This is a genomic window from Streptomyces sp. NPDC002701 (genome assembly GCF_042889045.1).
In the GTDB taxonomy this organism is placed as follows: Bacteria; Actinomycetota; Actinomycetes; order Streptomycetales; family Streptomycetaceae; genus Streptomyces.
The window spans coordinates 416,732-473,003 of record NZ_JBIAQL010000003.1; the positions used below are offsets into that span (position 1 = coordinate 416,732).

The 56,272-nt window shown below is 71.5% G+C and carries 51 protein-coding genes (2 of these 51 cut by a window edge); 25 read left to right on the forward strand and 26 right to left on the reverse strand.

Annotated features, from left to right (window positions below; translation table 11 throughout):
- The 6 genes from ACFYXC_RS10280 to ACFYXC_RS10305 all read left to right on the forward strand — a co-directional run.
- A protein-coding gene (locus tag ACFYXC_RS10280; RefSeq protein ID WP_388914730.1) for a pyridoxal phosphate-dependent aminotransferase crosses the window boundary here: on the forward strand, window positions 1-411 show its end. It extends 801 nt beyond the left edge of the window; 411 of the gene's 1,212 nt are visible here — the last part of the coding sequence; its start codon lies beyond the left edge, outside the window; it ends in the stop codon at window positions 409-411.
- Between the two features lie 99 nt (window positions 412-510).
- Window positions 511-942 carry a hypothetical protein gene (locus ACFYXC_RS10285; protein ID WP_389549165.1) on the forward strand — a complete coding sequence of 144 codons (432 nt, stop codon included), beginning with the start codon at window positions 511-513 and terminating at the stop codon, window positions 940-942.
- Between the two features lie 423 nt (window positions 943-1,365).
- Complete coding sequence (locus ACFYXC_RS10290; protein WP_389549168.1) at window positions 1,366-2,442, forward strand: hypothetical protein; 1,077 nt, start codon at window positions 1,366-1,368, stop codon at window positions 2,440-2,442.
- A gap of 12 nt (window positions 2,443-2,454) precedes the next feature.
- A complete protein-coding gene (locus ACFYXC_RS10295; RefSeq protein WP_389549170.1) occupies window positions 2,455-3,633 on the forward strand; it encodes a toxic anion resistance protein in 1,179 nt (392 codons plus the stop codon).
- A complete protein-coding gene (locus ACFYXC_RS10300; RefSeq protein ID WP_389549172.1) occupies window positions 3,630-5,177 on the forward strand; it encodes a substrate-binding domain-containing protein in 1,548 nt (515 codons plus the stop codon). The genes ACFYXC_RS10295 and ACFYXC_RS10300 overlap by 4 nt, the downstream gene beginning before the upstream one ends.
- Window positions 5,164-5,781: a hypothetical protein gene (locus ACFYXC_RS10305; protein ID WP_389549174.1), complete on the forward strand. Its 618-nt coding sequence runs from the start codon at window positions 5,164-5,166 to the stop codon at window positions 5,779-5,781. The genes ACFYXC_RS10300 and ACFYXC_RS10305 overlap by 14 nt, the downstream gene beginning before the upstream one ends.
- 158 nt (window positions 5,782-5,939) lie before the next feature.
- Here ACFYXC_RS10305 and ACFYXC_RS10310 read toward each other — a convergent pair whose 3' ends face one another.
- A complete protein-coding gene (locus tag ACFYXC_RS10310; protein ID WP_389549177.1) occupies window positions 5,940-7,778 on the reverse strand; it encodes a phosphoenolpyruvate carboxykinase (GTP) in 1,839 nt (612 codons plus the stop codon).
- A 360-nt stretch (window positions 7,779-8,138) separates the two neighbouring features.
- Here ACFYXC_RS10310 and ACFYXC_RS10315 point away from each other — a divergent pair, with 360 nt between their 5' ends.
- The 3 genes from ACFYXC_RS10315 to ACFYXC_RS10325 all read left to right on the forward strand — a co-directional run bounded on the left by ACFYXC_RS10315 (window position 8,139) and on the right by ACFYXC_RS10325 (window position 10,321).
- A complete protein-coding gene (locus ACFYXC_RS10315; protein WP_388914709.1) occupies window positions 8,139-8,852 on the forward strand; it encodes a hemolysin III family protein in 714 nt (237 codons plus the stop codon).
- A 61-nt stretch (window positions 8,853-8,913) separates the two neighbouring features.
- Entirely contained in the window at window positions 8,914-9,582 is a 669-nt protein-coding gene (locus ACFYXC_RS10320; RefSeq protein ID WP_389549180.1) for a TetR/AcrR family transcriptional regulator, read from the forward strand.
- Window positions 9,583-9,586: 4 nt separating this feature from the next.
- Window positions 9,587-10,321 (forward strand): Mut7-C RNAse domain-containing protein, encoded by a 735-nt coding sequence (locus tag ACFYXC_RS10325; protein ID WP_389549183.1) that lies wholly within the window; start codon window positions 9,587-9,589, stop codon window positions 10,319-10,321.
- Between the two features lie 181 nt (window positions 10,322-10,502).
- Here the strand turns inward: ACFYXC_RS10325 and ACFYXC_RS10330 are convergent, their stop codons facing one another.
- The gene (locus tag ACFYXC_RS10330; RefSeq protein ID WP_389549186.1) at window positions 10,503-12,533 is read right to left on the reverse strand and encodes a thioredoxin domain-containing protein; all 2,031 of its coding nucleotides are present in this window, start codon (window positions 12,531-12,533) and stop codon (window positions 10,503-10,505) included.
- A gap of 363 nt (window positions 12,534-12,896) precedes the next feature.
- On the opposite strand from ACFYXC_RS10330, the gene ACFYXC_RS10335 reads away from it, so the two are divergent.
- Entirely contained in the window at window positions 12,897-16,100 is a 3,204-nt protein-coding gene (locus tag ACFYXC_RS10335) for an AAA family ATPase (RefSeq protein ID WP_389549189.1), read from the forward strand.
- A 52-nt stretch (window positions 16,101-16,152) separates the two neighbouring features.
- On the opposite strand, the gene ACFYXC_RS10340 is transcribed toward ACFYXC_RS10335, so the two are convergent.
- Window positions 16,153-16,425 (reverse strand): hypothetical protein, encoded by a 273-nt coding sequence (locus ACFYXC_RS10340; protein WP_389549191.1) that lies wholly within the window; start codon window positions 16,423-16,425, stop codon window positions 16,153-16,155.
- A 1-nt stretch (window position 16,426) separates the two neighbouring features.
- Window positions 16,427-17,287: a mycothiol conjugate amidase Mca gene (gene mca, locus ACFYXC_RS10345; protein WP_388914915.1), complete on the reverse strand. Its 861-nt coding sequence runs from the start codon at window positions 17,285-17,287 to the stop codon at window positions 16,427-16,429.
- Between the two features lie 204 nt (window positions 17,288-17,491).
- On the opposite strand from mca, the gene ACFYXC_RS10350 reads away from it, so the two are divergent.
- Window positions 17,492-17,884: a DUF4307 domain-containing protein gene (locus ACFYXC_RS10350; protein WP_388914691.1), complete on the forward strand. Its 393-nt coding sequence runs from the start codon at window positions 17,492-17,494 to the stop codon at window positions 17,882-17,884.
- A 259-nt stretch (window positions 17,885-18,143) separates the two neighbouring features.
- Complete coding sequence (gene greA, locus ACFYXC_RS10355; RefSeq protein ID WP_388914688.1) at window positions 18,144-18,644, forward strand: transcription elongation factor GreA; 501 nt, start codon at window positions 18,144-18,146, stop codon at window positions 18,642-18,644.
- 66 nt (window positions 18,645-18,710) lie between these two features.
- On the opposite strand, the gene ACFYXC_RS10360 is transcribed toward greA, so the two are convergent.
- The 3 genes from ACFYXC_RS10360 to ilvA form a co-directional block, all read right to left on the reverse strand.
- Window positions 18,711-19,568 (reverse strand): ABC transporter permease, encoded by an 858-nt coding sequence (locus ACFYXC_RS10360; protein WP_388914685.1) that lies wholly within the window; start codon window positions 19,566-19,568, stop codon window positions 18,711-18,713.
- A complete protein-coding gene (locus ACFYXC_RS10365) occupies window positions 19,565-20,575 on the reverse strand; it encodes an ATP-binding cassette domain-containing protein (RefSeq protein ID WP_389549195.1) in 1,011 nt (336 codons plus the stop codon). The genes ACFYXC_RS10360 and ACFYXC_RS10365 overlap by 4 nt, the downstream gene beginning before the upstream one ends.
- A gap of 274 nt (window positions 20,576-20,849) precedes the next feature.
- Window positions 20,850-22,079 carry a threonine ammonia-lyase gene (gene ilvA, locus ACFYXC_RS10370; RefSeq protein WP_389549198.1) on the reverse strand — a complete coding sequence of 410 codons (1,230 nt, stop codon included), beginning with the start codon at window positions 22,077-22,079 and terminating at the stop codon, window positions 20,850-20,852.
- Between the two features lie 162 nt (window positions 22,080-22,241).
- Here ilvA and ACFYXC_RS10375 point away from each other — a divergent pair, with 162 nt between their 5' ends.
- From ACFYXC_RS10375 to ACFYXC_RS10385, 3 genes are all read left to right on the forward strand, one after another.
- A complete protein-coding gene (locus tag ACFYXC_RS10375; protein WP_388914912.1) occupies window positions 22,242-22,742 on the forward strand; it encodes a MarR family winged helix-turn-helix transcriptional regulator in 501 nt (166 codons plus the stop codon).
- Window positions 22,743-22,919: 177 nt separating this feature from the next.
- Complete coding sequence (locus ACFYXC_RS10380; protein ID WP_388914674.1) at window positions 22,920-23,429, forward strand: sigma factor-like helix-turn-helix DNA-binding protein; 510 nt, start codon at window positions 22,920-22,922, stop codon at window positions 23,427-23,429.
- Window positions 23,426-23,677, forward strand: coding sequence for a hypothetical protein (locus ACFYXC_RS10385; RefSeq protein ID WP_389549202.1), 252 nt, complete (start codon window positions 23,426-23,428; stop codon window positions 23,675-23,677). Before ACFYXC_RS10380 ends, ACFYXC_RS10385 begins: the two co-directional genes overlap by 4 nt.
- A 72-nt stretch (window positions 23,678-23,749) precedes the next feature.
- Here the strand turns inward: ACFYXC_RS10385 and ACFYXC_RS10390 are convergent, their stop codons facing one another.
- Window positions 23,750-24,904, reverse strand: a complete 1,155-nt coding sequence (locus tag ACFYXC_RS10390; RefSeq protein ID WP_389549205.1) for a cystathionine gamma-synthase — start codon at window positions 24,902-24,904, stop codon at window positions 23,750-23,752.
- Window positions 24,905-25,037: 133 nt separating this feature from the next.
- Between ACFYXC_RS10390 and ACFYXC_RS10395 the strand changes: the two genes are divergently transcribed.
- Window positions 25,038-26,156: a hypothetical protein gene (locus ACFYXC_RS10395; RefSeq protein ID WP_389549208.1), complete on the forward strand. Its 1,119-nt coding sequence runs from the start codon at window positions 25,038-25,040 to the stop codon at window positions 26,154-26,156.
- A gap of 49 nt (window positions 26,157-26,205) precedes the next feature.
- Here the strand turns inward: ACFYXC_RS10395 and msrA are convergent, their stop codons facing one another.
- The 3 genes from msrA to ACFYXC_RS10410 all read right to left on the reverse strand — a co-directional run bounded on the left by msrA (window position 26,206) and on the right by ACFYXC_RS10410 (window position 29,040).
- Complete coding sequence (gene msrA / locus ACFYXC_RS10400; protein ID WP_389549211.1) at window positions 26,206-26,718, reverse strand: peptide-methionine (S)-S-oxide reductase MsrA; 513 nt, start codon at window positions 26,716-26,718, stop codon at window positions 26,206-26,208.
- A 123-nt stretch (window positions 26,719-26,841) separates the two neighbouring features.
- Window positions 26,842-27,393: a DUF3455 domain-containing protein gene (locus ACFYXC_RS10405; RefSeq protein WP_388914656.1), complete on the reverse strand. Its 552-nt coding sequence runs from the start codon at window positions 27,391-27,393 to the stop codon at window positions 26,842-26,844.
- Window positions 27,394-27,999: 606 nt separating this feature from the next.
- Window positions 28,000-29,040 (reverse strand): NAD(P)-dependent alcohol dehydrogenase, encoded by a 1,041-nt coding sequence (locus ACFYXC_RS10410; RefSeq protein WP_388914649.1) that lies wholly within the window; start codon window positions 29,038-29,040, stop codon window positions 28,000-28,002.
- Window positions 29,041-29,213: 173 nt separating this feature from the next.
- Between ACFYXC_RS10410 and ACFYXC_RS10415 the strand changes: the two genes are divergently transcribed.
- Window positions 29,214-30,146, forward strand: a complete 933-nt coding sequence (locus tag ACFYXC_RS10415) for a helix-turn-helix domain-containing protein (RefSeq protein ID WP_388914646.1) — start codon at window positions 29,214-29,216, stop codon at window positions 30,144-30,146.
- Window positions 30,147-30,240: 94 nt separating this feature from the next.
- On the opposite strand, the gene ACFYXC_RS10420 is transcribed toward ACFYXC_RS10415, so the two are convergent.
- The 6 genes from ACFYXC_RS10420 to ACFYXC_RS10445 all read right to left on the reverse strand — a co-directional run bounded on the left by ACFYXC_RS10420 (window position 30,241) and on the right by ACFYXC_RS10445 (window position 38,815).
- A complete protein-coding gene (locus ACFYXC_RS10420; protein WP_388914642.1) occupies window positions 30,241-31,011 on the reverse strand; it encodes a group II truncated hemoglobin in 771 nt (256 codons plus the stop codon).
- 85 nt (window positions 31,012-31,096) lie between these two features.
- Complete coding sequence (locus tag ACFYXC_RS10425; RefSeq protein WP_389549217.1) at window positions 31,097-34,420, reverse strand: S8 family serine peptidase; 3,324 nt, start codon at window positions 34,418-34,420, stop codon at window positions 31,097-31,099.
- A 149-nt stretch (window positions 34,421-34,569) separates the two neighbouring features.
- The gene (locus ACFYXC_RS10430) at window positions 34,570-35,253 is read right to left on the reverse strand and encodes an ABC transporter ATP-binding protein (RefSeq protein ID WP_389549220.1); all 684 of its coding nucleotides are present in this window, start codon (window positions 35,251-35,253) and stop codon (window positions 34,570-34,572) included.
- Between the two features lie 109 nt (window positions 35,254-35,362).
- Entirely contained in the window at window positions 35,363-36,826 is a 1,464-nt protein-coding gene (locus tag ACFYXC_RS10435; protein ID WP_389549223.1) for an ABC transporter permease, read from the reverse strand.
- Window positions 36,827-36,991: 165 nt separating this feature from the next.
- Complete coding sequence (locus ACFYXC_RS10440; RefSeq protein ID WP_388914630.1) at window positions 36,992-38,263, reverse strand: Ig-like domain-containing protein; 1,272 nt, start codon at window positions 38,261-38,263, stop codon at window positions 36,992-36,994.
- A gap of 210 nt (window positions 38,264-38,473) precedes the next feature.
- Window positions 38,474-38,815, reverse strand: a complete 342-nt coding sequence (locus ACFYXC_RS10445) for a hypothetical protein (protein ID WP_388914627.1) — start codon at window positions 38,813-38,815, stop codon at window positions 38,474-38,476.
- 110 nt (window positions 38,816-38,925) lie between these two features.
- Here ACFYXC_RS10445 and ACFYXC_RS10450 point away from each other — a divergent pair, with 110 nt between their 5' ends.
- Window positions 38,926-39,297 (forward strand): cell wall protein, encoded by a 372-nt coding sequence (locus tag ACFYXC_RS10450; protein ID WP_389549227.1) that lies wholly within the window; start codon window positions 38,926-38,928, stop codon window positions 39,295-39,297.
- Window positions 39,298-39,412: 115 nt separating this feature from the next.
- On the opposite strand, the gene ACFYXC_RS10455 is transcribed toward ACFYXC_RS10450, so the two are convergent.
- The 4 genes from ACFYXC_RS10455 to ACFYXC_RS10470 all read right to left on the reverse strand — a co-directional run bounded on the left by ACFYXC_RS10455 (window position 39,413) and on the right by ACFYXC_RS10470 (window position 44,345).
- Window positions 39,413-41,065: a DEAD/DEAH box helicase gene (locus ACFYXC_RS10455; protein ID WP_388914621.1), complete on the reverse strand. Its 1,653-nt coding sequence runs from the start codon at window positions 41,063-41,065 to the stop codon at window positions 39,413-39,415.
- A gap of 145 nt (window positions 41,066-41,210) precedes the next feature.
- Entirely contained in the window at window positions 41,211-41,414 is a 204-nt protein-coding gene (locus ACFYXC_RS10460) for a cold-shock protein (protein WP_003969786.1), read from the reverse strand.
- Window positions 41,415-41,599: 185 nt separating this feature from the next.
- Entirely contained in the window at window positions 41,600-43,138 is a 1,539-nt protein-coding gene (gene hutH / locus ACFYXC_RS10465) for a histidine ammonia-lyase (RefSeq protein ID WP_389549996.1), read from the reverse strand.
- Window positions 43,139-43,202: 64 nt separating this feature from the next.
- Window positions 43,203-44,345 carry a diguanylate cyclase domain-containing protein gene (locus ACFYXC_RS10470; RefSeq protein ID WP_389549231.1) on the reverse strand — a complete coding sequence of 381 codons (1,143 nt, stop codon included), beginning with the start codon at window positions 44,343-44,345 and terminating at the stop codon, window positions 43,203-43,205.
- 141 nt (window positions 44,346-44,486) lie between these two features.
- On the opposite strand from ACFYXC_RS10470, the gene ACFYXC_RS10475 reads away from it, so the two are divergent.
- Window positions 44,487-45,332 carry an enoyl-CoA hydratase/isomerase family protein gene (locus ACFYXC_RS10475; protein WP_389549235.1) on the forward strand — a complete coding sequence of 282 codons (846 nt, stop codon included), beginning with the start codon at window positions 44,487-44,489 and terminating at the stop codon, window positions 45,330-45,332.
- 165 nt (window positions 45,333-45,497) lie between these two features.
- Here ACFYXC_RS10475 and ACFYXC_RS10480 read toward each other — a convergent pair whose 3' ends face one another.
- Together ACFYXC_RS10480 and ACFYXC_RS10485 are read right to left on the reverse strand one after the other, a co-directional pair.
- Window positions 45,498-46,604, reverse strand: coding sequence for an adenylate/guanylate cyclase domain-containing protein (locus ACFYXC_RS10480; RefSeq protein WP_388914906.1), 1,107 nt, complete (start codon window positions 46,602-46,604; stop codon window positions 45,498-45,500).
- 422 nt (window positions 46,605-47,026) lie between these two features.
- On the reverse strand, window positions 47,027-47,911 hold the full coding sequence (locus ACFYXC_RS10485) for a biotin--[acetyl-CoA-carboxylase] ligase (protein ID WP_389549238.1): 885 nt from the start codon (window positions 47,909-47,911) through the stop codon (window positions 47,027-47,029).
- Window positions 47,912-48,071: 160 nt separating this feature from the next.
- On the opposite strand from ACFYXC_RS10485, the gene ACFYXC_RS10490 reads away from it, so the two are divergent.
- Together ACFYXC_RS10490 and ACFYXC_RS10495 are read left to right on the forward strand one after the other, a co-directional pair.
- Window positions 48,072-49,670, forward strand: coding sequence for an acyl-CoA carboxylase subunit beta (locus ACFYXC_RS10490; RefSeq protein ID WP_389549241.1), 1,599 nt, complete (start codon window positions 48,072-48,074; stop codon window positions 49,668-49,670).
- Between the two features lie 26 nt (window positions 49,671-49,696).
- The gene (locus ACFYXC_RS10495; protein ID WP_389549244.1) at window positions 49,697-49,906 is read left to right on the forward strand and encodes an acyl-CoA carboxylase epsilon subunit; all 210 of its coding nucleotides are present in this window, start codon (window positions 49,697-49,699) and stop codon (window positions 49,904-49,906) included.
- A 71-nt stretch (window positions 49,907-49,977) separates the two neighbouring features.
- On the opposite strand, the gene ACFYXC_RS10500 is transcribed toward ACFYXC_RS10495, so the two are convergent.
- Window positions 49,978-51,105, reverse strand: coding sequence for a GDSL-type esterase/lipase family protein (locus tag ACFYXC_RS10500; protein ID WP_389549247.1), 1,128 nt, complete (start codon window positions 51,103-51,105; stop codon window positions 49,978-49,980).
- Between the two features lie 158 nt (window positions 51,106-51,263).
- Between ACFYXC_RS10500 and mmpB the strand changes: the two genes are divergently transcribed.
- Window positions 51,264-51,392, forward strand: coding sequence for a morphogenic membrane protein MmpB (gene mmpB, locus ACFYXC_RS10505; RefSeq protein ID WP_388914600.1), 129 nt, complete (start codon window positions 51,264-51,266; stop codon window positions 51,390-51,392).
- A gap of 31 nt (window positions 51,393-51,423) precedes the next feature.
- Window positions 51,424-52,044 (forward strand): Maf family protein, encoded by a 621-nt coding sequence (locus tag ACFYXC_RS10510; protein WP_389549251.1) that lies wholly within the window; start codon window positions 51,424-51,426, stop codon window positions 52,042-52,044.
- 13 nt (window positions 52,045-52,057) lie between these two features.
- Here ACFYXC_RS10510 and ACFYXC_RS10515 read toward each other — a convergent pair whose 3' ends face one another.
- Window positions 52,058-52,564 (reverse strand): hypothetical protein, encoded by a 507-nt coding sequence (locus tag ACFYXC_RS10515; RefSeq protein ID WP_389549254.1) that lies wholly within the window; start codon window positions 52,562-52,564, stop codon window positions 52,058-52,060.
- Window positions 52,565-52,935: 371 nt separating this feature from the next.
- On the opposite strand from ACFYXC_RS10515, the gene ACFYXC_RS10520 reads away from it, so the two are divergent.
- Window positions 52,936-54,708 carry an acetyl/propionyl/methylcrotonyl-CoA carboxylase subunit alpha gene (locus tag ACFYXC_RS10520; RefSeq protein ID WP_389549257.1) on the forward strand — a complete coding sequence of 591 codons (1,773 nt, stop codon included), beginning with the start codon at window positions 52,936-52,938 and terminating at the stop codon, window positions 54,706-54,708.
- 116 nt (window positions 54,709-54,824) lie between these two features.
- Entirely contained in the window at window positions 54,825-55,391 is a 567-nt protein-coding gene (locus tag ACFYXC_RS10525; RefSeq protein ID WP_389549260.1) for a TetR/AcrR family transcriptional regulator, read from the forward strand.
- Window positions 55,392-55,504: 113 nt separating this feature from the next.
- On the opposite strand, the gene ACFYXC_RS10530 is transcribed toward ACFYXC_RS10525, so the two are convergent.
- On the reverse strand, window positions 55,505-56,272 hold the 3' portion of the coding sequence (locus ACFYXC_RS10530) for a DeoR/GlpR family DNA-binding transcription regulator (RefSeq protein ID WP_389549262.1). The gene runs 195 nt beyond the window's last position; only the last 768 of its 963 coding nucleotides appear in the window; its start codon lies off the right edge, out of view; it ends in the stop codon at window positions 55,505-55,507.

The following is a 56,272-nucleotide window of genomic DNA, read 5'->3' on the forward strand; positions in this document are numbered from 1 at the left end:
ATCCTCGCCAACATGCGGCTGTGCGCCAACATGCCCGGCCAGCACGGTGTGGTCGCCGCGCTCAGCGGCCGGCAGACCGTCAACGACCTCGTCCTGCCCGGCGGGCGGCTGCGTGAGCAGCGGGACGTGGCCCACTCGCTGCTCACGCAGATCCCGGGCGTGACCTGCGTGAAGCCGAAGGGGGCGCTCTATCTCTTCCCGCGCCTCGATCCGAAGGTCTTCAAGATCAAGGACGACCGGCGGATGGTACTGGACCTGCTGCGGACCGAGAAGATCATGGTGGTGCAGGGGACGGGCTTCAACTGGCCGGAACCCGATCACTTCCGGGTCGTCACCCTGCCCACCGCCCGAGACCTGACGGACGCGGTGACGCGGATCGGGAACTTCCTGGACGGTTACGGGCAGCGGTGACGGTGCGTGGCCGACCGGATCCGTTTCCTGAGTCTGCTCAACTTTAGACGAAATCCAAGCTAGGATGGCTTCCTGTCAGGACACAGGAGGCCGTCTCCCATGTACGAACCGATCCGCACCAAGTCGGTCCACACGATGGCCGGCACCGCCGACTTCCCCCACCGGTCGCGCGAGGAGGAGCTGGACATCCAGCTCGCCGGTCATCTGACGGCACTGCTCGCCGTCACGGACGAGCTCCGTGGGCTCGAACCGTCCGCCATGCTCGATGCCGCCGCCGAGCGGCTGGCCGAGCAGGTGACCCGGCTGCGCGCCGGTCGTCCGCCGGTCCGGGTGGCGGTCGCCGCCACCGCTGCCGCCTCCACCGGGCTCGATCCCCGTTCCGCCGGGCTGCACCGGCGGGCGCACGCCCTTGCGGGGCGTGCGCTCGTCGTCGCCGCGTCGCGGGCGGACACGGCGGCGGCGATCCTGGCCGCCGAGTGCATGGACGCGCATGCGGCGGCCGTCGGGGCGGCGGCTCTCGCCGCCCACTGAACCGCCCACCGAGCGGGAGCCGCTCCGGGTGTCTCCGGCCCTTGGCCGCGGGGGCGCCCCCGCGGCTTCGGCTCCGAAGCCTTCGGGCTTCCCCGAACGGCCCCGGTCCGCGCGCACCCGCAGCGACGTGCGGGCCGGGTGCCCCCGCTTGACGGAAGGGCCGCGCCTTGTTCAGGTGCGGCCCTTTTGGCGTGCGTCCGTTGTGTGCACCGTGCGGGCCGGTGGGGGCTGGTCGCGCAGTTCCCCGCGCCCCTAAAAAACACTCCGTGCCGGCCGGTGAGGGTGGGCCGCGCGGTTCCTCGCGCCCCTGTCGGGGCGCTCTGAGCGGTGGCTGCGGGTCCGGTTGCGTACTGGGATGGGGTGGACACCCTCTGTTCATCCGACGCGGCGAGGAACGTCGGATTCCGGGAGCAGGCTCCGCATGTGAGACGAATCATCGCCATCGTCCTGGCGGTATTCCTGATCGGCGGAGTGGCAGCAGCCGTCGTAGCAGGCCGCGAAGAGCAGGACACGAGCACGGCAACGAAGACCGTGCTGGGAGTGATCGGGTCGGAGAAGGCGGAGTTCTTCGCCGACCCGGACGTGGTGAAAGCCCTTGCTGCCAAGGGCTACACCGTGGAGACCGAGACCTCCGGCTCCTGGGCCATGGAGGGGCTCGACCTCAAGGGGTACGACTTCGCCTTCCCCTCCAGCCAGGCCCCCGCCGGGGAACTCGCCGCGAAGTACGGCGTACGGCAGCCGCTGCCGCGCCCCTTCTACTCGCCGCTGGTGGTCGTCGCGCACCGCAGCGCCGCCGAGGTGCTGGCGCGCAACGGCCTCGCGACCCTGGGCAAGCAGGGCAACGGCACCCTCGACATGACGGCGTACCTCAAGGCCGCCGGGGACGACAGGACCTGGCAGCAGCTCAAGGGGGCGGACGGGCACGGTGAGCTGAGCGGCACGCTGTTCATCTCCAGCACCGACCCGACCAGTTCGAACTCGGGCGCGCTGTACCTCGCCGCCGCCTCCTACGTGGCCGACGGCGGCCGGGTCGCCGACGGTGCCGGGGCCGTCGCCCGCACGGCACCCCTGATGCGCAAGCTGATCAGCGTGCAGGGTTCGCAGCAGACCAGCACGGACGCGGCGTTCAGGGACTTCGTGAGCGGGGTCGGAAATCCGCTGGTCCTCGTCTACGAGTCCCAGGTCGCCTCGCTCCTCGCCCAGGGCCAGGGCGTCGACGACCTGACCGTCCTGTACCCGGACACCACGGCGAACAGCGACCACACCGTCGTCCCCCTCACCGACGAGGGACGCGCGCTCGGTGAACTCCTGGGCAGCGACAAGGCGTTGCGGAAGCTCGCGGTGAAGCACGGGTTCAGGCCGCAGGGCGCGGCCGTCGAGTTCACAGCGGCCACCGACGCGCACAGCACGTATCTCAACCAGAAGCTGACCGGCGTCCGGCAGGCGCCCGTGCCCGCCTCCGAGGTGCTGCACGACATGGCCCGCCGGGCCCGAAAGTAGGGGGAACAGCACGTGAGCAACCTCGAAGACACCTTCACCCTCACCCCTCCCGAGACGGTCGCGGCCGTGCCGAAGGAGAAGGCCGGCGGACTGGTGCCGGTCGACGAGTCGGTCCGCACCGACATGGCACGCAAGGCCGCCGAGTACGTCGACGGGCTCGCCGTGCTCGACGCCCGCTCCCCCGAGTTCGCCGGGAGGATCGGCGAGATCGTCGCGCTCGGGTCCGGTGAGATGCGCGGCGCCGCCGCCCAGTCGAACCGGATGCTGGAGCGCACGATCCGCGCGCTGCCCGCCAACGGCGAGGACGCCCAGTCCCGCGTCTCCTCCTCGCTCGTCGAGCTGCGGCGCACCGTCGAGGACCTCGACCCGCGCGATCTGCCCGGCGGCAGGGCACGCAAGCTGCTGTCCCGGCTGCCGGGCGGCAACAAGCTCCGCGACCACGTGGCCAGGTACGCCTCCGCGCAGGGCACCCTGAACAGGATCGTGGGCTCGCTGCGCGGTGGCCAGGACGAACTGCGGCGCGACAACGCGGCGTTGCAGACCGAGCGCGTCCGCCTGTGGGACTCGATGGGCAAGCTGCAGGAGTACGTCGTCCTGACCGAGGCCCTGGACACGGCGGTCGAGAGCCACATCGCCGGCGTCGAGGCACAGGACCCCGCCCAGGCCGACACCCTGCGCGCGGACGTCCTGTTCCCCGTACGGCAGAAGCACCAGGACCTGCTCACCCAGCTCGCGGTGTGCGCGCAGGGCTATCTCGCGATGGACGTGGTCCGCCGCAACAACGAGGAACTGATCAAGGGCGTCGACCGCGCGGCCACCACCACGGTCTCCGCGCTGCGGATCTCCGTGATGCTCGCCTCCGCCCTCGACAACCAGCGCAAGGTCGTCGAGCAGGTCAACGCGCTGCGCGGCACCACGGAGGACCTCATCCGCGGCAACGCGGAGATGCTCGCCACGCAGAGCGGCGAGATCCAGCACATCGCCGCCGACCCCGCCGTGGGGGCGGAGACGCTGCGCTCGGCCTTCCAGCAGATCTACCAGACCCTGGACGCCATCGACACGTACAAGGTCCAGGCCACGGAGACCATGGCGGCGACGGTCGACTCCCTGACCTCCGAACTCCAGCACGCCACGGCGTATCTGGAGCGCAGCCGCTCGCAGGGCGCCCTGGAAGGCGGTGGCCTCGCATGAGACACCTCCGTCTGGCCGTGGCCGCCGTCGCGGTGACCGTGGTGGCGGCCGGATGTACGTCCGCCACGGAGGAACCGGGCCCGTCCGGCGGCGAACCGGTCCCCGGCACCCTCCGCGTGCTGGCCTCCAGCGAGCTCGCCGACATGAAGGGCGTGCTGGAGCAGGTCAGGAAGGACACCGGCATCACGGTCCGGCCCACCTACCTGGGCACCCTCGACGCCGTCGACCTCCTCGCGAAGGGCAGGGCGAAGGGCGCGTACGACGCGGTCTGGCTCTCCTCCAACGACTACCTGCGCCTGGAACCCGCCGCCGCGGAGCAGGTCGTGTCCGAGACCCCGGTCATGTCCAGCCCGCTGGCCATCGGGGTGAAGGACGCCACCGTACGGAAGCTGGGCTGGAAGCCGGCGGACGTCACCTGGGCCGCCGTCGGGGAAGCGGTGCGCGACGGCAGGCTGACGTACGGCATGACCGATCCGTCCCGTTCGAACTCGGGTTTCTCCACGCTCGTCTCGGTGGCCTCGGCGCTCTCCGGAGCCCAGTCGGCGCTCACGGACGCGGACGTGCGGCGGGCCACGCCCGAGCTGACGGAGTTCTTCAAGGGCCAGAAGCTCACGTCGGGGTCCTCGGGCTGGCTCGCGGCGGCGTACGACCGGCGCGGTGACGTGGACGCCCTCCTCAACTACGAGTCGGTGCTGAAGTCGAGGAAGGACCTCACGGTGATCCGGCCGCGCGACGGAGTGGTCACCGCCGACTATCCGCTCTCCTCGCTCACGTCCACGAGCCGGGAGGTCCGCGACGACGTCCGCCGCCTCACCGAGGCCCTGCGCACCCCGGCGGTCCAGCGGCTGATCACCGCCCGCACGCTGCGCCGTCCCGTCGTCCCCTCCGTGCCGCCCGCGGCCGGACTGGACACCACCCGGCGCCGCGAACTCCCCTTCCCCGGCAGCCGTTCCGTCGCCGACGGGCTCCTCGACTCCTACGAGAACAAGCTGCGCAGGCCCTCCCGGACCGTGTACGTGCTCGACACCTCGGGCTCGATGCGCGAGGACGGGCGGCTCGGGCGGCTGAAGAAGGCACTCACCGACCTCACGGGTGACTTCCGTGAACGGGAGGAGGTGACGCTGATGCCGTTCGGCTCGGCGGTCAAGAGTGTCGCCACGCACGTGGTACGGCCCGAGAACCCGCGCTCGGGGCTCGACGCGATCCGCCGCGACACCGAGGCGCTCACCGCCGAGGGCGACACGGCGATCTACACCTCGCTGCAGAAGGCGTACGGGCATCTGGGGGCCGACGACGACACGTTCACGTCGATCGTGCTGATGACGGACGGCGACAACACGAAGGGCGCGAGCCCGGCGGAGTTCGACGGCTTCTACGGCCGGCTGTCCGAGGACGAGCGGCGGATCCCCGTCTTCCCGATCCTCTTCGGCGACTCCGACCGCGGCGAGCTGGAACACATCGCCGACCTGACCGGCGGCCGTCTCTTCGACGCCCGGAAGGGCTCGCTCGACGGCGCCTTCGAGGAGATCCGTGGCTACCAGTAGGACTGACAGGCCCAGCCGGTTCCTCGGCTACCTGGAGTCGCGCAAGAACCTCACCGGGAGCGCCTGCGGGATCGCGGGGCTGGCGCTGACGTTCGCGGGGGTCGCGGGGGCGTACTGGCCGGTCGTCGTCGCCGGCCTGTACGGCGCCGGGGCGCTGGTCGCACCGCCGGAGCGGCCGCCCGTGCCGGACTTCCCGGACGCCTCCGCCCAGCTCGGCGAGATCCGCGCGGACTTCGGCACGCTGCGGACCTACCTCGCGGACGTCGAACTGCCGCCCGCCGCGGCCGGCCGGCTCACCGAGCTGACGGAGCTGCTCACCGCGCTGCTCGATCCCGGATGGGTCGCGCAGGTGCTCGCGCGGGACGCGGAGGGGGTGCATGTGCTGTCGCGGGCGGTACGTCTGGACCTTCCGGAGGCGGTCGACGCGTATGTGCGGGCGCGGTGGTGGGTGCGGCTGGCTCCGGGCTCCGAGTCGCCCGAGCGGCATCTCGAACGGCAGCTCGGGCTGCTGGACGACGAGTTGACGTCGCTGGCGGCGGCCCTCCGCGAGACGGAGGCCCGCCGCCAGGAGTCCCACACCCGCTACCTGGAGGACCGGGCCTGACCCTTGCCCTCCCGACCTCGGGGGCTCCGCCCCCGAACCCCCGTTGCGCAGTTCCCCGCGCCCCTAGATATCTAGGGGCGCGGGGAACTGCGCAGGAGCGCGCAGCGCGACAGGGGGGTCTGGGGCGCAGCCCCCAGAAGAGACGGGAAGGGTCGGGGTCAGCCCAGGCGTTCGACCAGCGCCCGGTACTCGGCCCAGAGTTCCGCCGGCGTGTGGTCGCCGAACGTGTTCAGGTGGTCCGGGACCAGCGCGGCCTCCTCCCGCCACACCTCCCTGTCGACGGTGAGGAGGAAGTCGAGCTCGGCCTCGGAGAGGTCGAGCCCCTCCGTGTCGAGGGCGCCCTTGGCGGGGAGGACGCCGATGGGGGTCTCGACGCCCTCGGCGCGCCCGTCCAGCCGGTCCACGATCCACTTCAGGACCCGGCTGTTCTCACCGAAGCCGGGCCAGACGAACTTGCCCTCGTCGTTCTTGCGGAACCAGTTGACGTAGTAGATCTTCGGGAGTTTGGACTGGTCCTTGTCCTTGGCGACGTCGACCCAGTGGCCCATGTAGTCGCCCATGTTGTAACCGCAGAAGGGGAGCATGGCGAACGGGTCGCGGCGCAGTTCGCCGACCTTGCCCTCGGCGGCGGCGGTCTTCTCGGAGGCGACGTTCGCACCGAGGAAGACGCCGTGGTTCCAGTCGAAGGACTCCGTCACCAGCGGCACGGCCGTGGCACGGCGCCCGCCGAAGAGGATCGCGGAGATCGGCACGCCGCGGGGGTCCTCCCACTCGGGCGCGATGATCGGGCACTGCGCGGCGGGGACGGTGAAGCGGGCGTTGGGGTGCGCGGCGGGGACGCCGGACTCGGGGGTCCAGTCGTTGCCCTTCCAGTCCGTGAGGTGGGCCGGGGTCTCCTCCGTCATGCCCTCCCACCAGACGTCGTTGTCGTCGGTCAGGGCGACGTTGGTGAAGACGGAGTTGCCCCACAGCGTCTTCATCGCGTTGGCGTTGGTGTGCTCACCGGTGCCGGGCGCGACGCCGAAGAAGCCGGCCTCGGGGTTGATGGCGTACAGGCGGCCGTCCTCGCCGAAGCGCATCCAGGCGATGTCGTCGCCGATGGTCTCGACGGTCCAGCCGCGCACCGTCGGCTCCAGCATGGCGAGGTTCGTCTTGCCGCAGGCGCTCGGGAAGGCGGCGGCCACGTACTTCGACTCTCCCTGCGGCGGCGTGAGCTTCAGGATGAGCATGTGCTCGGCCAGCCAGCCCTCGTCCCGGGCCATGACGGAGGCGATGCGCAGGGCGTAGCACTTCTTGCCGAGCAGCGCGTTGCCGCCGTAGCCGGAGCCGTACGACCAGATCTCGCGGGTCTCGGGGAAGTGGGAGATGTACTTCGTGGAGTTGCAGGGCCACGGCACGTCGGCCTCGCCCTCGGCCAGCGGCGCCCCGAGCGTGTGCACGGCACGCACGAAGAAGCCGTCGGAGCCGAGTTCGTCGAGGACGGGCTGCCCCATCCGGGTCATGGTGCGCATGGAGACGGCCACGTACGCCGAGTCGGTGATCTCGACGCCGATCGCGGAGAGGTCGGAGCCGAGCGGGCCCATGCAGAACGGGACGACGTACATCGTCCGGCCGCGCATCGAGCCGCGGAAGATCCCCCCGTCGCCCTCCTTGCCCTGGAAGACCTCCCGCATCTCGGCGGGGTCCTTCCAGTGGTTGGTCGGGCCCGCGTCCTCCTCCTTCTCGGAGCAGATGAACGTACGGTCCTCGACCCGGGCGACATCGGTCGGGTCGGAGGCCGCGTAGTACGAGTTGGGGCGCTTGATCGGGTCGAGCTTCCTGAAGGTGCCCTTGCGGACGAGCTCCTCGCTCAGTCGCTCGTGTTCGGCCTCCGAGCCGTCACACCAGACCACACTGTCCGGCTGCGTCAGTTCGGCGATCTCGTTGACCCATGAGACCAGTTCCTTGTGGGTGGTGGGGACGGTGGTCGAAGGGGGAGCCGCGATGTCGCGCGCCACGATCGCTCCTAGATGAGGGGTTTTTGGTTTTTGTGCCCCGTGGGGGCCGCGACCCGGATGCTTCACGGGACCGACCCGCACCGGTCTTTCCGGTGCATATCGATCTTCCTGGCGCTCATCCGGTGCCGACCGCACTCATTTGATCATCCGACGGCTCCGCCCATATGTCCAGAGGGCCTCACACCTGAGCGGCGTGAGCATCACCACTTGGCGTCGGATGTGTACAAGGTCCCATTCCGGCCCATCTGGCACGACGGCCCGACACGCGGCCCGGCACACCCGTGAGACACCTGCCACTCGGTGCGCTCCGGACGGGGGGACTGATATGTAACCTACGGTTCCGTAGGTACGATGGCTGCCATGACTGCGCCCCGCTCCGACGCCTCCGCGGACACGCCTGTCGTCGACCGTGTCGCCGAAGCGCTCTCACTGCCGCATCCCGTGAAACCGCACCTGCGCGGCTGGCTGCACGCCGGGATGTTCCCCGCCGTGCTCGTGTCCGGCCTGGCGCTGACCGCCCTCGCCGGCTCGACCCGCGCCCGCGCGGCCTGCGCGGTCTTCGTCCTCACCGCCTGCCTGCTGTTCGGCGTCAGCGCGATCTACCACCGCGGGACCTGGAGCCCGCGCATGGACGGTGTGCTGCGCAGACTCGACCACGCGAACATCTTCCTCATCATCGCGGGCTCGTACACGCCCCTGACGATGCTGCTGCTCCCGGAGAGCAAGGGCCGCTGGCTCCTGTGGGGCATCTGGGGCGCGGCCGTCGCGGGCATCGCCTTCCGGGTCTTCTGGATCGGCGCCCCGCGCTGGCTCTACACCCCCTGCTACATCGCGATGGGCTGGGCCGCCGTCTTCTTCCTCCCCGACTTCATGCGGGCCGGCGGCGTCACCGTCCTGGTCCTCGTGATCGTCGGCGGACTCCTCTACAGCGCCGGCGGAATCATCTACGCGCTCAAACGCCCCAACCCGTCACCGCGCTGGTTCGGCTTCCACGAGGTCTTCCACCTGCTGACCCTCGCGGCGTTCATCGCGCACTACATCGGCATCTCGATCGTGGCCTACCGGTACGGATAGCCCACCCGTACCGCGCCGCCCCGGTCGGGCCCCGCCGACAACCGATCGCCGATGGCCGAGAATGGACGCCATGACGGCCGCACCCACCCCGCCCTCCACCGACCTCCCCCGGCCGGGACTGCGTGAGCGGAAGAAGGCCAGGACGCGGACGGCGATCCGGCACGCGACGTACCGGCTGATCCAGGAGCACGGGTACGACGCGACGACGGTCGAGCGGATCGCCGAGCTGGCCGAGGTGTCGCCGTCCACGGTCCTGCGCTACTTCCCGGCCAAGGAGGACATCGTCCTCACGGACGAGTACGGCCCGCTGCTGGTGGCGGAGGTGCGCGCCCGCCCGGCGGACGAACCGTGGTTCGCCTCCCTGCGGTACGCACTGAAGAAGCTGGCGGGCCCCGGGACCTCGGAGGAGCCCGAGGTGATCCGGCTGCGCACCCGCCTGATGGCCGAGGTGCCCGCCGTGCGGTCGCGGGCCGCGGAGCGCATGACCGTCACCGGCGGGCTGCTCTGCCAGGTCATCGGCGAGCGCACCGGCCGGGACCCCGGGAGCTTCGAGGTACGCGTCTTCGCGACCTCCCTCGTCGGCGGGCTGACGGAGGCGTCCCTGTACTGGGCGGAACACCACCACGAGGACGACCTCGGCACCCTCGTCGACCGGGCCCTGGACGTCCTGGACCACGGGCTCACCCGGGAAAACCACGAGGCCGCCGGCCCGGCCCGCATGCCATCCTGACCCGGTGAACGGACCGCAGATCCACGTCGTATTCGCGCCCGGGCTACGGGTGTTCGTCCCGCACGGACGCCGGTCGGGGGCCACGCCGGTCGCCACCGACGGCTCCTCCACGCTGGGCCATGTCGTCGAGTCGCTCGGCGTCCCGCTGACCGAGGTCGGGGAGCTCGTGGTGAACGGCCGCGCGGTGGCGGTGTCGCGGCTGCCCGCGGCGGACGACACCGTCGAGGTACGTGCCGTCGCGCGGCCCCAGCCGGTGCCGGGCGCTCCGCTGCGGTTCCTGCTCGACGTCCATCTGGGCACGCTGGCCCGTCGGCTGCGGCTGCTCGGTGTCGACGCCGCGTACGAGTCGCTGGACATCGGCGACCCCGCGCTCGCCGCGAGGTCCGCCGCCGAGCGGCGCGTGATGCTCAGCCGGGACCGGGGGCTGCTGCGGCGGCGGGAGCTGTGGGCAGGGGCGTTCGTGTACAGCACGAAGCCGACTGAACAGCTGCGCGACGTGCTGGGGCGGTTCGCCCCGCGGCTGCGGCCGTGGAGCCGGTGCACCGCGTGCAACGGAGTGCTGGCGCCGGCCTCGAAGGACGAGGTCGTCGGACAGCTGGAGGGCGGGACCCGGCGCTCGTACGACGTGTTCGCGCGGTGCGGGGAGTGCGGGCGGGCGTACTGGCGGGGCGCCCACCACGCGCAACTGGAGGAGATCGTCGACGGCGCCGTGGCCGAGTTCGGCCAGCCCTCGAACTGATCCCTTCGGGGCGCGCGTCGTCGGGTGCGGCCGAGTGGGGGTTGCTCGCGCAGTTCCCCGCGCCCCCAGGTACCTGGGGGCGCGGGGAACTGCGCGGTCTTTCAGGGGCGCGGGGAACTGCGCGACCAGCCACGACGCACCCGCACCCGACGAAGCACCCCCCGCCCCAGAAAAGACTCGCTCAGTTTTCCAGGGCCGCCCGCAGACGGTCGACCTCGGTCGTCGGGGCATCGCAGGTGAAGTTGCGGCAGACATAAGCCGTGGGTGCGCCACCCACCAGCACCCGGTCCGCGAGCAGCGGCAGCTCGCCGCTGTCCGGGGCCCCCACGGCGACCACCGCACCGGGCGCGGTGGCTAGCAGGGCCACCCGGTGGAGCTCCCCGGTGGCCGGGTCGTCCGCCGGTCCGACGACCGCCACCTCACGCGGCCCGTCGAGCTGGGCCTCGGCCGTGGCCAGGCCCCAGCCGATGAAGCGCGGGGCGCGCGGGCCGAGCGCCTTCACCACGCCCAGCGCCCGTTCCGCGGTACGGCGGTGGGTCTCCGAGCCGGTCTGGGCCGCATAGCTCAGCAGCGCTCCGGCGGCCGCGCTCCAGCCGGAGGGCGTGGCGTTGTCGGTCGGGTCCTGCGGGCGCCGGATGAGCTTCTCCGCGTCGGCCGCCGTGTCGTACAGCGCTCCTGACTCCTCGTCGGTGAACTGCACGAGGACGTGGTCGAGCAGGAAGCCGGCGAAGTCCAGCCAGACCCCCTCGCCCGTCACCGAGGCCAGCGCGAGGAACCCCTCCGCGACGTCCGCGTAGTCCTCCAGCACACCGGCGTGCGCGCCGGCCCTGCCGTCCTTGCTCGTACGGGCGAGACGCGCGTGCTCGTCCAGATGGAGCCGCACGAGAAGGTCGGCCGCCCCGAGCGCCGCGTCGACCAGGTCGGGCCGGTCGAAGTACGCGCCGGTCTCGGCCAGCGCGGCGATCGCCAGGCCGTTCCAGGCGGCCACGATCTTGTCGTCGCGGCCGGGGGCGGGACGGCCGTCGCGCGCCTCCTTCAGCCGGGCCCTGACGGACTCGATCCGGTCGGCGTCGAACACGCCTTCGCTCTGCGGCAGCTGGAGGACGGAGGCGCCCTCCTCGAAGGTGCCCTCCTCGGTCACGCCGAAGTAGTCGGCGGCGAGCCGGGCGTCCTGCTCGCCGAGCACCTCGCGCAGCTCCTGCGGCGTCCACACGTAGTACGCGCCTTCGACGTGCCGGCCCGTGCCGTCGTCGCTGTCCGCGTCGAGCGCGGAGGCGAACCCGCCCTCGGCCGTGCGCAGTTCCCGGACCATGAAGTCGGCGGTCTCCAGGGCGACCCGGCGGGCCAGGTCGGAGCCGGTCGTCCGCCACAGGTGCGCGTACACCCGGCACAGCAGCGCGTTGTCGTAGAGCATCTTCTCGAAGTGGGGCACGACCCACTCACGGTCGACGGAGTACCGGGCGAAGCCGCCGCCGAGCTGGTCGTAGATGCCCCCGCGGGCCATCCGCTCGCAGGTGTCGGCGGCCATCTGCAGCGCGCCCTCGGCCCCGGTGCGCGCGTGGTGCCGCAGCAGGAACTCGACGGCCATCGACGGCGGGAACTTGGGCGCCCCGCCGAAGCCGCCGTGTGCGGCGTCGTAGTCGCGGGTGAGCCCGAGCAGCGCCTGCGCGAGTTCTTCCTCCCCCGGCACCTGCGCGTCGCCGAAGCCGATCTCGCGTCCGGCGAGGTCGCGCACGATCTTCCCGGCGACCTCGGCGACCTCGTCCCGCCGGTCGGTCCACGCACTGCGTACGCCTTCGAGGACCTGCCGGAACGACGGGCTCCCGTGCCGCGGCTCGGGCGGGAAGTAGGTGCCGAAGTAGAACGGCTCGGCGTCGGCCGTGAGGAAGACGGTCATGGGCCAGCCGCCCTGCCCGGTGGCCGCCTGCACGGCCTCCATGTAGACCGCGTCGACGTCGGGCCGCTCCTCCCGGTCGACCTTGACACCGACGAAGTGCGCGTTGAGGTAGTCGGCGGTCTCCTGGTCCTCGAACGACTCGTGCGCCATGACGTGGCACCAGTGGCAGCTGCTGTAACCGACGCTCAGCAGGACGGGTTTCCCGGTCCTGCGCGCCTCCTCGAACGCCTCCTCCGACCAGGGCCACCAGTCGACGGGGTTGTCGGCGTGCTGCAGGAGATAGGGGGACGTCTCGTTGGCCAGTCGATTCGGCATGGAATCCATCCTGCCGCAGTACCCCCCACACCCCGCACATCACACAGCCCCGCAAAGGGCGCGGGGAACTGCGCACCCAGCCCCCACCGACCCGCACCCGAACACCCCCCCGTTCCGCCCCTCCCCACCCCCGGTGGGCACCGGTGCGAGCCCCGTCAGGGGGCACCGAACCAAGAACCGGCGCCCGCGACGGATCACCCGCTCCCCAAACGGGTAGGTCCTGGTTCCGGCCTGCCCGGACGGGCAACGCACACACCACAGGCACCGCCGAAGGCCACAGGCACCGCCGAAGGCTCTCGCCTTCCCCGCTCGTCCGCAGGAGACTCGACCAGAAGAGCCGTTGTCGGCAAAGGGGGACGCGAAATGCGGGACAGCCACCGGGCGGAGGCCGAACGGCTGTTGGTCCGGGCCGTGGAGGAGGAGGTCCGGCGTTCGGGCGGCCGCGTCGACGGGAGCGTACTGCTGTCGCGGGCGCGGGCCGCGCTGGACACCATGGCGCAGACGGCCGCCGAGGAGTACGAGGCGTACACGAAGGCGGTGGACGAGGCCGAGGCGGGTCGGCTGACCTTCGGGCAGCGCTACGCGCGCGAGGGCGCCGGAACCCCCCTGCTCGTCGCGGCCGTCGCCGCGCTCACGGCCGTGGTGGCCGACCTGGCGCTCGGCACCGGAGCGGGCGCGGCGGTGGGCGCCGGCGCGGTCGTCGGCGTCGTCGGCGCCGCCACGACGGTCGCGAAGGTGACGGCCTCCCATCTGCCGGCCGCGAGCCGCCACGCGGGCGCCCTCGGCCAGCCCGGCGGCCCGGAGCAGCTGCGACTGGCCTGGCTGACCGCCCTGGAGGTCCGCGGGATCCGGCCGTTCTTCGACCAGCAGCGCGTGTTCAACGCCGCCACCGGGGCGAAGAAGGGCGCGCCCCAGCTGCGCCGTACCGACAAGAGCGCGGCGGCCCGCCGGCGGAACGTCCTGGAGCAGTCCTTCGGTCAGCTTCCCGAACCGGTCGGCCCGTTCGCCGGCCGCCGGCCGGAACTGCAGCGGATCGCGCAGTGGGTGCACGCGGCCCGCGCGAGCACGGAGACCCGGCCGACGGTGGTCGTCCTGCACGGCGCGCCGGGCTCCGGCCGCAGCACGCTCGCCGTCCGCGCCGCGCACGACCTGAAGGACCAGTTCCGCGGCGCCTGCGTGGTGGACCTGCGCGGCGACAGCGCGGAGGAGCCGCCGCTGACCACCCGCGACGCGCTCCTGCATCTGCTGAACCGGCTGGGCGCGCCCCGTGAGCAGCTCCTGTTCCGCGAGCGCTCCTCGCAGGACCAGCAGGTGCGGCGGCTCGCCGAGCTCTACCACCAGCATCTGACCGGCCTGCCCGTGACGATCGTGCTGGACGACGCCGCCGACGTGGAGCAGGTCCGCACGCTGGTGCCGGAGCGCTCCGACAGCCTCGTCGTCGTCACCGCCCGCAAACCCCTGGACCTCCCCGCCGACCTGCCCGCCTGGGTGCACCAGCTCGCGGTGGAACCCCTGTCCGCGCCGGGTGCCGAGGAACTCCTCAGGGCTTCGGCGCAGGACGACTCCGCCCCGTACGACGCCGAAGCCTCGGACGAGATCCGGGAGCTGTGCGGCGGGCTCCCGCTGGCGCTGCGGATCGCGGGTTCGTCCCTCGGGTCGCGCACGTCCCGCCGGCTCGCCACCGATCTGGCGGCGTACGGCCCGGTCGAAGCGGTCGAACGGGTCCTGTGGCTGCGCTACACGGACCAGTCGGACGCGGAGCGGCGCCTGCTCCGCCGCCTCGCCCTCGCGGGTCGCGCCTCGCTGGGCGCCGCGGCGGCGGCCGCCCTGCTCGCGACGGACGAGCCGGAGGCGACCCGCCGGCTGGAGGCCCTTTCCCGCGCGGGCCTGATCGACCACGTCCGCGGCAGCCGCTACCGCCTGCACGATCTCGTCCGCGCCTTCGCGCAGGCCCGGCTGCTCGACGAGGAGGAACCCGCCGAGCGCACGGCCGCACAGGAGCGGCTCATCGTCAACTACGGGGAGCTCGCCGACTCGGTGATCCGCCTGGTCGACGGCAAGACCTCCACGCGCGCGGACCAGTTCGGCCCGCACGGGTTCACCTCGCTGGAGGCGGCCCTGCGCTGGCTGGACGACGAGTCGAGCTTCATCACGGCCACCCTGCGGCACGCGGAGGGCGTGAACCAGGCGGCGGTGCTCAACCTCCTGGGCGCCCTGTGCGACTACTGCCTGCTGCGCGGCGATCTCTACCGCCTGGGCGAGATCAGCGAGCTGACGCAGGCCGTCGACCAGGGGCTCCTCGTGCGCTCGGTCCAGTGGCGCACGGGCATCGCGGCCCGTCAGCTCGGCGAACTCGACAAGGCGCGGACGACGCTCACCTCGGTGGTCGACCTCTACTTCGAGGCCCATCACGACGCGGGCGCGGCCCGGGCCCTGTGCTCGCTCGGGATCACCCTGCACCACCAGGGCAATCTGACCGAGGCGGCGGTGAAGCTCCAGGAGGCCCTGGACCTCCAGGCGTCCCCCGACCTCGCCGCGGACCGCGCCTGGACGATGCACGCGCTGGCCGCCGTCGAGCGGGACCGGGCGAGACTGCGCGAGGCCACGGACCTCCTCGCCCAGGCCCTCGTCCTGCACCGCGAGGGCGAGTCCGTGCACGGCGAGGCGTGGGCCCACTTCCAGCTCGGCCAGCTGGGGCTGCGCATGGGGGACGTGCCGCGCGCCGAGTCCGAGCTGCGCGCGGCCCTCGACCTGTACGGGCGCACCCGCGACGCACGCGGCGAGGCATGGGCGCTGACCCAGCTGGCCCGGGCCCGGATGGTCGACGGCGACCCGTCCGCCGCCGTGGACGGCCTGCGCCAGGCGGCCTCCCGCCACCGCGAGAACGAGGACGCGCGGGGTGAGGCGTGGACGGTGTACTACCTGGGCCAGGCGCTGGAGGAGACGGGCGACCTCGACCAGGCCGTCCGGGAGCTGGAGCGGTCCCGGACGATGCTCTCGCGGATCCGCGACGTCTACGGTCTGGCGTGCGCCCGCCACCACTCGGCGCGGGTGACCCGTGACCAGCGGGCCGCGCAGACCGGCTCGCTGCGCAACTCCGGCTTCGCCCGGCAGCTCCTGGTGGACGCGCGGGCCGACTTCCAGCGGATCGGCGTCGCCCACGGGGAAGCCTGGACCTGCCTGGAGCTGGCGGTGGTGGACGCCGGAAACGCCCGTACGCAGCCGGCCCTGACCCTGTGCGACGAGGCGACCTCGCTCTTCGCCTCCTACGGCGATCGCCGCGGTGAGGACTGGGCCCGCTTCCTGCGCTGCACGCTCCTGCCGTACGCCTCCCCCGGCGGCGTCGAGATCGGCACGGCCGTCGCCCAGGAGGAGCTGTCACAGCTGTCCCGCAGCGGCCACCCGGCCCGTGACGGGAAACTGGACGACTACATCGAGGCGTACCAGCTCCTCCTGGAACGGGGCGCGGACCTGGAGTCCGGCTGGCAGGCATGGCGCCTGGGAATGGTCCCGAACCGCCACGCGCGAGAGGTCATGGGGGTACCGGTGCCGGCGCGGCGGACGTGAGCGGGCCGGCCCGGGTCTCTGCGGGACCCGGGCCGGCGGCTCGTGCGGGGTCTCAGCCCTTCGCGGGCGAGGTCTTCCCACCGGGGCCGGAACCGGCCGACCCGGCAGGCCCGGCCGTCGCCCGGTCGGAGGCGGCGGCCTTCGGGTCGGCGTTCTCCGCGAAGTCGACCTTGCCCATGTGCCGGTTCATGCTCTTCATCAGCCCCCATACCGCCAGGGCCATCACCGCGAAGACGATGAAGCCGAGGACACCGGGGGTGACCTTGTTCTCGTCGACCTCCTTGGCGAGAGGGACGAGGTGCGTCAGTGCCAGGCTTGCGCTCATGTCAGGCATTGTCGCGGATGCCCGCGAAGAGGTCGTCCTCGGGGAGGGACGTATCGACGAGGGACTTCGCCAGTTCGTACTCCTCGGTGGGCCAGACCTCCCGCTGGAGCTCCAGCGGGACGCGGAACCAGCCGCCGTCGGGGTCGATCTGCGTGGCGTGCGCGATGAGGGCCTTGTCGCGGATCTCGTAGAAGTCCGCGCACGGGACGTGCGTCGTCAGCGTGCGCTCGGTGCGCTCGAACTCGTCCCACCGCTTGAGCCAGTCCCCGTACGGCGACTCCAGTCCCCGGTCCAGCAGGGCCTGGTGCAGCGCCTCGGTGCGGGGGCGGTTGAAGCCCTGGTTGTAGTAGAGCTTCTGCGGCGTGAAGGCCGGGCCGAACTCCGGCTCCGGGTACTTCTCGGTGTCGGCCGCGCCCTCGAAGGCCACCATGGAGATCTTGTGGGTCATGATGTGGTCGGGGTGCGGATAGCCGCCGTTCTCGTCGTAGGTGGTGATCACCTGCGGCCGGAAGGAACGGATCCTGCGGACCAGCTCGCCGGCGGCCTTGTCGACGTCCTCCAGGGCGAAACAGCCCTCGGGCAGCGGCGGCAGCGGGTCGCCCTCGGGCAGGCCCGAGTCCACGAAACCGAGCCACTCCTGCTTGACGCCGAGGATCTCGCGGGCCTCGTCCATCTCCTTCTTGCGTACCTCGTGGATGTGCTCCTCGACGTACTTGTCACCCTGCAGTTTCGGGTTGAGGATGGAGCCGCGCTCTCCGCCGGTGCAGGTCACTACCAGCACCTCCACCCCCTCGGACACGTACTTCGCCATGGTGGCCGCGCCCTTCGACGACTCGTCGTCGGGGTGGGCGTGCACGGCCATCAGTCGTAGCTGGTCAGTCAAGACTCAATCCTCAGTAAGTCGGCGCCCCGGTGTGAAACGGCGCAATCCATAGGGGTCGTCCCGCAGGGACGTCGGTGAGGGGCGGCGGTCGGGTGACGGGTGGGAGCTTCTATAGTGACCGAACAGGCGGGTCAAAAATTCCGCGGCCCCGGCCCCGTGATCCCGCCCCCGGAGAGGACGATCATGAGTGCGGTGCAGCTGCCCGAGGGCCGGTACGGCCGCTCCGCGGACGAGCGCGCCGACCGCAGGCTCAAAATCATCGGTTCCGTGCTCGGGGTGGCCCTGCTCGCTCTCGTCGGCTTCTTCGCCCTCCACTACGTGGGCGGCAACAAGATCAGCGCCGAGGTCATCAGTTTCGACGCCTCGGACTCCGCCGTGAAGGTGCACCTGGAGGTCCGCAAGGACTCGGGGGTCACGGGCTACTGCACGATCCGCTCCCAGGCCGAGGACGGCGCCGAGGTGGGCCGCGCGGACTTCCGCCTCGACCAGGACGCGAACCGCGTCGACAAGGTCTTCACGCTCCGCACGACGGCCCCCGGCACGACCGCCGAGCTGCTCGGCTGTCACGCGGACTGACCGCGGGGCGGACCCGCGCCGCGCCCTGTCCGACGCTGTCCCGGGCGTCCACGGCGGACCACGCCCGACATTGACGGACGCCGTTGACGGCTGCCACCCCCGGCACCTGGCCGCTGACCTGCGTCTGTGTAAGTCTGATGGCTTATGTCCTCCCCCTTCGGCCCGTGAATTGTTAGGCTCGTGGTTTCGCCCACCGGAGAAGGAACATTCTTCTGAGTAGGGCGATGCTTTGTATTCCCAGTACCTACGAGGAGCACCTGTGACCCAGACCAGCGAGAACGTCACCTGGCTGACCCAGGAGGCGTACAACCAGCTCAAGGCCGAGCTGGAGCACCTGTCTGGTCCTGCGCGCACGGAGATCGCCGCCAAGATCGCGGCCGCGCGCGAGGAGGGCGACCTGCGCGAGAACGGCGGGTACCACGCGGCCAAGGAGGAGCAGGGCAAGCAGGAGCTCCGGGTGCGCCAGCTGACCCAGCTCCTGGAGAACGCCAAGGTGGGCGAGGCTCCGGCCGCCGACGGCGCGGTGGCGCCCGGCATGGTGGTGACCATCGCCTTCGACGGGGACGAGGACGACACGCTCACGTTCCTCCTCGCCTCGCGCGAATACGCGAGCTCCGACATCGAGACGTACTCGCCGCAGTCCCCGCTCGGCTCCGGAGTGAACGGCAAAAAAATCGGCGACGACGCCCAGTACGAGCTGCCGAACGGCAAGCTCGCCACGGTGAAGGTGCTCGAAGCCAAGCCGTACGCCGCCGCGTAACCCCTCCGCCGCGTCGCCCCGACGAGCCCCCGGTGCCTGCGGCTCCGGGGGCTTCGCCGTGCCCGGTCAGCCGTCCGCCTGGCGGTACTTGCGCACGGCCAGCGTCCGGAAGAGGACGATGATCAGCACGGACCAGATCACCGACGCCCAGACGGGGTGCTGCATGGGCCAGGCGTCGGACTGCACGACGCCCGGGTTCCCGAACAGCTCGCGGCACGCCTGCACCGTGGCGCTGAAGGGGTTCCACTCGGCGATGTGCCGCAGCCAGGGCGTCATCTGGCTGGAGTCCACGAAGGCGTTCGAGACGAACGTCACCGGGAACAGCCAGATGATCCCGCCCGAGGTCGCGGCCTCGGGGGTGCGCACGGACAGGCCGATGAGTGCCCCGATCCAGGTGAACGCGTACCCCAGGAGGAGCAGCAGGCCGAAGCCGGCCAGGATCTCCCCCGCGTTGGCCGGTTCCGCGGAGCCGGTGCGCCAGCCCACGAGCACCGCGACGACCGCGAGGACGAACAGCGTTATCGCCGTCTGTACGAGGTCGGCGACGGTGCGGCCGGTCAGCACCGCGCCGCGGGCCATCGGCAGGGAGCGGAAGCGGTCGACGAGTCCCTTCTGCATGTCGTCCGCGATGCCGGCGGCGGATCCCGCCGTGGCGAACGTGACGGTCTGCGCGAAGATGCCGGCCATCAGGAAGTCCTTGTAGACATCCGGATCGGTGCTGTTCCCGATCTGCATCGAGCCGCCGAAGACGTACGTGAACAGCACCACGAACATCACCGGCTGGATGATCCCGAACAGGATCATCTCGGGGATCCGGGTCATGCGGATCAGGTTCCGCTTGGCGACGACCAGGGAGTCCCGGACGGACTGGCCGAGTGAACCTCCCGGGACGACGGTCCGCGCGGCGTCGTTGACGGTGCTCACTTGCCGGCCTCCTTCTTGCGCTTGCGGCCCGGGGCGTCGGCGGCTGCGCCGTTGCCCTCGTCCTTCTGCTCGGCGAGGTGGCCCGTCAGGGACAGGAAGACGTCGTCGAGGGTGGGGCGGCGCAGGCCGATGTCGTCGATCTCGATGCCGCGGGCGTCCAGCTCGCGGATGACCTCCGCGAGGAGCTTCGCACCGCCGGTGACGGGCACGGTGAGCCTGCGCGTGTGGTCCTCGACGGTGGTCTCGCCCTTGCCGAAGCCGCGCAGGACCTCGGCGGCGGTCGTGATGTGCTCGCGGTCGTGGACCACGACCTCCACGCGCTCGCCGCCGGTCTGGGCCTTGAGCTGGTCGGAGGTGCCGCGCGCGATGACCTTGCCGTGGTCGACGACGCAGATGTCGTGCGCGAGGTGGTCGGCCTCTTCGAGGTACTGGGTGGTGAGCAGCAGCGTCGTACCGCCGGAGACCAGCTGTTTGATGACCTCCCACAGCTGCTGGCGGTTGCGCGGGTCGAGGCCGGTGGTCGGCTCGTCCATGAACATGACCGGCGGCGAGACGACGAGCGCGGCCGCGAGGTCGAGGCGGCGGCGCATGCCTCCGGAGTACGTCTTGGTCGTCCGGTCGGCGGCCTCGGTGAGGTTGAACTGCTCCAGCAGCTCGACCGCGCGGGCCTTGGCCTGCTTCGCCCGCATCTGGTAGAGCTGGCCGACCATGTGGAGGTTCTCGCGGCCGGTCAGATACTCGTCGACGGCGGCGAACTGACCTGACAGGCCGATCGAGCGCCGTACCTCGTTCGGGTGCTTCAGTACGTCGATGCCCGCGACGACCGCCTTGCCGCTGTCGGGGCGGAGCAGCGTGGTGAGGCAGCGGACCGCGGTGGTCTTGCCCGCGCCGTTCGGTCCGAGGAGGCCGAGGACCGTGCCCTCGGGGACATCCAGATCGACGCCGTCCAGAGCCCTTACGTCGCCGAAGGTCTTGACCAGACCTTCGGCGTAGATGGCGCCTGGCATGTGAGTCTCCCAAGTGGTTGGGGATCCGGTGGAAAGTCCGGTGAAAAGTTCGGTGGCAGTGATGGATGGACGAGGATGGGTGGGGCGCTGATTTTCACCTGTTGCCGCACCTGCCTGCGAGCGAATAAACGAGGCACTCGTCCGCTCAGCCTGTGAGCCAGGACACACCATAACGCGATGTATCGCGTTTCCTCAAGCGGTTTCGCACCCCTGCTTCTCCGCCCGGATCCGGCCGGTTCCGGCGGCCCCACGAGACCGCCCGTACGGCGCGACCTCAGTCGATGACCGTGTAGCCCGCCTGCCGCAGCGCCGAGTTCACGTCGGCGCAGTGCTCGGGACCCTTCGTCTCCAGGTGCAGCTCGACCTCCACCTCCGTGAGCCCGAGCCGTGGATCGGTCCGTACGTGACTCACATCGAGGACGTTAGCGTCCACCACTGACAACACCCCGAGAAGTGTGGCCAGAGCGCCGGGCCGGTCCGTCAGCCGCAGGGTGACCGCGAGGTAGCGGCCGTTCGCGGCCATGCCGTGCCGCAGGATGCGCTGCATCAGCAGCGGGTCCACGTTCCCGCCGGACAGCAGGGCGACGACCGGGCCCTCGAAGGCGCCGGGCTCACTCATGATCGCGGCGACCGGGCTCGCGCCGGCCGGCTCGACGACCAGTTTGGCCCGCTCCAGGCAGAGCAGCAGCGCGCTGGACAGCGCGTCCTCGGAGACCGTCCGGACCTCGTCCACCAGGTCGCCGATGATCCGGAACGGCACGTCCCCGGGCCGTCCCACCTTGATCCCGTCGGCCATCGTCGCCGGCTTGTCGACCGACACCGGACGCCCGGCCGCCAGCGAGGGCGGGTACGCGGCCGCGCCCGCCGCCTGCACCCCCACGATCCGCACGTCCGGCCGCAGCGCCTTCACCGCGACCGCGACGCCCGCGGCGAGACCGCCGCCGCCGATCCCCACGACGATCGTGCGCACCTCGGGGCACTGCTCCAGGATCTCCAGGCCGACCGTGCCCTGCCCGGCGATGATGTCCGGGTGGTCGAAGGGGTGGATGAAGACGGCACCCGTCTCGGCCGCGTACTCCTGCGCGGCGGCCAGCGTCTCGTCCACCACCGTGCCGTGCGAGCGCACCTCGGCCCCGTAGTGCCGGGTGGCCGCCACCTTCGGCAGCGGGGCGCCCGACGGCATGAACACAGTGGAGCGCACTCCGAGCAGCGAGGAGGCCAGGGCCACGCCCTGCGCGTGATTGCCTGCGCTGGCCGCGACGACCCCGGCGGCCCGTTCCTCCGGCAGCAGACCGGCGATCCGCACGTACGCGCCGCGCAGTTTGAACGAACCCGTGCGCTGGAGGTTCTCGCACTTGAGGTGGACCGGCGAGCCCACCAGCCGGGACAGATGCCTGCTGCCCTCCATGGCGGTCATCCGTGCCACGCCCGAGAGCATCTTCTGGGCGCCCCGCACATCGTCGAGGGTCACCGGCGGCAAGGAGTCAGCCGTGCGATAGCTCATGACCGTCAGTCTCGCAGTTCACACCGCGGCGCAGCGGCCGTGACCAACGTCCGAGACCGGTTTGCTCAGCGCCCGTACGGCCCGCCCCCCGTCCGCGTACTCTGTCCCCCAACCCAGCCCCACGCATGAATAGAGCCCCCGGCCATGCCCACAACACCTGAAATGTCGATGGACATGACGACCGTCGGTGACACCGGTCTTCTCGAGACACTGCAGCACGAGGTCGCGGTGTTCGCCCGCCGTGCCGAACAGACCCGGCTCGGCGGGGTCGGTCAGGTGCGCAACTCGATGGACCGCGCCGCGTACCTGCTGCTCAACCGCCTCGACAAGGAGGGGCCGATGGGCGTCAAGGCACTCGCCGCGAGCATGGGCATCGACTCGTCGACGGTCACCCGGCAGGTGGCACCGCTGGTCGACACCGGCCTCGTCAAGCGCACCTCCCACCCGGAGGACGGGCGGGCCGTGGTGCTCCAGCTGTCGCCGCGCGGACTCTCCCGGCTGGACGAAGTGCGGTCCTCCAGGCGGCAGTTGATGGCCGAACTGACCGAGGAGTGGTCGCCGGAGGAGCGCGAGGCGTTCTGTACGCTCCTCACCCGTTTCAACGTCGCGCTCTCCACCCGTATGGCCACGTCGCCGTCCGTGGACGCCCCCGCCTCCTCCTGACCGCCCTCCCCCTGCCCGCCCCGCCGCTCGTCCGGTCGTCAGGCCCTCCCGGACCGTCTCGTGCCGGCCTCTTGACCAGGGGGCCGCGCCTGGCCTCATATGAGATCGGGTCCTGACATACACGGCTGTCGTCGGCGTACGTCTCCCGGACCCGGTTCCCCACCGTCTGGAGGCGCGGTGCGAGAGCGGCAGGCGTTGCGGAACGCCCGCCGTGCCCGGGAGTTCGAGGCGTTCGTCGCGGGCGCGGGAGGGCGGTTGCTCCATGCCGCCACGCTGCTCACCGCGGAGCCCCCGGACGGCAACCCGCGCGCGCGGCGCCTGCTCACCGTGGCCCTGGCCCACACGTACGCCTCCTGGGACCGGCTGCACGGCGAGGACCCGTACGACCGCACCCGGCAGCACCTGGCCGTGCGCTTCGCACGCGGGGCCTGGCACCAGTACGGCGGCCTCGGCCGGGCGCACTCGCGCGGCCGCCCGCACCCCGGCGGCGTCCTGGGCCGCCTCACCCCGCAGGAACGGCTGATCCTCGTGCTGCGCATGTACGAGGGCGTCGCCGAGGAACAGGCCGCGGCGCTGCTGGGTCTGCCGGCCGAGCGCGTACGGGTGATCTGCGCCCGGGCCATGGCCACGCTGCTGCATCCGCCGCGGGAGACCGCCACGCCGGTGGCGAAGGTGGTGCCGTCATGAGCCCGGTGAGCCGCCGGGAGGCCGACGTCCGCCGCATCCTGGACGAGCCGCAGCCGTCCCTGCCGCCCGACCTGTGCGCGGAGGCGGTACGCAGAGGCGGGCGGATGCTGCGCCGCCGGACGGCCGCCCGGCGGCTGATGTGGCTGCTGCTGCTCGTGGCGGCCGTGGCCCTCGTGGTGTGGATGTCGGTCGCCCAGCCGTGGGTGGAGCCGCCGTCGGAGACGACTCCACCGCTGACGGGCTGGTGAGCGCACCGGACCGGGACCGGCTCGTGGGCACGCCGGCCGTCGGCGATCCCGCACGGCCCGCGGCCCGGCCGGTCACCCCAGGGCCTGCTTGAGGTCCTCGAGAAGGTCGTCGACGTTCTCGATGCCCACGGAGAGGCGTACGAGATCGGCGGGGACCTCCAGGAGGGACCCGGCCACGGACGCGTGCGTCATGCGCCCCGGGTGCTCGATCAGGGACTCGACACCGCCCAGGGACTCCCCCAGGGTGAACACCTTGGAACGGTTGCAGACCTCGACGGCCGCCTCCTCACCGCCCTCGACCTGGAAGGAGACCATGCCGCCGAACGCCCTCATCTGCTTGGCGGCCGTCTCGTGACCGGGGTGCTCCGGAAGCCCCGGGTACAGGACACGCGTCACGCGCGCGTGCCGGGAGAGCATCTCGGCGACCTTGGTGGCGTTCTCGCTGTGCCGGTCCATACGGACGGCCAGCGTCTTGATGCCGCGCAGCACCAGCCAGGAGTCCATGGGGCCGGCCACCGCGCCCATGGCGTTCTGGTGGTAGGCGAGTTCCTCGCCGAGTTCCTGGTCGGCGACCACGAGCGCACCGCCGACGACGTCGGAGTGGCCGCCCATGTACTTGGTCAGCGAGTGCACGACGACGTCCGCGCCGAGCGCGAGCGGCTGCTGGAGGTAGGGGCTGGCGAAGGTGTTGTCGACGACCAGCTTCGCGCCGGCCTCGCGCGCGACGTGCGACAGCGCGGCGATGTCGGTGATGCCCAGGAGCGGGTTGGAGGGGGTCTCCACCCAGACGGCCTTGGTCTTCGGGGTGATGGCGGCCCGTACGGCCGAGGGGTCGCTGGTGTCGGCGACCGACCACTCCACCCCCCACCGCGAGACGACCTTCGCGAAGAGGCGGAACGTGCCGCCGTACGCGTCATTGGGGATCACCACGTGGTCACCGGGGCTGAGCAGCGTACGCAGCAGGCAGTCCTCGGCCGCCAGTCCGGACGCGAACGCGAGCCCGCGGCGGCCGCCTTCCAGGGCCGCGAGGTTCTCCTCGAGGGCGGTCCTGGTCGGGTTGGCGCTGCGGCTGTACTCGTAGCCGCCGCGCAGCCCGCCGACGCCGTCCTGCTTGTAGGTCGAGACCTGGTAGATCGGCGGGACGACCGCGCCGGTGAGGGGATCGGCGGTGTTGCCCGCGTGGATCGCCACGGTTTCGAAATGCTGGCTGATGTGCCTGTCACTCATGGGCACCGAGGGTAGTGCGCCCGCGGGCGTGGTGACGGCGTACGCCCCCTGCGGGCGGTCGTCCCGCGAGGTTTTCCACAGGAGTCACGGACCTGGTTGGCCAATTGCCGGACCCGTCTGGTTCGCTTGTGGCATGGAGATTCTCTGGGTCCTGATGGCACTGCTCATGATCGGGTTCGCCCTGGGGCCGATCATGATGCGCAGGCGTGCCGGCATCCAGCAGGTCGCCCCCGGCGACCCGGACGCCGCCGACCCGGCGAACTACGGCTTCCTGCGTCAGGAGGAGCTGGACATCCGCATGCCCGGCCCCGACCAGGACCTGCTGGAGGTCCTCGACCTGGTGCAGCGCACCCAGGACTACCGCGCGGCGTCGCAGCTCCTCGCCGGTACGGAGGCGGAGGGCGAGCTTCGCTGGCAGCGCGTCCAGGCGTTCGCGGGCGCCGCGTCGCTCGAACTGCAGCGGCGGCCCGGCGGGGTGAGCGACAGCCCCGGCGGGCAGTGGCTGCGGGTGTGGCGCACCGAGCAGGCCAAGGACGCGGGCGGCGCCGCCGTGCACGCGGAGTTCCTGGTGCAGCAGGCGTGGCGTACGTCGGCACCGGGGACGGACGAGTTCCGGATCATCATGGAGGAGGCGCGGGCGGCCTGCGGTGACGCGGCGCTGCTGGCTCCGGGCGACCCGATCCCGTACATCATCGAGCTCTCGGTGGCCCGGGGGCTGGCGTACTCGCAGCCGGAGTTCGAGAAGCTCTGGCTGAAGATCCTGGACCGGGCACCCGCGCACATGGGGGCGCACCTGGCGGCTCTGCACTACTGGTGCGAGAAGTGGCACGGCTCGCGGGAGACGGCGTACGCGTTCGCGGAGGCGGCCGCGGCGCGCGCCCCGCAGGGTTCCCTCCTCGCGGCCATGCCGCTGTTCGCGGTCTTCGAGCACCTGCCCGAGGTGAATCTCGTCAGCGGCTTCTACCAGAGCGAGGTCGTGACCAGGGCGGTCCACGGCGCGCTCTTCGCGGTCCACTCGGCCCGCTCCGACGACCCGATGCTCGCGCACGTCCGCCACCTGCTGGTGTTCTTCCTGGTCCGCGGCGAGCGCTGGGCGGAGGCGATGAGCCAGCTGGTGCACGTCGACGGCCACGTGGGCGCCCTGCCCTGGACACTGACCGCCGACCCGGCGGCGGACTACGCGGTGTACCGGGCGCTGGCGGTGGCGGGGTACGAGGCGAACGGGGGGAACCCGGCGACGCTCCCGCACTGAGCGGCCACGGTGCCCCGGTCACCAGGACCGGGGCACCGCCGCCGCATGGTCAGCCCTCCGTGCGGGCGGGCAGCCGCCATCCCGGGCGGGGGAAGTGGCAGGTGTAGCCGTCCGGGTACCGCTGCAGGTAGTCCTGGTGCTCGGGCTCGGCCTCCCAGAAGGGGCCGACCGGCTCGACCTCCGTGACGACCCTGCCCGGCCACAGCCCGGAAGCGTCCACGTCCGCGATCGTCTCCTCGGCGATCCGCTTCTGCTCGTCGTCCACGTAGTAGATGGCGGAGCGGTAGCTGAGGCCGATGTCGTTGCCCTGGCGGTTCCTGGTGCTCGGGTCGTGGATCTGGAAGAAGAACTCCAGGATCGAGCGGTAGTCGGTGCCCGCGGGGTCGAAGAGGATCTCGATGGCCTCCGCGTGCGTGCCGTGGTTCCGGTACGTCGCGTTCGGCACGTCCCCGCCGGTGTATCCGACCCGGGTCGCCGTCACGCCCGGGAGCCGGCGGATCAGCTCCTCCATCCCCCAGAAGCACCCGCCCGCCAGCACGGCCCTCTGCGTCTGCGCAGCCATTGCGACCCTCCATGTCTCTCAGTCGGTCCACTCGGGCCACACGGCACACACACCACCGGCTCCTGCCCACCCCCTCAACACGCGAGGGGGCCGGGCGATTCCGTCCGCCTGTCGTCTACCGCGTCACTTGGCCGGCTTGTAGAAGGTGTAGGTCGCGGAGTACGGGACGCTGGCCCGCTGGCCGGTCGTGCAGGCGGTGGTGGGGGCGACGCCGCCCGTGGTGTCCAGGCGCTGGACGTAGGAGACGCCGGCGAAGACACCGGTGCCGCTGGTGGCGGTCGCCTTCAGCAGGAGTTCCGGGATGGCTCCGTTCTTGGGCGAGCTGGCGACGGCACTGGCGCTCACGGAACTGCCGTCCGCCGTGGACACCCAGATGGGACCGCGGAGGTGGATGGCGACGGGGATGCGGGAGGGGTCGTTCTTCGCCCAGAGGGTGGCGGCGGGCTCCAGGAACGTCCAGGCGCCGTCGGTGCAGGTGTAGATCTGGGCGCCCACGGCGGAGAGGGTGGCGGTGAGCCGGTTGCCGTCGGGGACGGTCAGCGCCGGGGGAACCGCGGCGGCCGCGCGGGCGGGCTGCGCGGCCGGGGCCTGGGCGACCGCCACGCCGGAGAGGGTGCCGACGGCCGCGGTGGCGAGAGCCGTCGTGGTGAGGGCAAGACGTGTGGCGAGTTTCATCGGGTGTGTCTCCAGATTGTTTTCTGGCCCGGTGCCGAAGTGCCTCAGTGCCCTGGCGACCCGGTTCGCACTCCACAGTTCAGGGGTCGCGGGTACGGACTCTGATGCCCTCCGTCGTGCCGGGACGTTGAACGAGACGACAGATCCGGCTGCCGAGCCGAGCTCCCGGCGCGGTGACGCCGAGGTACTGGATCGGCCGGCCGGGGTGCCCCGGTGCGGACCGGAACACCACGCCTCGGAATCGGGAGTATCACCGGTCCGGTTTCGGCTTGGCGAGGGACCGGAGGGCACGGAAGCGGTCACTCCGCCGCGGACTCGGGGGCGCCCGGCATGCCCCCGGCGCGCCCCGCGCTCAGCAACGGCCAAGAGCGGTCGCAAGCCGCTGGAAACAGTCGCAACCGGCTGGAACGGAAGCAGCCGGCAACCACCACCGCCACCGCCTCAAGCGACCTGTGGAATGGCGGAGTTGGGGTCGAAGCCCGCGAACGCCATGCCTATGACGAAGCCCGCCACCTCCTCCAGCTGGCGGACGCGGTCCAGGCCCCCCCAGGACCGCGGGTGCCCCGCCGACGCCCCCCCACCCGGCGGCGGCGCCACCCCGCGGAGCTAGATCGTCGCCGCGTCGATCACGAACCGGTACCGCACGTCGCTCGCCAGCACCCGCTCGTACGCCTCGTTGATCTCGGACGCGCTGATCAGCTCGATCTCGGCGCCGAAGCCGTGCTCGGCGCAGAAGTCCAGCATCTCCTGGGTCTCCCGGATGCCGCCGATCGAGGAGCCGGCCAGGGTCTTGCGGCCGCCGATGACCGAGAACAGGTTCAGGGAGACCGGCTCCTCGGGCGCGCCCACGTTCACGAAGGCGCCGTCCGACGTGAGCAGGGCCAGGAACGCGTCCAGGTCCAGCGGTGCGGACACCGTGGAGAGGATCAGGTCGAACGTGCCGCGCAGTTCCTCGAAGGTCTTCGGGTCGCTGGTCGCGTAGTAGTGGTCGGCGCCCAGCTTGAGGCCGTCGTCCTTCTTGCGCAGCGACTGGGACAGCACGGTGACCTCGGCGCCGAGGGCGTGCGCGATCTTGACGCCCAGGTGGCCGAGGCCGCCCATGCCGAGGATCGCCACCTTCTTGCCGGGGCCGGCGTTCCAGTGCCGCAGCGGGGAGTACGTGGTGATGCCGGCGCACAGCAGCGGCGCGGCCTCGTCGAGGGCCAGGCCCTCGGGGATACGGACGGTGTACGCCTCGTCGACCACGATGTGGGTCGAGTAGCCGCCGTAGGTGGGCTCACCGTTCCTGCCGACGGCGTTGTACGTGCCGGTCATGCCCTCGGCGCAGTACTGCTCCAGGCCCGCCCTGCAGTTCTCGCACTCGCGGCAGGAGTCGACCATGCAGCCGACGCCCACCCGGTCGCCGACGGCGAACCTGGTGACGCCGGAGCCCACCTCGGTGACGACGCCGGCGATCTCGTGGCCGGGGACCATCGGGAAGATGGCCTCGCCCCAGCCCTCACGGGCCTGGTGGATGTCGGAGTGGCAGATGCCGGCGAACTTGATCTCGATGAGGACGTCGTTCTCGCCGACCGGGCGACGCTCGATGGTCGTGCGCTCCAGGGGAGCCTTGGCGGCGGGAGCGGCGTATGCGGCGACAGTGGTCATGCGGGGAGTCTCCTAGGGAGTGGTCCTGCGCCCCGGCCTGCCTTCCGGCCGGGTACGCGGTCCAGCGTGCCCCGCGTCCCGGCCGTCACCCAGACCACGCTTCTTCGTACGTCCAGCGGTCCTACCACTGACGGGGGCAGGTTCGTACGCGTACGACCGTGAATACTGGACGTATGGACGAACAGCCCTCTCAGGGATCGACCGGTCCGGCCGGCCAGGAGCCGGGGCGGCCGCTGGACCGGCGCGCCGAGCTCAGCGAGTTCCTGCGCACCCGCCGGGCGCGGCTGAAGCCGGAGGACGTGGGGCTGCCGGACTTCGGGCGGCACCGCAGGGTGCCGGGGCTGCGCCGTGAGGAGCTGGCGCAGCTGGCCGGGGTGTCCGTGGCGTACTACACCCGTCTCGAACAGGGCAACGGGCGGAACGTGTCGGCGGAGGTGCTCGACTCGATCGCGCGCGCTCTGCGGCTGAGCGGGGCCGAGCACGCGCATCTGACGCATCTCGCGAAGCCCAAGCAGCACAAGAAGAAGCTGTCGGCGCGGCCGCAGCAGGTGCGGGTGGGGTTGCGGCAGCTGATCGACACCTTCGACAGCGTGCCGGCGTACATCGTCGGGCGGCGCTCGGACATCCTCGTCTGGAACCGGATGGCCGCGGCGGTCTTCGGGGACTGGTCCCGGTTGCCGGCGGCCGAGCGGAACTGGGCGCGGATGGTGTTCCTGGAGCCCGAGTACCGCGAGCTGTTCGTGGAGTGGGAGCAGAAGGCGTCCGACATCGTGAGCTATCTGCGGATGGACGCGGGGTGCCATCCGGACGATCCGCGGCTGTCCGCCCTCGTCGGTGAGCTGTCGGTGAAGAGCGAGGAGTTCCGGCGGCTCTGGGCGACGCACGACGTGAAGGAGAAGGGCCACGGGGTGAAGCGGCTGCATCATCCGCTGGTCGGCGAGCTGGCGCTGTCCTTCGAGAACTTCCGGCTCGCCGACGACGAGGAAGTGTCGTTGGTGACGTATCACGCGGAGCCGGGGTCCGCCTCCGCGGAGGGGCTGCGGTTGCTCGCGAGCTGGGGCACGGACGCGACCCGCGCGGGATCGGCGACGACCCCTCAGGCGTAGACGCCGGAGAGGGCGGGAATCGGGGCGCAGCCCCGCCCGAGGGGCGCGGGGAACTGCGCGACCAGCCCCCACCGGCGCCGCAGCCGGCATGAGGTCATCCCTGGTACGGCGGAGCCGACCCCCACGTCCACCGGGGAACCGGCTGTTCGGCCGGGGGCGTCGCGGACGGGGCCGAGAAGTGGACGGCGAGCCGCGTCCCCCACTCCGCGTAGGCGACGAACGCCGAGCGGAACTCCGCGTCCGTCGGCAGATCCGCCTCGTCCGCCGCGTCCTGCAGCAGGTTGACCCAGCGGCGCCGCTGGGTCTCCGTGATGCCCTTGCCGAGGTGTCTGGCGACCATGTGACCGTGGCCGCCCTGGGTCTCGGAGTAGCTCGCCGGGCCGCCGAAGACCTCGGCGAACCAGGACGCGACCTGGGCGGCGTGCTCGGCGGAGAGCCCTTCGAAGACGGGCGCGAGGACCTCGTCCTTGACGACCTTGTCGTAGAACACCTCGGTGAGCCGGGTGAAGGCGTCCGCTCCCCCGGCCCAGGCGTACAGCGTGGGCACGGCCGCCCCGGTGCCCCGTACGGCCGTCGGCCTGTAGTGGCGCATCTCCTCGATGGACCCGGCGAAGGGGCCCACCTCGGCGATGAAGTCGGTGAACAGCTCGGACTCGCGGAAACCCTCGACGTGGGCCTCGGTGGACGTCCACGTGATCCGGAGCACGTAGTGCTCGAAGTCCTCCTCGGAACGGGCCAGCTCGTAGTCGACACACTGGGGGGCCGCCGCGAGGTGGGCGGCGGCCCGGTTGTAGGCGGCGAGGAACTGCGCCGACTGCTGCTCGGGGATGAGGTACCGGATGTACTCGACGGTGTGCGCGGTCATACCCCCACGCATACCCGAACGGTCCGCCGGCAGCTCTGCTTCCGGCGGACCGTTCGTGTTTGTCAGCGTTCAGCGAACCTTCCGGTCACTTCCCGTAGTACGCGTTGTAGATCGAGATCGTCGACTTGTTGCCCTTCTTGTCGGCGATCTTCGCGTGGAACGAGATCCCCTTGCCCTTGGCCGGGTTCGTCACGGCGATCCTGCCGTCCTTGACCGTGACCTTCTTCCAGGTCTGGCCGTAGTCGTACGACACGTACACCGCGAGCGACTTCAGGTTCTTGCCCGCGGCCGAGCCCTGGACGGTCACCGGGACGGAGACCTTCTTGCCCGCCGGCGCCCTGCTGTCCAGGCCGACGGCCGCGTCGAAGCGGATCGCGGACGCGGGCAGTTTCGCCAGGTCGGCCTTCTTGGAGCGGAAGGTCCAGCTGGCGTCGACGCGGGTGGAGGCCGCGGCGATCTTGACGCTGCGCTTGACCGAGGTCGTCAGCTTGTACGAGGCGTCGCCGGCCGGGACCTTGAAGACGCCGTCCCCGACCAGCGGGTCGCTGTTCGAGCCGACCTTGGTGCCGTTGCGGTAGAGGCTCGTGCTGACCGACGAGTAGAGCGAGGAGCCGGCGTGGGTCTTGCCGTCGGCGAACAGCGGCAGGTAGCCGTAGATGCCGTTGCCCTCGCGGTAGAGGCCGAAGTCGGACGCGATGCGCGGGCCGAAGACCGCCGTGTTGAAGGTCTTCTCGTAGCGCTTGCCGGCCCCGAGGGTCTGCGGGGTGCCGAGCGTGTAGAAGGCTTCGACGATCGGGAAGCCGTACTCGTCGACCCCGCCGTGCTGCTCGAAGTCGAGGTTCCACTTCACGCCGCTCCCCGTGGACAGGTGCACCGTCCGCGTCGCGGGCAGCGCCTGCTGGATGCCGATCGCGGAGGAGCCGGAGCTGCCGGGCAGGTTGCCCCAGGCGTTGAGCGCGCCCTTCTTGCCGCTCGCGGAGGCGCCGAGGCCGGTCTTCACCGTGGCCAGTTCACTCGCCTTGTAGTGCTTGGTGTAGCCGGTGGCGAGCTGCTTGACCTTGCCTCCCGCGGTGGTGTCGTACTCCTCGGCGGGCTTGGCCCAGTGGCCGTCCCACTGCTGGAACAGCGTGCCGTCGGTGATCTGCGGACCGGCGTGGGCGGCACGGAAGTTGGTGTACGAGTCCAGCCACCAGCCGAACGAGTAGCTGCCGCGGGCGGCCTGCACGGTGTAGTCCGCCGAGGCGAACTCCGACTTCGCCGCCGCGTCGGGCACGGTGATGTCGACCGGCCTGGCGGTCCGCGCGTCCACCGTGACCGTGGTGTCCTTGCCGATGGTCAGCTTCGGCTGTGCCACCCAGTCGGCACCCTTGGAGAGGTCCTCGGGGTCGACGAAGAACGCCGAGTCGAGGATGTATCCGCCCTTGGGGAGCCGGACCTTGACGGTGCCCGACTCGTCGTAGGGCGCGTACCACTTCTCCTGCGCGAGCCCCGAGACGCCGGCCAGGTTGGTGTTGTAGTCCTTCGCCGGTCTGCCGTCACGGTCGATGAACCTGAACGTGACGTCGTACGACTCGACCTCGCGCTGCACCGCCGCCGCCGTACGGACGCTCTGGCCGCCGCCCGTCGCGGTCACGTACGCCGAGTAGGCGCCGTCGAGCGTGCCGCCCAGCTTGGTGTTGACGGTCAGGTCGGCGGAGGCCGTGCCGCCCGCCGGGACGGTCAGCGTCTTGGCGCCGAGCGTGAAGAAGCCGGCCGGCGCGGCCTGCCCCTTCGGGTCGGTGGCCGTCACGGCGAGGTTCAGCGTGACGTCGGCCGTTCCGAGGTTCCGGTACGTGACCTTCTCGGTGGCCGGGGTGTCGTCGGTGTGCGGCCACTGCTGGACGCCGAAGCTCACCGAGGACGGGTCGGCGATCACGGTCTGCTTGATGGCCTTGTCGACCTGGATCCGGCCCGAGCCCTGCTGGAACGGTGTGTACTTGCCGCCCTTGGCGGAGCCGGTCAGCGCGCCCTTGAGGTCGGTGTACGTCCACTCGGGGTGCTGCTGCTTCAGGATGGCCGCGGCGCCCGCGACATGCGGGGTCGCCATCGACGTACCCGAGATGGAGACGTAGCCGGCCGGCTTCTCGCCGACCTCGTCGGCTATGACGCTGCCGGCGGCCGAGGCGGCCGTGATGTCCACGCCGGGCGCGGTCACGTCGGGCTTGATCTGCCCGTCGAGGCCGGGGCCCGTGCTGGAGAACGGGGCCAGCGTGTCCTTGTCGTCGACGGCGCCCACGGTGAGCGCGGCCTCCGCGGTGCCCGGGGAGCCGATCGTCTGCTCGCCGAACTCGCCGGAGTTGCCCGCGGCGATCGCGAAGAGGATGCCCTTCTCCTTGGACAGCTTGTTGACCTGGGCCTCAAGGGGGTCGATGTCGGGGGTGTCCCCGCCGCCGAGGCTGAGGTTCACGACGTCGGCGCCCTGTTCGGCCGCCCAGTCCATGCCGGCGAGGATGCCGGAGTCGTCCCCGAAGCCGCTGTCGTCGAGCACCTTGCCGTTGAGCAGCTTGGCGCCGGGCGCGACGCCCTTGTACTTCCCCGCTGCCTTGGCGCCCGTACCGGCGGCGATGGACGCGACGTGCGTGCCGTGGCCGTACTTGTCGGTCGCGTCGGCCGCGGTGGAGAAGTTCTTCTCCGCGACGACCTGGCCCTTGAGGTCGGCGTGGGTCGCGTCGACACCGGTGTCGAGGACGGCGATCTTGATGCCCTTGCCGTCGTACCCGGCGGCCCACGCCTTGTCGGCGCCGATCTGCGGGACGGACTTGTCGAGGCTGGCCTTGCGGACGCCGTCGAGCCACACGTGGGCGATGCCGGAGGCGGTCCGCGCGCCGCCGGACCGGGTGTCGGTGACCGCGGCCCACAGGTCGGGCGCGTCGCCCTTGGGCGTCAGCACCGCGTCCGCGTTCAGCGACCTGAGGGTCCTGCGGACCTTGGTGGCGCCGGCGTCGCGGACGTCCGCCTTCGCGGCCGCGGCCGTGCCGCTGTAGCCGACGATCAGCTTGAGGCCGTGTCTCTGTGCCTTGCGGTTGGTCGACTTGTTGAGCTCGGTGACGTCGAAGAGCCGCTGGTCGAGCTTGCCGGTGGCGATGAGCCGCGCGGCGTCGGCCGGCACGACGAGGGTGTGTCCGTCGGCCTTGCGGATCTGGACGGGTATCCCCTCACGGCCCTTGGCCCGCTCCAGGGCGATGACGCGGCCCTTGGCGTCGACGACCACGCGGTCGCCGGTGATCAGGGTGATGCGGTGCTTGGGCGCGGTCTGTACGGCCTGGTCACCGGCCGTACGCTCGGTCTCCGCCGACGCCGGGCTGGTCATGCCCGCCGCCAGGGCCACGGCTGCCGCCGTGGCGATCGTGGCCGCGCACGCTCTGTTCACTTGTCTGCGCAAGTCTCCCCCTGGAGAGCAGGTCCGGAATGAATCCCCGTTCATCCGGCCGGGGGACATCCCGCACGCATGCTCGCGCGCACCCCCCGGAATACTCAGTATGCCGGGGGGTGATCAGGGGCTCAATAGTGTTGCCCGGCTCAGGAGTTGGCGTTCTCCTTGACGGTGATCCTGCCCTTTCGGATCGTGGCGACCCTCGGCGCCTTCCTCGCGATCGCGGAATCGTGGGTGACCATGACGAAAGTGAGCCCGTGCTCCTTCCACATGGTTTCGAGTACGTCCATGATCTCGTCGCGCATGGACTCGTCGAGGTTTCCGGTGGGTTCGTCGGCGAGCAGCACCTTCGGCTGTTTGACCAGGGCGCGGGCGATGGCGACGCGCTGCTGCTGGCCGCCGGAGAGTTCCGCGGGCAGATGGCCGAGCCGCTCGCTGAGCCCGACGGACTCCAGGGCGGCGGCGGCCCTCTCCCGCCGCTCCTTGGCCTTGGTCCTCAGGGGGACGAGGGCGGTCTCCACGTTCTCCTGGGCGGTGAGGGTGGGGATGAGGTTGAAGCTCTGGAAGACGAATCCGATGTTCTCGCTGCGCACCGTGGTGAGTCTGGTCTCGGACAGTCCGGCGAGATCTGTTCCGTCGAGTTCGATGCTTCCGGAGGTGGGGCGGTCCAGGCCGCCGAGCATCTGGAGCAGGGTGGACTTACCGCCGCCGGTGGGGCCCTGGATGACCAGGCGGTCGCCGTCGGGGATGGTCAGATCCACGCCGGCGAGGGCGTCGACGGTGTCCTTGCCGCGCCGGTACTGCTTGGTCACGCCTCTTAGTTCGTACATGTGTGACTCCTGAAGTCTGCTCCGCCGAGGGCTCCGCCGGGCTGAGGTGGGAGAGGTGCGGGTCCGTCGTGGTTGCTCGCGCCGTTCCCCGCGCCCCTGAAGGGGTGGGTTATTCGACTCGGCGTAGGGCGTCCGCCGGGCGGAGGCGGGAGGCTCGCCAGCCGCCGAAGGCGCCCGCGATCAGGCCGCCGGCCACGGCCAGGCCGACCGCCACCGCGATCGTGCCGAGGGCGACGGGCGCGGTGAGGGCCACGTCGAGCGCCTTGGAGGCGGTCTGACGGGCCGGGCCGCCCATGCCCCCGCCGGGACCGCCCATGCCCCCGCCCGTGGAGCCGAGTTCGGCCTGGAGCGTCGGGCTGATCGCGGTGACGGCGTACGCGCCGCCCAGGCCGAGCGCGATACCGAGGGCGCCGCCCACGAGGCCGTTGACGACGGCCTCCCCGACGACCTGCCGGGTGACGCGGCCGGACTTCCAGCCGAGCGCCTTCAGCGTGCCGAACTCCCGTACCCGGCGGGAGACCGCCGAGGAGGTGAGCAGTCCCGCGACCAGGAACGCCGCCACGAGGACCGCGACCGACAGCCACCTGCCCACGTTCGAGGCGAGGTCGGAGGCGGTGGACAGGGAGCCTGAGACGGTGTCCGCGAGGTCGGCGGAGGTCGTCACGGTCGTACCGTCGATGTTCTTCTGGATGGTCGACTTGACGGCGTCGATCTGCTGCGAGTCGGACGCCTTGACGTAGATCGTGGTGACCTTGTCCTTGGAGTCGCTGAGCGTCTGCGCCTGCTTGAGCGGGATGTAGAGGTTGGCCGCCGCGTCCCCGCTGTCCGGCGTCGCGAGGCCGATGACCTTGTACTTGACGCTCTTCACGGTGACGGTGTCGCCGAGGGCGAGCTTCTTCTCCTTGGCGTACGACGTGTCGGCGACCACGACCTTCGCGTCGGTCTCGGAGGTCTTGAAGGTACGGCCGCTGGTGATCTTCGAGGAGGTCAGCGGGCCCAGCGCGGGCTCGGTGACGTCCGTGCCGTAGACGGAGTAGTTGTTGACGTCGAAGTCGGCGCCGCCGCCCTCGACCCGGCCCTGCGGGGACTGCTCAGCACCGGGTCCGCCGCCCTGCTGGTCGCCGCCACCGCCGCCCTGCTGCTGGTCCTGCTGGAACTCGCCGCGCCGGAACTGGCCGCTGACCTTGACGACCTGGAGGCTGAGTCCGCCGACGGCGTCCGAGACGCCCTGCTGCGCGTCGACCTCGGAGACCGTGCTCGACGCGAGGGTCTGGAAGCCCTGCACCATGACGCGGTCGCTGCTCTGCTCCTCGTCGGAGTCACCGTCCCGGGCGTCGAACTGGAAGCGCGGGCGCTCGCCCGTGCCCGACTGCGCCTGGGCCGCCTTCGTGACCGTCATGTCCGTGCCCAGCCCGTACAGCGACTGGAGGACCTTGCCCTGCGCCTTCTCCATGCCGGACGACACGGAGCTGACCACGATGACCAGGGCGATGCCCAGGGCGAGTCCGGAGGCGACGACGAGCGCCGCCTTTCTGCGGCGGCGCAGTTCGCGCCTGAGATAGGTGAAGAACATGGCCGCAAGGTAGGGACGGCGTGTGATGGCGGGATAAGCCCCGCATAAGAGAAGGATGAGAAGGCTGTCCGGGCCCGGGAAGCAGGGCCTGCGGACGCTGTGGGAACGCCGAAGGGCGGCTGCTCGTGGTGAGCAACCGCCCTTCGGTGAGGCGTGTGGGACGGCTCAGACGGCCGAACCGGCCTTCCACGCCGCCCAGTCGAGGTTCCAGCCGTTGAGGCCGTTGTCCGGGGCGATGGTCTTGTCGCCGGTGTTCCGCACGTCCACGACGTCACCGATGATCGAGTTGTTGTAGAACCAGGCACCCTCGGTGTCCGGGTCGTTGGCGCCCTTGGTGTCGTTCAGGCCCACACAGCCGTGGCTGGTGTTGGCGCTGCCGAAGATGGAGTCGGCGCCCCAGTAGTTGCCGTGGATGAACGTGCCGGAGTTCGACAGGCGGATGGCGTGCGGCACGTCCTTGATGTCGTACTCGCCCTTGCCGTCGTCGTCGGTGAAGCCCACCGTCGCGCCGTTCATCCGGGTTTCCTTGAACTTCTCCGACATCACCATCTTGCCCTCGTACGTCTTGTTCTCGGGCGAGCCGGCGGAGATGGGGATGGTCTTGATCGTCTTGCCGTCCTGCGTGACCTTCATCGTCTTGGTCTTGGCGTCGACGATGGAGACCTGGTTGCGGCCGATCTTGAAGGTGACCGTCTTCTGCTGCACGCCGTACACGCCGTCGGCGCCCTCGACACCGTCGAGGTTCAGCTTCAGGGTGACGGTGGAGTTGCCCTTCCAGTACTCCTCGGGGCGGAAGTCCAGGCGGTTGGCGTTGAACCAGTGCCCGACGACTTCCTGGCCGCTCGTGGAGGAGACGGTGATGCCCTTCTGGACGTCCGCCTTGTTCGTGATCGCCTTGTTGAAGGTGATCGAGACCGGCATGCCGACGCCGACGGTGGAGCCGTCCTCGGGCGTGAAGTTGCCGATGAAGCTGTTGTCCGGGGAGACCGTCGTGAACGACGCGTTCTCGTGGGCGGCACGCCCTTCCGAGTCCTCGGCCGTCACGGTGACCTTGTAGACGGTGCCGCGCTCGAGCTGGCCGCTGGGCTGCCAGCTCTTCTTGTCCGCGGATATCTCGCCCTCGACGGCGGCGCCGCCCGCGGTCTTCATGGCCACTTCGGTGAGTGTGCCCTTGGCCACGGTGACCTTGGCGTCGTTGTTGATGGAGGCGTTGCTGGAGCCGTCCTTCGGCGTGATCTTGATCTGGGCCTCGGAGGTCTTCGTGGCCGCCGCCTCGTCGACCTTCGACTGCGAGGAGCCGTCACCCTCGCTCTCGCCCTTGGGGTTCTCGTCTCCCCCTCCACTGCACGCAGAGAGCATCAGCACCCCGCCGAGCAGTGCGGACGCGACCGTGAGGCCCCTGCGCCGCTTACTGTCCGTCTTCACACGCTTCTCCATCGTTGCCGAATCCCCAAAAACCCGAGAGTCCCCGTAACACCCTCAAACGCTACGACCGCTTCGTCCCGTTCCACATCCCTCCCGGGTGTGGGGCACGCCACGTCGATCCACGGGGATACGCCTGGTGCGGGTGTCGGTCACTGCGTCCCCTGAGACGACGAAACCCCGGGTGGCGGTTGCCGCCCGGGGTCACGATCTACCCAAGCGGTGTCAGCCGGTGACTTCTTCCCCGTCCGCTGCGTCATCATCCTCGTCCAGGTCCCAATCAGGCGAATCGGGATCGTAGTCGATCTCCTCGCTGCTCCACGAAGCCTGTGCGAGTTCGACCCCGGGCACGTCCCCGACCAGGTCGAACGGGTCGACGAGGTAGGCGAGCGCCTCCGCCGTGTCTTCCGTCACGGTGCCCTCGGCCTGGGCCCGCTCGTCGGCCGGGATGTCGGGGTCCTCGGCGATGCGGCCCAGGGCGGCCTTGGTCAGGGCGTTCTCGTCGTCGACCTCGATGACCAATTCGACGTGCAACCGTACAAAGCGTGTCGTCTCAGATGTGCTCATACCCCGGAGCGTACGACTCATGGCCACCGTGACTTTCCCGTGACCCGCACCTTTCACTAACATCGCCCCACACGGCCAATTCGCCAGCGTCACAAGGGGATCGATATTCCGTGTCCGCACGTCGATCGTTGCTGACCGCCACCGCCGCGGGGACCCTCCTGGGTGCCCTGTGGTTCGTCCCGTCCGCCAACGCGACGGACGACGAACCCCCGGAGCACAGAACACAGACGACGACCACGGTGGTCCGCACCGCGGCCCACACGTCGTCCGGTACGTCGGAGGTGTCACGGTCGTCGGCGCGGTCCGCCCCCGGTACCGACACGACCAACACCACCGACAGCGTCCCGGCCGGCTCGCACACCAGACTGGCCGACACGGGAAGCTTCGACACGACCCCGTACGTGACCGGGGGCACGCTGTTCCTGGCCCTGGGCGCGGGTTTCGTCGTCTACTCGGTGCGCAGAGAACGCATGGCCCCGTAAGGGCGCGGGAAACTGCGCCCTTACGGGGGCGCAGGGGGTGCGGGGAACGGCGCGCTCGGCCACGTCGCACCCGCGGCCTCAGTCCCAGCCGCCGGACGACACGCGTCCCGCCCCGTCAGGCGGACCGCCGTCCGCCCGACTGACCACCACGCGCCGTACGCGAACCGGCTCCACCGCGTCCCCGCGCAGCACCCCCGGTGCCGGTGCGAGCGCCGCCACCGGTTCCGGTGCGGGCGCCGCCGCCCGATCCGCCGCGCGTACCGCCCCCGGTTCCGGAACCCGTGCGGGTACCGCCACCGGTTCCCGACCCGGTGCGGGCGCCACCGCCGCGCCGTGCCCGTGACTTCCCCTGCGACGGCTGGGCGGCAGCCGGCTCCGGCACGGGGATGACGACCGGGACCCCCGACGGCTCCCGCGCCCCCGTGATCCGTACGAGTTCGTCGTCGCTGGACCGGATACGGGCCGTCTGCGGGCTGATCCCCGCGTTGGCCATCAGCTGGGTCATCTCCCGCTTCTGCTCCGGCAGGACCAGCGTGACCACGCTGCCGGACTCCCCCGCACGGGCGGTGCGGCCGCCGCGGTGCAGGTAGTCCTTGTGGTCGGTCGGCGGGTCGACGTTCACGACGAGGTCGAGGTCGTCGACGTGGATCCCGCGCGCCGCCACGTTGGTCGCGACGAGGGCGGTCACCAGGCCGGTCTTGAACTGGTCGAGCGTGCGGTTGCGCTGCGGCTGGGAGCGTCCGCCGTGCAGGGCGGAGGCCCGGACACCGCTGGCGAGCAGCCGCTTGGTGAAGCGGTCGGCCGAGCGCTTGGTGTCGACGAAGAGGATGACGCGCCCGTCGCGGGCGGCGATCCGCATCGCGACGGCCTTCTTGTCGGTCTCGTCGGCGACGTGCAGCACGTGGTGCTCCATCGTCGTCACCGCGCCCGCGGAGGGGTCGACGGAGTGCACGACGGGGTCCGTGAGGAACATCCGGACGAGCTTGTCGATGTTCTTGTCCAGGGTCGCCGAGAACAGCATGCGCTGGCCGTCCGGCTCGACCTGGTTGAGGAGGGCCGTGACCTGGGGCATGAAGCCCATGTCGGCCATCTGGTCGGCCTCGTCGAGGACGGTGATCCGCACCTGCGCGAGGGTGCAGTCGCCCCGGTCTATCAGGTCCTTGAGACGTCCGGGCGTGGCGACGAGCACCTCGGCACCGCGCCTCAGCAGGGCGGACTGCTTGCCGATGGAGAGCCCGCCGACGACCGTCGCGAGCCGCAGGTTGACGGCGGTGGCGTACGGCGTGAGCGCGTCGGTGACCTGCTGCGCGAGTTCACGCGTGGGCACCAGGACGAGCGCGAGCGGCGCCTTGGGCTCGGCGCGCCGGCCCGCCGTGCGGGCGAGCAGCGCGAGGCCGAAGGCGAGGGTCTTGCCCGAGCCGGTGCGGCCGCGGCCGAGGATGTCGCGTCCGGCGAGGGAGTTGGGCAGGGTGGCGCCCTGGATCGGGAAGGGGTCGGTGACACCCTGGGCGCTGAGGGTCTTGCCGAGCGCGGCCGGCATGTCCAGCGCGTCGAAGGACTCGACGGAGGGCAGTGCGGGCGTCAGCGTCTGCGGGAGGGTGAACTCGCGCGGCGCGCCGGGCTGCGCCGCGGGCTTCCTGCGTGCGTTCCTGCCACCGTTGTCGGCGGGGGCCGCCGGGCCGCCGCGTGTGCCACGAGAGCCGCGGGTACCCCGGGAATTCGCCGGGCGTCCGCCGGCGAGTCGTTCAGGACGTTCGGATCGAGTCATGCTGGATCTGGAATTCCTTCCTGGGCCGCACGGTTTCGTTTCCCGTGCTTTCACGGTTTCCCGTGCTCAAGGACACACGGACAGCACAAGCCGGGACCCGCACCCGAAGGTGCGAGCCCCGGCTCGCGTAGTGCGCGTCCCGGAATTAGGCGGGGACGATGTTCTCCGCCTGCGGGCCCTTCTGACCCTGCGTGACGTCGAAGGAGACCTTCTGGCCCTCCTGCAGCTCACGGAAGCCCGAGGTGGCGATGTTCGAGTAGTGGGCGAAGACGTCGGCGCCGCCGCCGTCCTGCTCGATGAAGCCGAAGCCCTTTTCGCTGTTGAACCACTTCACGGTGCCAGTAGCCATGTCATTTCTCCTTGGATAGGTGGCTCCCATCCGGAAATGACCGGAAAAACAAAACGCGCCTGAGAGAGAATCCTTTCAGGCGCACAAGTTAATGGGTACCAAAAACGTTTCGATAGAACCCTAGCACATGGACGAGCGGGGCTGCTGTGATCCACACGACAGCCCCGCCGCGCCCCGGATCCGCGTCAGGCCAGCGGGCCCGTCACGGGCTCCACCGCCGCGAGGAGGTGGCCGCCGCGCACGAAGGCGTCCGCCGCGGCGAGGTCGGGGGCGAGGAAGCGGTCCGGGCCCGGGCCCGCCACCCCGGCGGCCCGGGCGGCCGCGACGACGGCCCGCGTGGCCGGTGCCGGGGTGAGTCCGGCGCGCAGTTCCACGGCTCGGGTGGCGGCGTACAGCTCGATGGCGACGACCCGGGTCAGGTTGTCGACGGCCGTACGGAGCTTGCGGGCGGCCGACCAGCCCATCGAGACGTGGTCCTCCTGCATCGCGGAGGACGGGATGGAGTCGGCGGAGGCCGGGACGGCGAGCCGCTTCATCTCGCTGACCAGGGCGGCCTGCGTGTACTGCGCGATCATCAGACCGGAGTCGACGCCCGCGTCGTCCGCGAGGAAGGGCGGCAGGCCGTGTGAGCGGTTCTTGTCGAGGAGCCGGTCCGTGCGGCGCTCGGTGATGGAGGCGAGGTCGGCCGCCGCGATGGCGAGGAAGTCCAGCACGTACGCGACCGGCGCCCCGTGGAAGTTGCCGTTGGACTCGACCCTGCCGTCGGGCAGGACCACCGGGTTGTCGACGGCGGCGGCCAGCTCGCGGTCGGCGACCAGCCGGGCGTGCGCCATGGTGTCGCGGCCGGCGCCCGCCACCTGCGGGGCGCAGCGCACCGAGTACGCGTCCTGGACGCGCGGGGCGTCGTCCTGGTGGTGGCCGGTGAGCTCCGAGCCCTTGAGCACGGCCAGCATGTTGGCGGCGCTGGCGCTCTGGCCGGGGTGCGGCCGGATGGCGTGCAGTTCGGGCGCGAGGACCCTGTCGGTCCCGAGCAGCGCCTCCAGGCTGAGGGCCGCCGTGACGTCGGCGGACCTGTAGAGGGTGTCGAGGTCGGCGAGGGCCATGATCAGCATGCCGAGCATGCCGTCGGTGCCGTTGAGGAGGGCCAGTCCCTCCTTCTCGCGGAGTTCGACGGGGTCGATGCCGTGCGCGGCGAGCAGTTCGCCGGCCGGGCGGACGACGCCGTCCGGCCCCTCGGCGTCCCCCTCGCCCATCAGCGTCAGGGCGCAGTGGGAGAGCGGCGCGAGGTCGCCGGAGCAGCCGAGCGAGCCGAACTCGTGGACGACCGGGGTGATACCGGCGTTCAGGACGTCCGCCATGGCCTGCGCGACGGACGGGCGGACGCCGGTGCGGCCCGAGCAGACGGTCTTGAGCCGCAGGAACATCAGGGCGCGGACGACCTCGCGCTCGACGCGAGGCCCCATCCCGGCGGCGTGCGAGCGCACGATGTTGCGCTGCAGCTGTGCTCGCAGCTCCGGGCTGATGTGCCGGGTCGCGAGGGCTCCGAAGCCGGTGGAGACCCCGTACACGGGCTCCGGTTTGGCCGCCAGCGCCTCCACGATCTCGCGGGACGCGGCCAGCGCCGCCAGCGCCTCGCCGGAGAGCTCGACCCGGGCGCCGCCGCGCGCCACGGCGAGAACGTCGGACGCGGTGACCCCGTTCGTCCCCACCACCACAGTGTGCATATCCATATTCAGGAGCGTACGCAGTGAATGCGATGGTGTCACTAGTGAGTACCGGGTGGGGCCCTTACCGGCGGCTGCGGAATCTGCGGCGGTCGGCCGCCGCGGGCGGGGGTGCGTCCGCGAGGCGTACGACGGGGTCGTCGGGGCCCTCCCGGCCCGCGACCACGGGCTTCGTGGCGCGTACGGCCTTGGCGCGGTACTGGGCCGCGTCGGCGAGGCGGAAGAGGCGCCGGGCCGAGTGGACGGGCCCGAGGGGGTCCCCGGTCGAGGCGACCCCGCACGCGACGCCCTCGCCCAGTTCCAGCTCGCCGGCGCGGCGGCACAGCTCCTCGGCGACGCGGACCACCTCGTCGGCGGCGGGGCCCACCGCGAGCAGGCAGAACTCGTCGCCGCCGAGGCGGGCGGCGAGCGTGCCGGGCAGCATGGCGCCGCACAGGGACAGCACCGACCCGAAGCGTTCGAGGAGCCGGTCGCCGACGGCGTGGCCCTGGGTGTCGTTGACGCGCTTGAGGCCGTTCAGGTCGCACACGACGAGGCTCACGACCACGCCCTGCGCGCGGTGGCACTCGACGGCCTCGTCCAGGCGCATGTCCACGGCCCGCCGGTTGGCGAGACCGGTGAGCGCGTCGGTGAAGGCGAGCCGGCGGGCCTCCTCCAGGCGTTCGGTCTGGGCGATCCCGGCGGCCGCCACGGAGGCGAGGACGGTCGCGAAGTCGGCGTCGGCCCGCCCGAAGACGGGGGCGCCCACCGGGCGGGCCACGTACAGCTCGCCCCAGGCGCGGCCGTGCAGGACGATCGGCGCGACGACGCAGCAGCCGCGCCCGCGCCGCCGCAGCGCGGCGACCCTCTGGTGGCAGTACTCCGCGTGCCCCGTGGCGGGGCCGTCCGCGGTCTCCACCCAGGCGTTGGGCTCACCGCCGCCGACCCAGCGCTCGTGCAGGAACTCGGTGATCTCGGGGAACTGGTGCACCGGGTACGCCTCACGCTCCGGGAACTCCTCCTCGTCCCGGGCCCGCTCCCCCGTGTTCACCAGGACCCGCAGCCGCCCCAGCTGCCGCTCCCACACGGACAGCGCGGCGAAACTCCCGCCCAGCGCCCGGCGGGCGCCGTCCGCCGCCGCGCGCCACGACTCGTGCGGGGCGGACGCGGCGGCCATGCCCTGCGCCAGCGCCACCACGGCCCTCAGCCGCACATCGTCACCACCCATCACACTATGTTAGGTAGTTTTGTACGACTTTGAGACGTCGAGCGTGGGACAGCAGCGGGGCGGGCCTTTCCCCGGCGACGGTCGACTGGAATGATCGGGCTCCGGAAGTTAACCCACGTTAACCGGACCGGGGAGAGTGCCATGACGGAACAGGGCGGGCTGGACGGACTGGACGGGCAGGGCGGGCAGGATGCCGCGCGGCGGTTCGGTGAGTACGTGGCCGTGCGGCGCCCCGCCCCGTACGTCGCGGAGCTCTCCCTGGACCGGCCCGAGGCCATGAACGCCGTCTCGTCCGGGATGGCCCGCTCGATCGCCGCCGCCTGCGAGGCCCTGGCCGCCGACCGGGACGTACGCGTGGTGGTGCTGACCTCGACCCACGAGCGGGCCTTCTGCGTCGGCGCCGACCTCAAGGAGCGCAACTCCCTCACGGACGCCGAGCTGGTCCGTCAGCGCCCGGTCGCGCGGGCCGCGTACACCGGTGTGCTGGAGCTCCCGATGCCGACCGTGGCCGCCGTGCACGGGTTCGCTCTCGGGGGCGGCTTCGAACTGGCCCTGGCCTGCGACCTGATCGTCGCGGACGGCACGGCCGTGGTGGGCCTGCCCGAGGTGTCGGTCGGCGTCATCCCCGGAGGCGGCGGTACGCAGTTGCTGCCGCGCCGGGTCGGGGCGGCGCGGGCGGCCGAGCTGATCTTCTCCGCGCGTCGGGTCGAGGCCGTGGAGGCGCGGGAGCTGGGGCTGGTGGACGAGCTGGTCGCCGACGGGGAGGACCGGGCGTCCGCGCTCGCGCTCGCCTCCCGCATCGCCGGGAACTCGCCCGTGGGGCTCCGTGCGGCCAAGCGGGCGCTGCGGCTGGGACACGGGCTCGATCTGCGGGCGGGACTGGAGATCGAGGACGCGGCGTGGCGGTCGGTGGCGTTCTCGGGGGACCGGGCGGAGGGGGTCGCCGCCTTCAACGAGAAGCGGCGCCCGGAATGGCCCGGGGAGTAGTTCCCACGCGGCCGGGGCGGAAACCGGGCTGAAAAGCAGGGGCGAAGCCCCGCCTTTCAGGGGCGCGGGGAACTGCGCGACCTGGGGGCACCTCCCGGCCGAAGGCCGGGGGACCACAGCCGGCCCGCACCCCCGAACCGGCCCCGGCCGAGCACACGCGGAGCATCAGCCCCGTCGGCTCATCAGCCACGGTTCCACCACGCCAAGACCCCGCACCGCCCGCTGCCACATCGGCTGGAGGCCGAAGCGGTACGCCGGCGGCTCCTCCCCCTCCTTCTCCGCCGCGATGGCCTCCTCCGCGGCCACGGCCTCGGACGCGGGCGCGTCCTGCGTCCGGATCAGCTCCTCCGCGAACGCCCCGTCGACCAGGACCGCGTCCTTGGGAGCTATCGACGTCAGCCGGGACGCGAGGTTCACGGTCGTACCGAACACGTCGCCCATGCGCGTGGTGACCGTGCCGAAGGCGATGCCCACCCGCAGTTCCGGCATCGTCTCGTCGTTCGCCATCGTCTCGATGAGGCGCAGCGCGATCTCCGCGGCGACCCCCGCGTCGTCGGCCGCGTACAGCACCTCGTCGCCCAGGGTCTTGATGAGCCGCCCCCCGTGCGCGGCGACCAGGTCGGCGGCGGTGGTCTCGAAGGCTTCCACCAGTTCGCCGAGTTCCTCCTCCTCCATACGCCGGGTCAGGCGCGTGAAGCCGACGAGGTCGGCGAAACCGACGGCCAGCCTCCGGTCCACCATCTCCTCGTCGTCCGCGGCCTGGACGACGCGGCCGGTCGCGGCGGCGAGCTGGCGCCGCCAGACGTAGACCAGGAACTCCTCCAGCTCGGGCAGCAGCAGCTCGATGAGGGGATACGTGACCTCGGTGCGCGTCATCCCGGCCTCGGGGGGCTCGGTGAGGCCCTCCAGGAACGAGTCGATCTGCCACTCGGCGAGCCGCGCCGTGGTCTGGCCGGTGGACCGGGCCACCTGGACCGCCATCGCCTCACTCAGCAGCCCCGCCTCGACCAGACCGGCCAGCCGCCGCAGGGCGAGGACGTCGGCCTCGGTGAGCGCCTTGGCCTGGCCGATGTCGGCGAAGCCCATGGCGCGCCAGAACCGGGAGGCCAGCTCCATCGAGACACCCGCGCTGCGGGCCGCCTGGAAGGGGGTGTAGCGCCGCTCGGCCCCGAGGATGAGCTGTTCGAGCCGGAGCGCCAGCGGGTCGTCCTCGTCGGACTCGGCGGCAGCCGGGTCGGCGCGGCCGTCGGTACGGCCGTCCTGCGCGTCCACTGGGTGCTGTTCCTCTTCCTTCACGCGCTCCACGCGCGCATGCGCCTCGGCGCGGTCGACGCGAGCGGCCGCCGTGTCGGCGACAGACCCGGCGGCACGCCCCGGCTCACCGTCGGAGGCGGGGTCACCCGTGCCCGAACCGCTGTCGTCGACCGTCACGCCTGCTGCCCTTCCGATCTGCCGCGGTCAGGTATCGACCGGCCTCAACTCTACGGCAGGTGTGCTGTGGCTCACTCCCGACTGCCGAGGCCGGACGGCCCGCGGCCCACTCCGTACGCGGACGTCCGGCGGACCACTCCCTCTCGTACGGCCCGGGTGCGCCCCTTGCTCACCACCAGCGAGAACAGGCACCGAACACCCCGCGTACCCCTCTGGGCGCGTTCGTCACACCTGCTGCCCGTTCGTCCCGGGGGCCCCGTCCGTCACTCGTCGTCCGGGGACGCGGCCGGACGCAGGTGGACGATGTCGCCCGCTCCCACGGGCTGCTGCACGCCCTCCGCCGTGGCGAGCACCAGGCGTCCGTCGCCGTCGACCGCCACCGCCTCTCCGGTGATCGACCTGTCGCCGGGCAGCTCCGCCCGGACCGCCCGGCCGAGCGTCGCGCATCCCGCGGCGTACGTGTCCTGGAGGCCGGAGACGGCGGGGTCGCCCTCCGCGTCACGCCACTTCACGAACCACTGTTCGAGCGACCGGAGGACGGCCCGCAGGATCGTCTCCCGGTCCGTGGTCGCCGCTCCCGCGAGCGCGAGCGAGCCGGCGCCGGGCACGGGCAGCTCGTCCGCGCGGAGCGTGACGTTGATGCCGATGCCGACGACGACCGCGTCGGTCCCGGCCCGTTCGGCGAGGATGCCGCCCGCCTTGCGCTCCGCGCCCTCCACCGTCACCAGCAGGTCGTTGGGCCACTTCAGCGCCGTGTCGACACCGGCCGACCGCGACAGGCCCGTGGCCACCGCGACCCCGGTGAGCAGCGGCAGCCAGCCCCAGCGCTCGACGGGGACCCCGGCGGGCTTGAGCAGGACGGAGAAGAAGAGGCCCGAGCGGGCCGGCGCGGTCCACTGCCGGTCCAGGCGGCCCCGCCCGGCCTCCTGCTCCTCGGCGACCAGGACCGCGCCCTCCTCCGCCTTGCCGTCCGTGGCCAGCGCGACGAGGTCGGAGTTGGTGGAACCGGTGCGGGCCACCACCTGGACGTCGGACCAGAGCCCGCCGTCCCGCACCAGCGCGCGGCGCAGCGCCACGCCGTTGAGCGGCGGGCGGTCCAGGTCGGACCACCGATTGCTGTTCGCGTCTGAGTCATCTCGCGGCGTCATGCAACCCACCCTAGGTGTGGTAAACGCCGCACTGCCGAACGGTAGGCACGCCACTACGCTACGGATGAGTAGCCAACCCCCCTTCTGAGCACCAGCGCGCTCAGACCGCCTTCCCGTCCCCCCGTACGTCCCCACTGAGCAGGCAGGGAGCCGCATCCCGATGTCCGAGCCGGAACAGCAGCACGAGACCGACATCCACACCACCGCGGGCAAGCTCGCGGACCTGCGGCGCCGCATCGACGAGGCGACGCACGCCGGCTCGGCGCGTGCCGTCGAGAAGCAGCACGCCAAGGGCAAGCTGACGGCTCGTGAGCGGATCGAACTGCTGATGGACGAGGGGTCCTTCGTCGAGTTCGACGAGTTCGCGCGGCACCGCTCGACCGACTTCGGCCTGGCGGACAACCGCCCTTACGGGGACGGGGTCGTGACCGGGTACGGCACGGTGGACGGGCGTCCGGTCGCCGTGTTCTCGCAGGACTTCACGGTCTTCGGCGGCGCGCTCGGCGAGGTCTTCGGCCAGAAGATCATGAAGGCGATGGACTTCGCGCTGAAGACCGGCTGCCCGGTCATCGGCATCAACGACTCGGGCGGCGCCCGTATCCAGGAGGGCGTCGCGGCACTCGGCATGTACGGCGAGATCTTCCGCCGCAACACCCACGCCTCCGGGGTGATCCCGCAGATCAGCCTCGTGGTCGGACCGTGTGCGGGCGGCGCGGTGTACTCCCCCGCGATCACCGACTTCACGGTCATGGTCGACCGGACCTCGCACATGTTCATCACCGGACCCGACGTCATCAAGACGGTCACCGGCGAGGACGTCGGCTTCGAGGAGCTGGGCGGCGCGCGCACCCACAACGCGACCTCGGGCGTGGCCCATCACATGGCCGGGGACGAGAAGGACGCGATCGAGTACGTCAAGTCGCTGCTGTCCTACCTCCCGTCGAACAACCTCAGTGAGCCGCCCGCCTTCCCCGAGGAGGCGGACCTCGCCGTCACGGACGAGGACCGCGAGCTGGACACGCTGATCCCGGACAGCGCCAACCAGCCGTACGACATGCACACGGTGATCGAACACATCCTGGACGACGCCGAGTTCTTCGAGACGCAGCCGCTGTTCGCGCCGAACATCCTCACCGGCTTCGGCCGTGTGGAGGGACGTCCGGTGGGCGTCGTCGCCAACCAGCCGATGCAGTTCGCGGGCTGCCTGGACATCGACGCCTCCGAGAAGGCCGCCCGTTTCGTACGGACCTGCGACGCCTTCAACGTCCCGGTCCTCACCTTCGTGGACGTCCCCGGCTTCCTGCCGGGCGTCGGCCAGGAGCACGAGGGCATCATCCGCCGCGGCGCCAAACTGATCTACGCGTACGCGGAGGCCACCGTCCCGCTGATCACGGTGATCACCCGCAAGGCGTTCGGCGGCGCGTACGACGTCATGGGCTCCAAGCACCTCGGCGCGGACCTCAACCTCGCCTGGCCGACCGCCCAGATCGCCGTGATGGGCGCGCAGGGCGCGGTGAACGTCCTGCACCGGCGCACCATCGCGGCGGCCCCCGAGAGCGAGCGGGAAGCCACCCGGGCCCGCCTGATCCAGGAGTACGAGGACACGCTCCTCAACCCCTACACCGCAGCCGAGCGCGGCTACGTCGACGGCGTGGTCCTGCCCTCCGACACCCGCTCCCACGTCGTACGCGGCCTGCGGTCGCTGCGCACCAAGCGGGAGTCCCTGCCGCCGAAGAAGCACGGCAACATCCCCCTCTAGCACGCCGGTCAAGACTGGGAGCCCTCATGAACATCAAGGTCGTACGGGGCAATCCGACCCCCGAGGAGCTGGCCGCCGCCCTGGCGGTGGTCCGCGCCCGCGCCGCGGCGGCGGCAGCGGCCCCGTCCGGCGCGGGACAGGCGAGGGACGCGTGGTCCGACCCGTCCCGGGTGGCCAGGAACAGCCTGCCGCCCCCGGGCCCCCAGTCCTGGGCCCACACCTTCTGGCCCCACTGAGCCCTGACCAGGCCCTTCCGGGCCCCGAAGGGGCGCGGGGAACTGCGCGACCGGCCCCCACCGGCCCGCGGTCAGAGAACTGCCGCGACGGCTTCGGCCATCACCCGATATCCCGCGTCGTTCGGATGCAGGTGATCGCCGAAGTCGTACGCGGGGGACAACGCGTCCGACCCCCCGGGCCCGCCCAGCGCCCGGTGCAGGTCGGCCACCGCGTCGTACTCCCCCGAGCACCGCACCCACTCGTTGACCTCGTGGCTCACCTTCGCCGCCCGCTCCCCCCAGTGGTCGGACCCGGCGAAGGGCAGCAGGGTCGCCCCCACGACCCGTACCCTCCGGGCCCGCGCCTGCCGCAGCAGCTCCCGGTGCCCCGCGACCAGCTCGGCCACCTCGACGCGCGGCGCGGGCCGGTACGTGGGCTCCGCCGCCCCCTCGCTGAACCCGATGTCGTTGAGCCCGAGCAGCACGACCACCGTGTCGACGCCGGCCAGGGCGAGCACATCCCGTTCCAGCCGGTGGACGCCCTTCTCCCCGTACCAGGCGGAGTCGTTGAGCAGCAGGTTCCCGCCGATGCCCGCGTTGAGCACGGGCCGCCCGGTGCGCGCGGCGAGTGCGTCGGACCACCGGCGGTCCGTGCCGGGCGTGGACCCGAACCCGTCGGTGATCGAGTCGCCGAAGAGCGCCACGCCGTCGGTGCGCCCGGCGGAGACGTCGACGCCGGACAGGAAGTACCAGGACTCGGTGGCCTCCTCGAACCCCGCGCCGCCGGTGTCCTCCAGAAGATCACCCGGTCCCCGGAAACTGGTCGTGAACGCCTGGGCGTGGAAGGTGGCGGGCCCGGTGACGGCGTCGAGGTGGAGGGTGACGGTCACCGCTTCGCCCGCCGCCACGGCGAGTTCGGCCGCGTCGCCGATGATCTGCGAGCGCGCCGGTATCTCGACGGACGCCGACCCGCCGAAGGTGAGCCGCACCGGGTCGGACCGCACGGCGGCACCGACGGCCGTGCGGGCGAGGGTCGCCCCAGCGATCCGCAGCGGTGAGGTGCCGTACGCGTTCGAGAGGCGGATCCGGACGCGGTCGCCGCCCGCGGTGAGGCGGACGGCCTGACGCAGGGAGTGGCGCCAGAAGCCCTCCTGCGACCAGTTGGGGGTGAAGCCGGTGCTGGGCGGCTGCGGAGAGGCGGTCCAGGCGGTGGTGAACACAGCGGTTTCCTTCTCACTCTTAATGGGATCATAGTCCCTTTAGGTTAGGAGGTGAACGGTAACAGGAGGCGCCCACTAACGGAACCCTGGACCCATTTACGCAGGATGAGTACGCGTACTCAGGCGTCCGGAGCCGTACCGGAGTCACGATCGGAGACATGCTGTGGTCCGACCCGGAGAACGAGCCGCCGAAGGAGCTGCGCGACATGCAGGACATGTTGCGGCGGCTCAGTGTCCTCATAGCGGTGACCGTGGTGTTCGCGATGATCATCCTCGGCCTGATGTGAGCCGTCCCGGCCCCGCCGATACGCTGGCCGCATGACTGATCAGCCACGCCGCCGGCTCGTCCTCGCCTCCCAGTCCCCCGCCCGGCTCGGACTGCTGCGGCAGGCCGGACTCGCCCCCGAGGTCATCGTCAGCGGGGTCGACGAGGACGCCGTGACCGCCCCGACCCCCGCCGAGCTGGCGCTCGCCCTCGCCGAGGCGAAGGCGTCCGTGGTGGCGGCGCGGCCCGAGGCCGGCGGCGCCCTGGTGATCGGCTGCGACTCGGTGCTCGAACTGGACGGCGTGGCGTACGGCAAGCCGGCCGACGCCGAGGAGGCCACCGCGCGCTGGAAGTCCATGCGCGGCCGGGCGGGCATCCTGCAGACCGGCCACTGCGTGTGGGACACGGCGACGGGCCGCCACACGTCGGCGGTCGCGTCCACGGTGGTCCGCTTCGGCGAGCCGACCGATGCCGAGATCGCCGCGTACGTCGCCTCGGGCGAGCCGTTGCACGTCGCCGGGGCCTTCACCCTCGACGGCCGATCGGCCCCGTTCGTCGACGGCATCGACGGCGACCACGGCAACGTCATCGGGCTCTCGCTGCCGCTGGTACGCCGTCTGCTGGCCGAGCTGGGCGTCGGTATCACGGACCTGTGGGCGCCCCGCGAGAAGTGACGCGGGGAGCCGGTCAGGAGGTGGAGGGCGCCGGGGGCGGCGGCACGACCGGCGCCCCGCCGCCGTCACCGCCCGCCGGGCCGTGACCGGCCGGGCCGCCGCCCGGCTCCGCGTCGGACAGCGCGGCCTCCCGGCGGTCGTACGTCATGAAGATGAGCACGATCAGGCCGAGCACGACCATCATGAAGGCGAACGCGCCCCAGCCCACCAGGCCGACCGTGAACGCGCCGAGCAGGGCGTGCACCACCGCCGCGCTGATCAGCAGGATGCGGCCGAGGCCGGCCGGCGCGCGGTCGCGCAGGGCGACGCGCAGCGCGGTAAGGCCGCAGAGCGCGAAGTAGAGGCCGAAGAGCAGCCCCGCGACCTTCGACGACGTGGACATCACGTCGGAGTCGAGCCCGGCCAGGGACATGTCCTGCCGGTCGACCACGACCCCCATGAACCAGTTGACCCAGGCGATACCCACCGCCTCCGCGAAGAGCACGATCGCGGTCACCCACGCCACCGGTCTGCGGACCACCGTCCCCACCCACTTTCGGCTTCCACCCCAGCAGGGGCCTGTTACCCCCAGTACGTTCAAGTCAGCCAGCACGCTACTAATGAGTAAACCCAGGGACAAGGGATCTGGAGCGGGCAAACAATCACCGACCTCTTCGTAGGTTCCCCACAAAGAAACCGAGTGGCGCGCAGCACGCTCTCACAGAGACCTTGACCACACCGGCGAGCTAGGGTTCATGGCAAGCCCCCTGCGTACCGAGGTACGACAAGGGTTTTCACGGGCGAGCAAGCCTTGTATCACGCTCCGTGTGGGCAAGCTCACCATCGGGGACGGGTCGATACGTCGTGTCGGCAGTCCCTAAACTCGGCTTGTTTCAAGGAGAGGGAGCCATCGTGCGCAAGGTGTTGATCGCCAACCGAGGCGAAATCGCTGTTCGTGTCGCCCGGGCGTGCCGGGACGCCGGTATCGCGAGCGTGGCGGTGTACGCCGATCCCGACCGGGACGCTCTGCATGTGCGGGCCGCGGACGAGGCGTTCGCGCTGGGCGGTGACACGCCCGCGAGCAGTTACCTCGACATCGCCAAGGTGCTCCAGGCCGCCAAGGACTCGGGGGCGGACGCGATCCACCCCGGATACGGCTTCCTCTCCGAGAACGCCGACTTCGCGCAGGCCGTCCTCGACGCGGGCCTGACCTGGATCGGCCCGCCGCCGCAGGCGATCCGCGACCTCGGCGACAAGGTGGCGGCCCGTCACATCGCCCAGCGCGCCGGCGCCCCGCTGGTCGCCGGTACGCCGGACCCGGTGGCCGGCGCGGAGGAGGTCGTCGCCTTCGCCCGCGAGCACGGCCTGCCCATCGCGATCAAGGCGGCCTTCGGCGGTGGCGGCCGCGGTCTGAAGGTGGCCCGCACCCTCGAAGAGGTGCCCGAGCTGTTCGACTCCGCGGTGCGCGAGGCCGTCGCCGCCTTCGGCCGCGGTGAGTGCTTCGTGGAGCGCTACCTCGACAAGCCCCGGCACGTGGAGACCCAGTGCCTGGCCGACAGCCACGGCAACGTGGTGGTCGTCTCCACCCGTGACTGCTCCCTGCAGCGCCGCCACCAGAAGCTCGTCGAGGAGGCGCCCGCGCCGTTCCTCTCCGAGGCCCAGGTCGCCGAGCTGTACGCGTCCTCCAAGGCGATCCTCAAGGAGGCCGGGTACGTCGGCGCCGGCACCGTCGAGTTCCTGGTCGGCGCGGACGGCACGATCTCCTTCCTGGAGGTCAACACCCGTCTGCAGGTCGAGCACCCGGTGACCGAGGAGGTCTCCGGCATCGACCTGGTCCGCGAGATGTTCCGGATCGCCGACGGCGAGGAGCTGGGCTACGACGACCCGCCGCTGCGCGGCCATTCCTTCGAGTTCCGTATCAACGGCGAGGACCCGGGCCGCGGCTTCCTGCCCGCCCCCGGCACCGTCACCACGTTCGCCCCGCCGTCGGGACCGGGCGTGCGCCTGGACGCCGGCGTGGAGAGCGGCAGCGTGATCGGCCCGGCGTGGGACTCACTGCTCGCCAAGCTGATCGTCACCGGCGCCACCCGCGAGCAGGCGCTCCAGCGGGCCGCCCGCGCGCTTCAGGAGTTCACCGTCGAAGGCATGGCGACCGCCATCCCGTTCCACCGCGCCGTGGTCACCGACCCCGCCTTCGCCCCCGAACTGACCGGCTCCGCCGACCCGTTCACGGTCCACACCCGCTGGATCGAGACCGAGTTCGTCAACGAGATCCCGCCCTTCACCGCTCCCGCGGACGGGGACGCGGAGGACGAGACGGGCCGCGAGACGGTCGTCGTCGAGGTCGGCGGCAAGCGCCTAGAGGTCTCCCTGCCGTCCTCGCTGGGCATGTCCCTGGCCCGTACGGGCCTCGCGGCGGGCGCCAAGCCCAAGCGCCGCGCGGCCAAGAAGTCCGGCCCCGCCGCCTCGGGCGACACCCTCGCCTCTCCCATGCAGGGCACCATCGTGAAGGTGGCCGTCGAGGAGGGCCAGGAGGTCAAGGAGGGCGACCTGATCGTGGTCCTGGAGGCCATGAAGATGGAACAGCCCCTCAACGCCCACCGCTCGGGCACCATCAAGGCCCTGGCCGCCGAGGTCGGCGCCTCGCTCACGTCGGGCGCGGTCATCTGCGAGATCAAGGACTGACACCGTCACTTCTGCAGGGGCGCTGGGCGCCCCTGCAGGGGCGCGGGGAACTGCGCGACCGGCCACGACGCACCCGCGCCACCCGACGGCGGTCATCGGGCAGACGGGAGCGACTCATGCCCAACCCCCCGGCAGGGCTACGCGCCGACGCCCGTCGCAACCGCGACCGCCTCGTCACCGAGGCACGGTCGACGTTCGCCGAGAAGGGCGCCGACGCCTCACTGGAGGACGTGGCGAAACGCGCGGGCGTGGGCATCGGCACCCTCTACCGCCACTTCCCCAACCGCCACGCGCTCCTCGGCGCGGTCTTCGCGGACGCGGTCAGCGACCTGCTGACCCGCTCACACGAACTGCTGCACGACCCGCACCCCTGCACGGCGCTCGTGACCTGGCTGCGCGCCGTCATCACCCATGCGAGTGAGTACCGTGGGCTGTCCCGCGCGCTCATGTCGGCCTCGCACGACGACGCCTCGGCGCTCGCGCGGTGCAGCGGCCCGATGCGCGAGGCGGGCAACGCCCTCCTCCTCCGCGCGCAGGAGGCCGGCACCGTACGCCCCGGCGTCTCCATCGGTGATCTGCTCCAGCTGACCAACGCGATCGCGCTGGCCGCCGAAGAGACCCCGGACGACCCGGAGCTGGCCGACCGCATGCTGGCGCTGACCCTGCGGGGCCTCAAGGCGTGAACGCCCGGGCGCCGAACATCCGACGTACGGACCGGATCAGACCGGACGGGACCGGATCGGACCGGACCACCGTCCGTCAGTACCCGCCCCTGCCTGCCGGGCGGCTCGTCGCGTCAGCGTCTGCGCAGGTCGGCGACCCGCGCCCGCTCGGCCTGGGACTGCTCCCCCAGAACCGTCGCGGCACTGCGCAACTGCGGTCCCGCGCCGGGCACCTGGCCGCGGCGGGGACCGGGCAGCGGTACGTCCCGGCGTGACGGCTGGCGCCCCGCCGGGACCGTATCGCCACCGGAGCCGCCCGCTCCGGCCACGACGATCTGTACGCCCTGGTCGGCCAGAGCCTGCAGTTCGGTGGCCGCACGGTCGTCCTGGGCCGGTGGCTCGTCCGTGACCAGCCGGGTGATCACATCGGTCGGCACCGTCTGGAACATCGTGTCGGTGCCGAGCTTGGTGTGATCGGCCAGGACGACGACCTCGGCGGCCGCCTGGACGAGTGCGCGGTCGACGGACGCCGACAGCATGTTGGAGGTGGACAGGCCGCGCTCGGCGGTCAGCCCGCTCCCCGACAGGAAGGCCCGGGAGACCCGCAGCCCCTGGAGGGACTGCTCGGCCCCGCTGCCCACCAGGGCGTAGTTGGAACCGCGCAGGGTGCCGCCGGTCATCACGACCTCCACCCGGTTGGCATGGGCCAACGCCTGGGCCACCAGCAGGGAGTTGGTGACGACGGTCAGCCCCGGCACCCGCGCGAGCCGGCGAGCCAGCTCCTGTGTGGTGGTGCCCGCCCCCACCACGATGGCCTCGCCCTCTTCGACGAGACCCGCGGCGAGATCGGCGATGGCCGTCTTCTCGGCGGTCGCGAGATGAGATTTCTGCGGAAAGCCGGA

Coding starts and splice junctions, on each gene's coding strand:
- ACFYXC_RS10285 (WP_389549165.1), top strand. CDS start 511: ATGTACGAACCGATCCGCACCAAGTCGGTCCACACGATGGCCGGCACC.
- ACFYXC_RS10300 (WP_389549172.1), top strand. CDS start 3,630: ATGAGACACCTCCGTCTGGCCGTGGCCGCCGTCGCGGTGACCGTGGTG.
- ACFYXC_RS10315 (WP_388914709.1), top strand. CDS start 8,139: ATGACTGCGCCCCGCTCCGACGCCTCCGCGGACACGCCTGTCGTCGAC.
- ACFYXC_RS10320 (WP_389549180.1), top strand. CDS start 8,914: ATGGACGCCATGACGGCCGCACCCACCCCGCCCTCCACCGACCTCCCC.
- ACFYXC_RS10330 (WP_389549186.1), bottom strand. CDS start 12,533: ATGCCGAATCGACTGGCCAACGAGACGTCCCCCTATCTCCTGCAGCAC.
- ACFYXC_RS10335 (WP_389549189.1), top strand. CDS start 12,897: ATGCGGGACAGCCACCGGGCGGAGGCCGAACGGCTGTTGGTCCGGGCC.
- ACFYXC_RS10340 (WP_389549191.1), bottom strand. CDS start 16,425: ATGAGCGCAAGCCTGGCACTGACGCACCTCGTCCCTCTCGCCAAGGAG.
- mca (WP_388914915.1), bottom strand. CDS start 17,287: ATGGCCGTGCACGCCCACCCCGACGACGAGTCGTCGAAGGGCGCGGCC.
- ACFYXC_RS10350 (WP_388914691.1), top strand. CDS start 17,492: ATGAGTGCGGTGCAGCTGCCCGAGGGCCGGTACGGCCGCTCCGCGGAC.
- ACFYXC_RS10365 (WP_389549195.1), bottom strand. CDS start 20,575: ATGCCAGGCGCCATCTACGCCGAAGGTCTGGTCAAGACCTTCGGCGAC.
- ilvA (WP_389549198.1), bottom strand. CDS start 22,079: ATGAGCTATCGCACGGCTGACTCCTTGCCGCCGGTGACCCTCGACGAT.
- ACFYXC_RS10375 (WP_388914912.1), top strand. CDS start 22,242: ATGTCGATGGACATGACGACCGTCGGTGACACCGGTCTTCTCGAGACA.
- ACFYXC_RS10385 (WP_389549202.1), top strand. CDS start 23,426: ATGAGCCCGGTGAGCCGCCGGGAGGCCGACGTCCGCCGCATCCTGGAC.
- ACFYXC_RS10390 (WP_389549205.1), bottom strand. CDS start 24,904: ATGAGTGACAGGCACATCAGCCAGCATTTCGAAACCGTGGCGATCCAC.
- ACFYXC_RS10395 (WP_389549208.1), top strand. CDS start 25,038: ATGGAGATTCTCTGGGTCCTGATGGCACTGCTCATGATCGGGTTCGCC.
- msrA (WP_389549211.1), bottom strand. CDS start 26,718: ATGGCTGCGCAGACGCAGAGGGCCGTGCTGGCGGGCGGGTGCTTCTGG.
- ACFYXC_RS10405 (WP_388914656.1), bottom strand. CDS start 27,393: ATGAAACTCGCCACACGTCTTGCCCTCACCACGACGGCTCTCGCCACC.
- ACFYXC_RS10410 (WP_388914649.1), bottom strand. CDS start 29,040: ATGACCACTGTCGCCGCATACGCCGCTCCCGCCGCCAAGGCTCCCCTG.
- ACFYXC_RS10415 (WP_388914646.1), top strand. CDS start 29,214: ATGGACGAACAGCCCTCTCAGGGATCGACCGGTCCGGCCGGCCAGGAG.
- ACFYXC_RS10420 (WP_388914642.1), bottom strand. CDS start 31,011: ATGACCGCGCACACCGTCGAGTACATCCGGTACCTCATCCCCGAGCAG.
- ACFYXC_RS10430 (WP_389549220.1), bottom strand. CDS start 35,253: ATGTACGAACTAAGAGGCGTGACCAAGCAGTACCGGCGCGGCAAGGAC.
- ACFYXC_RS10435 (WP_389549223.1), bottom strand. CDS start 36,826: ATGTTCTTCACCTATCTCAGGCGCGAACTGCGCCGCCGCAGAAAGGCG.
- ACFYXC_RS10440 (WP_388914630.1), bottom strand. CDS start 38,263: ATGGAGAAGCGTGTGAAGACGGACAGTAAGCGGCGCAGGGGCCTCACG.
- ACFYXC_RS10445 (WP_388914627.1), bottom strand. CDS start 38,815: ATGAGCACATCTGAGACGACACGCTTTGTACGGTTGCACGTCGAATTG.
- ACFYXC_RS10455 (WP_388914621.1), bottom strand. CDS start 41,065: ATGACTCGATCCGAACGTCCTGAACGACTCGCCGGCGGACGCCCGGCG.
- ACFYXC_RS10460 (WP_003969786.1), bottom strand. CDS start 41,414: ATGGCTACTGGCACCGTGAAGTGGTTCAACAGCGAAAAGGGCTTCGGC.
- hutH (WP_389549996.1), bottom strand. CDS start 43,138: ATGCACACTGTGGTGGTGGGGACGAACGGGGTCACCGCGTCCGACGTT.
- ACFYXC_RS10470 (WP_389549231.1), bottom strand. CDS start 44,345: ATGGGTGGTGACGATGTGCGGCTGAGGGCCGTGGTGGCGCTGGCGCAG.
- ACFYXC_RS10475 (WP_389549235.1), top strand. CDS start 44,487: ATGACGGAACAGGGCGGGCTGGACGGACTGGACGGGCAGGGCGGGCAG.
- ACFYXC_RS10485 (WP_389549238.1), bottom strand. CDS start 47,911: ATGACGCCGCGAGATGACTCAGACGCGAACAGCAATCGGTGGTCCGAC.
- ACFYXC_RS10490 (WP_389549241.1), top strand. CDS start 48,072: ATGTCCGAGCCGGAACAGCAGCACGAGACCGACATCCACACCACCGCG.
- ACFYXC_RS10495 (WP_389549244.1), top strand. CDS start 49,697: ATGAACATCAAGGTCGTACGGGGCAATCCGACCCCCGAGGAGCTGGCC.
- mmpB (WP_388914600.1), top strand. CDS start 51,264: ATGCTGTGGTCCGACCCGGAGAACGAGCCGCCGAAGGAGCTGCGCGAC.
- ACFYXC_RS10510 (WP_389549251.1), top strand. CDS start 51,424: ATGACTGATCAGCCACGCCGCCGGCTCGTCCTCGCCTCCCAGTCCCCC.
- ACFYXC_RS10525 (WP_389549260.1), top strand. CDS start 54,825: ATGCCCAACCCCCCGGCAGGGCTACGCGCCGACGCCCGTCGCAACCGC.